We start from the raw sequence: 55,421 nt of genomic DNA, 5'->3' as shown, positions 1-55,421 counted from the left end.
GCCACGTCGTGACTTGCCAGCAGACGGTACTGATTGAGCAGCAACTGCAGCAGGTCGGCGTAGCGGCCACAATCCTGCCGGATGCCGATGATCAACTGCTGGATCCGTTGTTTGGGAGGCAGACTCATCGGCGATGCATGTCCAGAATGGCCTGGCTCAGGGCATCCATGTCCAGTTCGAGCCGACCCTCGCTGATGGCCTGGCGGATCTGGTTGACCTTCTCCATGTCCACATCAGAGGTGGAGGCCAGCTCGACCCTCGCCTGATTGATGGTCTGGGCGGTTGCGCTGATCCTGGCTTCCCCCTGGCTGGCCTGGGGCTGAGGTGCCGGTGTGGCTCCCGCCTTGCGCTGAGACTGGGGTTGAACGTAGACAGGGTCGGTGCGTGTGATTTTCATAACGTGAATTCCTGGTGGTCTCTCTTGTGACAGGCGACCCTGAGGTGGCCGAACTTGAATCAAACTCGCCATTTCTGCGCTAAAAGCGGGTTTCGACTTCCCCCTTGTCAACCACCCAGGCCTGGATCTCTTTGCCGGAACCGATATTCCTGACCCTCACCCCTTCACCGATGGCGCCGTTTGACAAGGCCGTTCCACGGGTCGTGGCGGAAAAGCCCGGTTGCCCGGCCCGGATCAGCACCCCTTCCCCTGCCCGGACGGCCCAGGCCTGTTGCAGATCGAGTTCACCGACCAGTTGCCCCATCCTCAGATGGCGAAGGCTCTTGCTGCCTGCCAGGGGCTGCGAGCTGTGGGTGAAGCCCCGCTGCAACCGGCTGGCATCGAGGGATTTCTCCAGCAGATCCTCCGGGGCGATGACATGTCCCTTGGGTATGTCCCGTGCCGCCACCCAGACCGGCAACATCAGGGTGACCTCCACCCGGGCCCGCAACTGCCAGGCGGGCTCGGTACATTCCACCAGATAGGGGCGCCGCCCCCAGGGCTGGCGATACTGCCCGCCAGCCTGGAAGCGAACCGCCTGACGACATGCCGGCAGGTGGGCCACGGCGGGGGAGAGCCAGACCTGATAGTCGGCCCGGGTCTCTGGCCAGCCTTGCTGGCGCTGATACTCCCCCAGTGCCGTTTCGGCATCCGCCCTCAGACCGTCGGTCAACTGCTGCGACAGCGACGAAGTGGCCGCCCACGAGGGGAGTGCCAGGAGCAGCAGGGCAAGGAGACCTGCTCGCTTCCCTATGGGAAACAATGCTTCCCCTTTTGTCACTCTTGTCAGCCAGGGGTGATGGCCTGACCAGCGGAAACAACGGTTTTTCATGATTGGCATGAGTCTTGATAAAGGATGCACCGGTCTGACTGGTTCACAAGAAGGATGAAGCATGAGTATCTCATTTGACAGTGCGCTTGGCGTACACCCCTATGCCCTCGATGTGCGGGCAGACAGGGCTCGTATTCTGGCAGGGAACTTGGCCAATGTGGATACCCCGGGCTATCTGGCACGGGATGTGGATTACAAGGCCATCCTCGGCCGGGTCGCCCGGCAGGTGGAGGCAGGAGAGCCGGGCAGCACCATCAGCGAGGGCACCATGGGCAATGACATGCAACATCCCCTCTACCGCATACCCTATCAGGTCTCCATGGATGGCAACACCGCCGAGCTCAGCGTGGAGCAGAGCAAGTTTGCCAGCAATGCCACCGACTTCCAGACCAGTCTCACCTTCCTGAATATGAAAATCACCGGGATCGCCAAGGCGATCGAGGGCCGTTAATCATGTCGTTCAATCGCATCTATGACATCGCCGGCAGCGCCATGCGGGCGCAGACCGTCCGCCTTGACACCGTGGCTTCCAACCTCGCCAACGTCGACAGCGCCGCCGGCAGCGAAGAGGCCGCCTTCCGCGCCATCAAGCCCGTCTTCTCCACCCTCTATCAGCGGGTGCAGGAGGCCGAGGGGCTGGGGGCCGCCCAGGTGCAGATCGCCGGTATCGTCCAGTCTGACCGCCAGGTGGAGAAACGTCTGGAGCCGACCAATCCCCTGGCTGACGGGGATGGCTTCGTTTACTACTCCAACGTCAACGCGGTGGAAGAGATGGCGGACATGATGAGCGCCTCCCGGGGATTCGAGACCTCGGTCGAGGTGATCAACCGCATCAACAGCATGCAGCAAGGGCTGCTGCGTCTTGGTCAGGGGGTGTAAATGAGCCTGCCTCAAGTCAGCAGCCTGGATACCGCCCGCAGCGCCAGCCAGCGCGCCGCCACCCCTGAGATCGCCGCCAACGGTACTTCCGAGGGGCAGGGGGTCCAGCTTCGCAACGAATTCCTCCAGATGATGGTGGCCCAGATCCAGAACCAGGATCCCACCAACCCCCTTGATGGTGCCCAGTACGTTACCCAGCTGGCCCAGTTCAGCATGGTGGAAGGGGTCGAGAGCCTGAAAGTGCTGCAGCAGAAGTCCATCAACATGATGGACACCCAGCAGGTGCTCCAGAGCACGGATCTCATCGACAAGGAAGTGATGGTGCCGAGCCAGACCCTTGGCCAGGAGCAGGAGAAGGCGATCCGCGGTCAGGTGGAGCTGGGCGGCGCGGCCGACACGGTCGAGCTCAAGGTCTATGACAAGCACGGCACCCTGGTCGCCACCAAGAACTGGGGCGAGAGCAAGGCGGGGGCGCTGGATTACGAATTGCCGGTGCTGCCCGCTGGCGAATACAGCTTCGAGGTGAAGGCTTCCCTGGGGGGAGTCGCCACCACCACCCGCAATTATGTAGCCAGCCAGGTGGAGCGCGTCAGCTTGCCGGGCACGGGCGAGATCATGCTGCAAGTGGCAGGCGTGGGGGAGGTTCCCCTGTTCAGCGCCGTCCAGTTTGGCAAGTCGGCGTAACCAGATAGGAGCGAAACATGTCTTTTAATATCGGACTGAGTGGCCTGCGCGCCGTCAACCAGGAATTGAGCGTCATCAGCAACAACGTGGCCAACGCCAGCACCGCCGGTTTCAAGTCCAGCCGTGCCGAGTTTGCCGCCATCTACGGTGGCGGACAGGCCGGCGGCGTGGAGATGAGCAACGTCTCCCAGAACTTCGATCGCAACGGGGATGTGACCCGTACCGGGCGGGGCCTGGATCTGGCCATCTCCGGCAACGGCTTCTTCGTGCTCAAGGATGACAACGGTCAGACCTCCTATACCCGGGCCGGCCTGTTCCAGCGTGATGCCAGCAACTACCTGATCACCGCCAGCGGCAACCGTCTGCAGGGTTATGTGACCAACGAGGCGGGTGAGCTGCAATCCGGCGTGGTGGGTGACATTCAGGTCAAGGCGGGCAGCCTGGCGGCCAAGCCGTCCGACACCCTGGAGTTCGTTGCGAACCTCAAGGCGGACGCCAGCGTCATCGACCAGGGGCTGCACCCCTTCGATCCCGCCAAGGCGGACAGCTTCAGCTACTCCCAGTCCAGCAAGGTGTATGACTCTCTCGGGGTCGAGCACACCGTCACCCAGTATTTCGTGAAGACCGGCGAGAACACCTGGCAGGTCAACTATGCCTTCAACGGGACCCAGACCGGTGCGCCGGTGACCATGGAGTTCAACACCAACGGCACCCTGAAGTCGCCGACCACTGCCCCTGTGCTGAACCTGGCCCCCGCCGGTGCCGAGCCCATCACCCTCACCGCCGATCTGGCCCGGGTCAGCCAGTACGCCTCCGATTTCAACGCCACGCGCAACCAGTCCAACGGCTATACCGCCGGGGATCTGACCGGGGTCAGGGTGGATGCGGACGGCGGCGTCTACGCCACCTTCACCAACGGCCAGAGCCTGCTCCAGGGTCAGGTGGTGATGGCGAACTTCGCCAATCCCCAGGGCCTGCTGCAAGCCAACAACACCACCTGGCAGCAGTCGTTCAGCTCGGGCCAGCCCGTGCTGGGGGCACCGGGCAGCGGGACCCTGGGCGGCCTGACGGCGGGCGCCTACGAGGCATCCAACGTCGACTTGACCGGGGAACTGGTCAGCCTGATGACCTCCCAGCGCAACTACCAGGCCAACGCCAAGACCATCAGCTCGGCGGACAAGATGACCCAGGTCCTGTTCAACTCCTTCTAAGGCGTGATCCGTGGAAAAGCTTATCTATACCGCCATGTCGGGGGCGCAACACACCCTCATGGCCCAGCAGATCCGGGCCAACAACCTGGCCAACGTGAATACCGCCGGTTTTCGTGCCGACTTCGAGCGGGCGTCCGCCTATGCCCTGACCGGCGATGGCTACCAGAGCCGGGTCATGGCCAGGGAAGAGCAGGCGGGAACCGACTTTCGGGCGGGCGCCCTGATGCAGACCGGCCGCAAGCTGGACGTGGCGATCCGTGGCGACGGTTTTCTCACCGTGCAGACAGCAGACGGCAAGGAGGCCTACACCCGTGCCGGCAACCTGGAGGTGGACGGGGAGGGGTTGCTGACCCTCAACGGCCGTCCCGTGCTCGGGGATGGCGGCGAGATGGTGCTGCCCGCCTATCGGGATCTGAGCTTTGGCAAGGATGGCTCCCTCAGCATCACCCCGCCGGGGGGCGGCGCCCGTCTGGACGTGGGCCGGCTCAAGCTGGTGAACCCGGATCCGGCCGAGCTGGTCAAGGGGGCTGATGGCCTGTTCCGCCAGCGCCAGGGCGGGGATGCGGAGATCAGCGAGCAGGTGGTGCTGGCGTCCGGTTTCCTCGAGGGGGCCAACGTGAACGCGGTGGACGAGCTGATCGGCAGCATGTCCCTGACCCGCAATTTCGAGTTGCAGGTCAAGTTGATGAAGACGGCGGACGAGCAGGCCAGGCAGGGTGCCAGGCTGATCTCTGGCCAGGGCTGACGGTCGGCCATGGCGGCCGGGAATGAATACTGACGGGATGCACCCCGTTCGAACGAATCAGGTGGAGAAACGAAGATGCATGCAGCGCTTTGGGTGAGCAAGACGGGTCTGTCGGCACAGGATGCCAAGATGGCCAGCATTTCCAACAACCTGGCCAACGTCAACACGGTCGGTTTCAAGCGCGATCGGGTGGCGTTCGAGGATCTGTTCTATCAGGTTCAGCGCCAGCCCGGTGCCCAGCAGGATCAGCAGAACCTGTCCCCCATCGGCATCCAGATGGGTAACGGTGTGCGGGTGGTCGGCACCCAGAAGGTATTCACGCCAGGGCAGTTCCAGAACACCAACCAGGAGCTGGACATGGCGGTGGTGGGGGCCGGCTTCTTCAGCGTCGAGCGCCCGGATGGCGAGACGGCCTATACCCGCAACGGTCAATGGCACCGCAATGCGGAAGGGCTGCTGGTCAATGCCGACGGCCTGCCCATGCTGCCGCAGATCCAGATCCCGGACAACGCTACCAAGATCGCCATCGGCACCGACGGCACCGTGAGCGCCACCCTGCCGGGACAGCAGGAGAACGTGGAGCTGGGGCGCATCACCCTGACCAACTTCTCCAACCCGGCCGGTCTGGAAGCCCTGGGGGGCAACCTCTACCGGGCGACCGGTGCCTCCGGTGAAGCCATCGAAGGGGTTCCGGGTGAAGAGGCCATGGGGGCCATCAAACAGTTCACCCTGGAGAGTTCCAACGTGAACGTGGTGGAAGAGATGGTGGACATGATCACCACCCAGCGCGCCTACGAGATGAATGCCAAGGTGGTCTCCTCCGCCGATCAGATGCTCAAGTTCGTGACCCAGGCGCTGTGATGATGAGGCCGGTGTGGTATTGCGTCGTGCTCGCCCTGCTGCTGGGGGGCTGCTCCACCTATGAGTTGCAGGCCCCCGAGCCCGGTGACGAGAAGTGGGCTCCTTCCCGCTCCGAGCTGACGAAAGCCGGGGTGGGGGAGGATGGCAGCCTCTACCGTAACGACTACATGATGACCCTGTTCCAGGATCGCCGTGCCTACCGGGTCGGCGACATCCTGACCGTCATGCTGGAGGAGCGCACCCAGTCCAGCAAGAAGGCCAACACCAGCATGAACAAGAACAGCAATCTAAGCGTGCCTGTGCCTTCCATCGGTGGTGTTTCCCGACCGGACTGGAGCGCCTCTATCAAGGCGGATCGCGACTTCGACGGCGGGGCGACCTCCAGCCAGCAGAATACCCTGGCGGGGGCCATCACGGTCACCGTGGCCGAAGTGATGCCCAACGGGGTGCTGGGGATCCGGGGGGAGAAGTGGATCCGCCTCAATCAGGGGGATGAGTACATCCGTCTGGGAGGCATGGTGAGGGTCGAGGACATCGACCAGAGCAACCGCATCTCGTCCCAGCGCATCGCCGATGCCCGCATCACCTATGCCGGTCGTGGCGCCCTGGCCGACAGCAACCAGATGGGCTGGCTGTCGCGCTTCTTCAGTTCCGCCTTCTCCCCCTTGTGAGGATTTCGATGAACAGATGGTATATCGCCCTGCTCTGCCTGGCGCTGTCGGGCGTGGCCGGCGCCGCTGCCCCCGCCAAACGGGCCCTGCTGGACATTGCCGACGTGCAGGGGATGAGAGCCAACCAGCTGGTGGGCTATGGCCTGGTGGTCGGCCTCTCCGGTACCGGGGATCGCAGCCAGGTCAAATTCACCGGCCAGTCCATGACCAACATGCTCAAGCAGTTCGGGGTACAGCTGCCCGATGACATCGATCCCAAGCTCAAGAACGTGGCTGCCGTCTCCGTGCAGGCGACGCTGCCCGCCCTCGCCGGCAAGGGTCAGCAGATGGACGTGACCGTGACCTCCATCGGCGATGCCAAGAGCCTGAGAGGCGGCTCGCTGCTGCTCACTCCCCTGCGCGGCATCGACGGTGAAGTCTATGCGGTCGCCCAGGGCAACCTGGTGGTGGCCGGGGTCAAGGCGGAGGGGCAATCCGGCTCCTCCGTGACCATCAACGTGCCGACGGCCGGCATCATCCCGAACGGTGCCATCATCGAGCGGGAGGTGGCCAGCAACTTCTCGGACAAGCCGGAAGTGACGCTCAACCTGCACCAGCCCAACTTCAAGACGGCCCGCAACGTGGAGCGGGAGATCAACCGCCAGCTCGGCCCCGTGGCCAAGGCGGTCAGCGCCGGTCGCATCCAGATTGCGGCCCCCCGCGATGAGAGCCAGCGCATCTCCTTCATGGCCCTGTTGCAGGACATCCAGGTGGACATGGGCAAGGAGCGGCCGCGAGTCGTTTTCAACAGCCGTACCGGCACCGTGGTCATGGGGCAGGGGGTCAAGGTGCACAAGGCGGCGGTCAGCCACGGCAGCCTGACGGTGACCATAGGGGAGAGCCAGACGGTGAGCCAGCCCAACGCCTTCTCCAACGGGCGGACCACCACGACGCCCAACTCCCAGATCCAGGTTGACCGGGAGCGCAACAACATGTTTGTCTGGCCGGATGGCACCTCCCTGGAGGTGATCGTCAAGGCGGTGAATTCCCTGGGGGCGACCCCGGATGATGTCATGGCCATCCTGCAAGCCCTCGACGAGGCGGGAGCCCTCGAAGGCGAGCTGGTGGTCATCTAAGGATCTCTATGACCAGAATTACCTCGGAGCCTGGTTTCTATCAGGATCTCAATGAACTGCAGCAGATAAAGAGCAACCCGGATCAGCGCGCGGCCCTGGAGGCGGCGGCCGGCCAGTTCGAGGTGAGCTTCCTGCAGACGGTGCTCAAGCACATGCGTTCGGCGTCCGACGCCATGCAGGATGAAGAGGACAGGCTTATCAAGGGGGAGTCCCTCTACCGCGACATGTACGACAGCCAGCTCGCGATGAGCCTGGTCAAGCGCGGCGGCATGGGGCTCAAGGAGCAGATGGTCAATCAACTGGCCCCCACATTAAAGAATGCCGAGCCGGTGGTCGCTTCAGACTCCCAGACCCTGGCTGCCTTCAGTCAGCCTCTGAATTCGGCAAAAATGAGGAAAGTTGACTGATGTCGCTGCTCAGTATCGGTTTTAGCGGACTCAATGCATCGCAGATCGCATTGAACATCTCTGCCCAGAATATCGCCAACGTCAATACCATCGGGTACAGCCGCCAGGAGGCCATGATGGGCAGCCTGTCGGGCTTTGGCCGGATGGACAACGGCATGGGGGTCGAGGTGACCGGGGTTCGCAGGATCACCGATGACTATCTGGTCTCCCAGCACTGGCGCAGCCGCTCCGCGACCGGCTCCTCCTATGCGTTTCACCAGTACATCAATACGACTGAGCAGTTGCTCGGCAGCGAGTCGATGAACATCACCAAGGGGCTGGACAGTTTCTTTGCGTCCCTGAGCGCCGCTCTCGACAGCCCGGAAACACCGGCGCAGCGCAGCCAGATCGTCAGCTCGGCCGGTGCCTTGGCCAACCGCTTCGGCCAGTTGAACGAGAGCCTGCTGACCCAGGAGAAGCAGATCGACGATCAGCTGGGCAGCACCATTACCCAGGTGAACAGCTATCTCAAGCAGGTGGCGGAGCTCAACACCCAGATCGGCGAGCAGGCTTCCAAAGGGGTCAACACCTCGGCGCTGGAAGACAGCCGCGAGCAGATAGTGCGCGAGCTGTCGACCTTCATGGAGGTGCGGGTCAACCGTCAGAGCGACGGCTCCTTCTCCCTGAGCCTGCCCCAGGGCCAGCCCCTGGTGCTGGCCGGCAGCAGCAGCACCCTCTCTCTGGCCGGTGACACCCTGAGCCTGAGCTTCGGGCCGCAATCCTTCGAGGTCCCCAGACTTCAGGGCGGCACCCTGGCGGGCGTGCTGGAATATCGCACCACAGTGCTGCGCCCCCTGCGCGACGAGCTGAACCAGATCGCGAAGAAGCTGGCGGATGACTTCAACGCCAAGCAGGCGGGTGGCGTCGATCTGAACGGCGATCCCGGCAAACCCCTGTTCAGCTACGACCCCCTCAATCCCTCCGGCACCCTCAAGGTGGCCGACGGCTTTACCGGGGATCACCTCGCCTTCGCCAAGGCGGGGGGCGGCAACGGCGACAACCGCAACCTGCAGGAGCTGCTGACCATCAAGGATGATCAGTACGATGCCTACAGCGCCCTGCTTGGCAAGATGGCGGTGCAGAGCGGTCAGGCCAAGGCGACCATGGAGGCCGATGCCAACATGGAGAAACAGCTCGCCACCAAGCTCAGCAGCGTGAGCGGCGTCAACCTCGATGAGGAAGGGGTCAAGGTGATGGCCTACACCAAGGCGTATCAGGCCAATGCCAAGGTGATCAGCACCTCGGATCAACTCTTCAATTCCATTCTCAACATGTTCTGACGGAGTCCGCATGCGCATCAGCACCAACCAGATCCAGCTCAGCATGCTCGACAACCTGCAGCGGGGCTTTGGCGACTACGCCCGGCTGGATCGCCAGATCTCCTCCAACAAGCGGATCCTGCAGCCTTCGGACGACCCCGTGGGCAGCGTGCAACTGCTCGGTCTGAAGAAAGAGCAGGTGGCCATGGCCCAGTACCAGAAGAACATCGCCAATGCCAAGAGCCAGCTATCCCAGGGGGAGCTGCAGTTCGAGACCATGACCAACATGCTGAGCCGGTTGCGGGAGCTGACCCAGACGGCAGCCAACGGTTCCCTCTCCGAGGACGATCGCCGGGCGGTGTCCAGCGAGGTGGCCATTATCAAGGAGGGTCTGCTGGATCTCGCCAATGCCCGCAACGAGAACGGTTCAAGCCTGTTCAGCGGCAGCCAGGTGGACAAGACCCCCATCGTCCAGGGGCCGGGTGGCGGCTATCTCTATCAGGGGGATGCCCTGGTGCGGGAGGTGGAGATTGCCCGGGGGGTGACGGTGTCCCTCAACCAGACCGCAGACAGCCTGTTCATCCAGAACGGGGATTTCTTCAAGCAGCTGGACGACATGGTGGCGGCCTTCGATGCCGGCGCACCGGATGCGGCGGATCAGGCCAGAGCCATGCTGGATCGCAGCAAGACCCTGCAGGATGACATCAGCCAGATGGTGAGCACCATAGGGGCACGCATCAATCTGCTGGATCAGGTGGACGAGGGTCATGCCGAGAAGAGCACCTATAGCAAGGAAGTGAGCAATCAGATAGAGTCCCTCGACTACGCGGGGGCCGTGACCCAGCAGGCGCATGTGCTGATGGCTCTGCAGGTGCAACAGCAGGCCTTCGCCAAGGTGAATGGCCTGAGCCTGTTCAACTACATGCCCTAAATCTGTCTAAGGAGCCAGGATGCAGATTCAACAAACCCGTCCGGGGAGCGTGGTCGAAACGCCGGCCCAACCCAGGTTGCAAGGTCGTTCGACTGCCCAGGCTACTTCTCCCCAGACTCCTCGCAATGAACGCCAGCCCAATGTCATCCGGCTCGATCGCTGGGCCCTGATCGGCACGGCGCAGCAGCGCATCGCCCATGCCCAGGGGGGCGAGCAGGCCCTGAGCCAGGTGTGGGGCGAGCTGAAGCGCCTGGAGCAGCAGCTCGGCCAGCAGAAGGCGGCGAGCGGGGATCTGGTCTCCCGTCTCAAGGTACTGGAAGAGAAGCTGACCCAGCCGCAGGCGCCACTGACGAGCGAGCTCAGGCCACGCCTGCTGGCGTCGGCCACGGACAGCAGGGTGCACTACAGCGCGGAGCGGCTCGATCTGCTGAGCCCAAGGGCGAGTGCCGAGCGTCTTGTCTTCTCCTTCCCTCAGACCAGCAGCGCCGTCGAGGTGCTGCTGCCCGCCGATGCCAGTGAAGCGGAGGCGGCTGCCCGTCTGGATCGCGCGCTGCGCAAGGAGCATATCCAGGCGCGCCTGAACGAGCTGGGCAAGCTGGAGCTGAGCGTGCCGGATCAGCACAGGCGCAAGCTGGATGAACCCGTGCTGCTGAGCGGTGAGGGCATCCGCATTCCCGCCGGGAACCCGGTACCCGTGCAGTTCAAGCCAAAGGCGGGGCAGTTGACCCAGCTCGGCGAGGGGCTCGACAAGGGGGAGATCAAACAGGAGCAGCAACGGCTGAAGCGACTGCTCGGAGAGATAGAGCAGTCGGTGCGCGAGCTCAAGCAGTTTCGCCAGCGGATGGTGAAGCAGCTCGATCGGGTGAAGTCACGCAGCCAGAACTTGCAGCAGGAGGAGCTGGTCCAGTTACAGGGCAAGCTCAGCCTCCAGCTCAAGGAAGGGGGCTTCATGGGGACCATGTCCGGCCTGCTTGCCCAGGCCAACGTCTCGCGCCAGAACGTGGTGGCGCTGCTCACCTAGGGTGCCAGGTCCCGTTCACGACAGAAAACCGCCATGCAGCTCGCTGGCGGTTTTCTGTTTTCAGGGCTTGAGCAGGGCGTACAGGGAGATGTCCGACGCGAAGCCGGAGTCATTGAGCCCCTGTTCTATGGTCTTGATAAAACTCGCATTGTGCTGGCGTATGGTGTGGTAGCTGTAGAAGAGGTTGACCACGTCCTGCTCGTCCAGCTCCTTGTCCATGGCCAGCAGGCAGAGGTAGTTGCGCAGCAGGAAGTAGTCGACCACCAGCAGCTGATAGGCCTGGCATTTGTCACCCTGCTGCAGCGGGAAGTTGTGGTGATAGACGTAGTAGAGCAGGTAGTTGTCCAGGATCTGGGGATGACTGGCCAGGAAGGGGGCGACCCTGTCGTGCCAGACCCGCTGCAGGCGTGCAAGCTTGTCCTCGTCGTAGGTTCCCTCCAGTACCTCGTTGATCTTGTCGAGGCAGACCTGCATGGTCTGCCGCCCCCGTCTCCCCTGGGAGTAGGCCAGCAACTGGTGGGTCATGGTTCTGAGGCCCCACCACTGCAGTCTGGGCAGGGCGGGCAACTGCTCGAACATGGTGTTGAGCTCCCCGCGTTCGGCCAGTACCGCCACCTGATCGAGGAAGGCCTCGTGGGAGAGTTGCGCAGGATCCCGGTGGATCAGCATGCCGACCAGCCATAGCCGAATCGCCACGGGGATATCCGTGGCGGCCAGCACGTGAATGCTCAGGCTGTGCAACGTCGCCATGGCATTGGAGGGAGGCGGAGCGAAGGGCAGGGACTGGGTGAGCTCGGTGACCTCGGTCTGCATCGCCAGGGGGTCAAGCAGCAACTGGCGGCACACCTGGGGGCAGGAGAGCATCAGGGACCTCTTGAGCTGGTTGCCGATGCGGGTCTGGGCTCTGGGGTAAGTCTTGCAGGTGTGACTCAGGGCATCCGGACCCGCCTTGCTGTGGATCTGGCACAGGCGGTTTTCATCGAGGAAGGGGCAGGCGCCCTGTTCGTCGAGCTTTATCTCCCCCCAGCGCTCGTTGCTCTGCTTCACCTTGATGATGTGCAGCTTGCTCAGGGATTTGACCGTGGGGTCGGGGTGGCGCTCATAGCTGCGGAAGGTCTGCTTGTCGATGCTGATGGTCCAGCTGTGGCAGCAGTTGTCCTCGCAGCGATCGCCGATGCACTGGAAATGTTGAACGAAATGCGGTGTGTAGAGCGAAGCAGCCATGTCGCCATCCGGTAGTGAGAGAGGACGTTTTAAAAGCAATAAGCATGCCGGATGGGGGAGGCGGCGAGCACCCGGGATACCGGAATGCCCGGGAGGGGGCCAGAAGAAAAATATGCGGAGGGAAGATTACATTTCTGCGCGAAAGGGGTCGTCTCTATCTGATGTCAACCTAACGGGCTGCTGTGCAGCGTTTAACTCGAGGAATACATCATGGGCTTGTCCATCCATACCAACTTCGCCTCCCTGACCACCCAGAACCAGCTGAACAACACCAACAAGATGCTGGGCACCGCCATGCAGCGCCTGGGTACCGGTCTTCGCATCAACTCCGCCGCCGACGACGCGGCCGGTCTGCAGATGGCTACCCGCCTGCAAGCCCAGTCCAACGGCCAGAAGGTCGGCATGCGCAACGCCCAGGATGCCATCTCCATGATGCAGACCGCCGAAGGCGCCCTGGACGAGATGACCAACATCGTTCAGCGCATGAAGGATCTGGCTACCCAGGGTGCCAACGGCACTACCAGCACCGAAGACTACACCGCCCTGAACGCCGAGTTCGGCGAGCTGTCGAAAGAGCTGGCCAACATCACCGACAACACCACCTTCGGTGGCCAGTCCCTGCTGAAGAAAGCCGCTGGCAACTTCGAGAAGGGTGCGGTCAAGTTCCAGATCGGTGGCTCCGCCGCCGAGACCCTGAGCGTGGACATCTCCACCGACCTGAAGAAAGTGACCGGTTCCACCGCTGGCTCCGGCCTGGATGGTACCGCAGTCAAGGGTGGCGGTATCGGTGATCAGACCAAAGCCAATGCCGCTATCACCGAGATGGAAACCTTCCTGAAAGACATCGGCAGCGCCCGTTCCTCCTTCGGTGCCAACATCAACCGTCTGGAGCACACCGTCAACAACCTCTCCAACATGAAAGAGAACACCGACATGGCGAACGGTCGCATCATGGATGCCGACTTCGCTCAGGAGAGCACCAACATGACCAAGAACCAGATGCTGATGCAGGCTGGCATGTCCGTGCTGTCCAACTCCAACCAGATGACCGGCATGGTGACTTCCCTGCTGCGTTGATGCTGGTGGCACCCATCCCCCTGGTGGGTGCCTTTTTCCCGTTTCCCCTCCCAGCTCCTCCCGCGCCCTCTTTTTTCATCATATTTTTCACCCGCAGCTCAAGTCTTGCCTCGCACCTGTCGCTTCTCTCCTTCGTACGGTTATCCGCTGCGGTAGCAGCCTTCTTCGAGGAATAGATCATGGGTTTGTCCATTCATACCAACTTTGCTTCTCTGACCACTCAGAACCAGCTGAACAACACCAACAAGATGCTGGGCACCGCCATGCAGCGCCTGGGTACCGGTCTTCGCATCAACTCCGCCGCCGATGACGCCGCCGGTCTGCAGATGGCCACCCGTCTGCAAGCCCAGTCCAACGGCCAGAAGGTCGGCATGCGCAACGCCCAGGACGCCGTCTCCATGATGCAGACTGCCGAAGGCGCCATGGACGAGATGACCAACATCGTTCAGCGCATGAAAGACCTGGCCACCCAGGGCGCCAACGGCACCGCGAGCGCGGAAGACCGTCTGGCCATGGGCACCGAAATGAAGGAGCTGTCTGCCGAGCTGAAGAACATCAGCGACAACACCAAGTTTGGTGGTCAGGCTCTGATCAGCGATGCGGGCAAGTTCGGCGCCGCAGCAGTGACCTTCCAGATCGGTGGTTCCGCCGCCGAGAAGCTGGATGTGGATGCCAGCGGCAATGTTCAGGCCGTCAACGCAGCCATTGATGCCGCGGAAACCGATTTTGCCACCGCCGATGCCACCGCTCTGGCCTCCACTGCCTTCAATGCGCAGATCACCAAGATGGAAGACGCCCTGGATGCCATCGGTACCGCCCGTTCCCAGTTCGGTGCCAACATCAACCGTCTGGAGCATACCGTCAACAACCTCTCCAACATGAAAGAGAACACCGACATGGCGAACGGCCGCATCATGGATGCCGACTTCGCCCAGGAGAGCACCAACATGACCAAGAACCAGATGCTGATGCAGGCTGGCATGTCCGTGCTGTCCAACTCCAACCAGATGACCGGCATGGTGACTTCCCTGCTGCGTTGATGGTTTGCCGGGCCGCCCCGAGAGGGGCGGCTCTTGTTTGACAACCGCTTGCCGGTTGGAAAGGGCCGAGCCGGTCTTTTCCAACAGGCATGCCACCGAATAAGGGGAGAAAGATGCAAATAGATCCGGCCAGCACGGCGATGCAACTGGTAGCCGTCGAGCGCCAGAACATGGACAAGTTGCTGAAGAAGCAGCTGGACAGCGTCAAGGCGCAGCAGAGCGCCATCAGCAGCCTCACCACCAAGCTGTCGAGTTTCCAAACCCTGCTCAAGGATCTGAACAAGGCGAGCAGCCTGCAGGCTCAGAAGGCCACCCTGTCCCAGGAAGGGCTCATGACGGTGACGAGCAATGGCAAGGCCAGCTCGGGTCAGTACAGCTTCTTCGTGGAGCAGCTTGCCCAGTCCCATCAGGTCGGCTTGCAGCTTGACAGTGACACGGCACCGCTGCCGGCAGACGGCGTCTTCTCCCTGACGGTCAAGGGCAAGACCCTGGACATCGACCTGGCCTCCCTCCCGGCTGGCGCCACCGTCAAGGATCTGGTCTCCCAGATCAACAATGCCAAGGACAACCCGGGGGTGAAGGCGACCCTGGTACGTACCGACGGCAAGGTCAGCATGGTACTGACCAGCAAGGAGAGCGGCGTGGAGAACGCCATCACCCTGGGGTACAGCGGGGATGGCGCCAATGCCATCGGGGTGGCGATGGCCGGCAAGACGGACATCACCCAGGCGCAGGACGCCAAGCTGCGCATGGGGGGGGACAACCCTCTCACCATCACCTCTGCCAGCAACAAGATAGAGAACGTGGTGGATGGCCTGACGTTCCAGCTGACCAAGGCACAAAAGGCGGATGACGCTCCGCTGCTGGTCACGGTGGATCAGGACAAGGAGGCGGTTACCGGCTCCCTCAAGAAGTTTGTCGACAGTTACAACGAGCTGGTGGATGAGCTGGCCAAGATGACCTCCAGCGATCCCAAGGCGCCGGGAGCACTCTCCTCCGACAGCGGGGTACGCAGCCTCAAGAGCGTGATTGCCCGCAGCGTGCGGGAGTTGCCCGATGATCTGACTCTGGGGAGCCTGGGGATCAAGACCGACAAGGCGGGCAAGCTCTCCTTCAACGAGACCGACTTCAACAAGGCGCTGGAGAAGGATCCCGAGCTGCTCGGCAAGGCACTCATGGGCGACGACGGTCTGCTCAAGCGGATGAGTAATGCCCTGGACCCCTATACCAAGCGGGACGGTGCACTCAAGGGACGCAAGACAGGTCTTGAAGCGAACGAGAAGCGGGTGAATGAGCGGATGGAGGCGCTGGATCGGCGCATGGATTCCGCGTATAAGCGCTACCTCAATCAGTTCACCACCATGAACCAGATGTTGCAGACCATGGGCGGCTTGTGAGACGGCTAGCCCGTAACACTTTGAATAAGCGAGTTTTTCATGTTTGAACCCCAAGAAGGCTATGACGCCTACCAGTTCGCCGCCACCCAGGCCAAGGCAGCGAGCGCCGATCCGCACCAGCTGGTGCTGATGCTGATGGATGGCCTGCTCGACGAAATAGCCAGGGCCGAGGGCCACATTCTGGCCAGGCAGTACGAGCGCAAGGGGCAGTCCATCAACAAGTGTCTGCAGATCCTGGGAGGGCTCGACAGTGCCCTCGATATGGACAAGGGCGGGGAGCTGGCCAGCAACCTGCACCGTCTCTACGACTACTGCGGCCAGCGGCTGTTCGAGATCAGTGTGGCCAACGATGTCGCGGGCTTTGCAGAGGTGCGTCGCATCCTGCTGGAGCTGAAAGAGGGTTGGGAAGCGATGGCCCGCCATCCCCGTTGATGCGGAAATCCACCTTCCTCATGGGGCAAAGGTCGGAACTAACGTATTGAAATATAATGTTTATATATTTGGCCTGCTCCTTGCTTGCCCGCAAGGTCGTCCTATTTTGAGGCCATCATCATGTCCATGACAGGAGCCGTGCCCCCCGGTGCGGAACGCGAGACACGTCAGCGCCAGCTTCTGGGGCTCGGGCGTCTTATCTTGCAGCAGGCCCGCGCCGGACAGTGGGATGCGGTGCGGCTGGCGGATCAGCGTCTGGCCCAGCTGGTGGCGCATCTGAACAGCCAGCCTGCATTGTGGCAATCCCTGATGCCGGTCCGGGATCAGGTGCGTCACTGGCATCGGGAAGCCTTCGCGCTCTGTGAGCAGGAAACGGCGCTGCGCAAGCAGGAGTGGGACAGCCTCTCCCGCAAGCGGGAAGGATTGCAGGCCTACGACGAGGCGCAGACATGGGCATGATCCCTCTCCCCGTGGCAGAGACACTGCCCGCTTCCCCATCCGGTGGTTTTACCCGCCTCTCCCGCCAGCCTGACGGGCAGGGGGAAGAGTACCAGCCTCTGGATCTTCCGCAGGAGGCGATGCTTCCTCCGTCCACCGCCCCTTCCGCCCCCGTCGACGAGACGGAGCAGGAGGAAAGCGTCGAAGTGGCTGCGGATGTTGCCGAGCAACTCGCCGCCTTCAACCAGATGCCACCACCTTTTGTCCGACAGGAGGAGGGACGCATTCCTCCTGTCCGTTTGTCATCGAGTGCCGGCCTTGCCCCCGTCGGAGAGGTGCAACCCGCCTCCTCGCCTGTGCTGCGCGCCCTCAGCGGGTTCGAGCGAATGGAAGGGGAGAGGATGCCGGTGCCGCCGGTTTCCGTTGGCAAGGAGAGCCTCCCTCAACCTGCTGGGGAGCTGGCCATGCGAATGCTCCAGCCCACTGCCCAGGGCGAGCAGCCTGCGACCCGGAGTGCGGCAGTGGTGGCGTCTCTTCCCGGGGAGCCTGCCCCGGAGCGGGAGGCCAGCGTCACCGAACTCAAGGCAATGGCGGGGTTGTCGCCCGCGCACTCTGCCGCCAGGCCTGCGGAATACCAGTGGGCACCGGCGCGTCTTGCCGCAAGCGAGGCCCAGTGGGGCCAGCAGCTGGTCGATGTGCTCAAAAACAGGGTCGAGCTGCAGGTGAACCATAGCATCAAGCAGGCCCATATCCGCCTCGATCCCCCCGAGCTGGGTCGCCTCGAACTGACCGTGAGGATGGAAGGGGATCGGCTCAACGTGCAGCTCAACGTGACCAACCCGGCGGTGCGTGAAGCCCTGATCCAGTCGATGGAGCGGCTTCGCATGAGTTTGGCTCCCCATCATGCCGGTGGCGTCGAGGTGAACGTGGGCCAGGGGGGAGAGCAGGAGCGAGGGGATCGCTGGCAGCAGGAAAAGATCCTGGCAGGTCGACGACAGTGGCAGGAAGAACAGGACGCATCGGGTAGTGCTGGCCAGGATTGGCTCAACACCCTGGTGTGACATTTCAAGATCTGGCAATAGCGAGAGTGATTTCAAATTATGCGGCGTGTCATGAAGTGGTTGATGGTGATAATGATGGCGCTGTGCCTGCTGGCGGCGCTGGCCTATGGCGCCTATCTCAAGCGGGATACGGTTGCCGTCTGGCTGGGCCTGGCAGAAGCCAAGCCCGAGCTGAGCAAGACGCCGCTGTTCAAACCGATGGAGCGTTTCGTCATCAGCCTGGAGGGAGACAGAGAGCCCCACTATCTGGTGCTGGAGCTGGCGCTGGTCACCCACAATCCCCAGCAACTGGAGACGCTCAACGAGCTGACCCCCCTGATCCGCAATGCCATGGTGCAATATTTCAGCCATCGCTCCCATGAGGCGGTGAAGCAGGAACTGCAGAACATCTCGGCCCTTCAGACCTCTCTGCTCGGCAAACTGGTGGGAACCCTGGAGGGGTATGGCTACAAGCCCTATCTGGATGAAGTGCTGGTCACCAAGGTCCTGGTGCAGTAGCGAACATGATGGACGCTGGTTGGGATACTCCCTGCGAACTGACCGCCTCCGCTCCCCGCACCGGTGAGCAGGTGATCCTGAGCCGTTATCTGCCTCTGGTGAAGCGGGCAGCCACTCACCTGCGCAGTCAGGTGAGCGCCAGCTTCGATCAGGAGGACATGGAGCAGGTCGGCATGATGGGGCTGCTGGAAGCCTGGCGTCGCTATGGGGGTGAACCGGATGCCCAGTTCGAGAGCTATGCCTTCAAGCGGGTGCGGGGAGCCATGCTGGACGAGCTGCGGCGCCTCGACTGGCGCCCCCGTCAGCTGCGCCAGCAGGTGCACGGTCACAACCAGGTACAGCGGGAGCTGTTCAACCGTCTGGGGCGCAACCCGACCGAGCAGGAGCTGGCACAGGCGCTTTCCTGCACCGTTGAGGAGGTGCGCCAGCTCGCCTATGCGAGCCAGGCCGAGGCGTTGCAGAGTCTGGAGGAGTGGCTGGAGAACGGAGGCAGGGCGCCCGCATCCGAGTCTGACGATCAGGATCTGGCCATGACCCTTGGCAAGGTGCTCGGCACCCTGGACAAGCGTGAACAGCTGCTGCTTTCCCTCTATTACCAGCAGGAATTGAACATGAAGGAGATTGCACTGGTGCTCGGGTTGACCGAGTCGCGGGTGTGCCAGCTCCACAAGCAGTGCGTCCTTCAGCTCAAGCAGCGATTGGTCGACTCCATATAGTTATGCCTCTCCCCGCGGGGGGAGTCTTGTTGATTTCTGCGGGAGCATCCATGCAAAAACAGATTGGTCTTGGTGTCATTTTCGTGTGTGTGATCGGCGGCTTCATGATGGCCGGGGGGCGCCCCATCGCCCTGTGGCAGCCTGCCGAACTCATCATCATCATAGGGGCGGCGGTCGGTTCCATGTTCCTTGGCAATTCCAAGGAGGTGATGCATGAAATGTGGCGCCAGATGAGGCTTTGCTTCAAGTCCAACAAGGACGAGAAGGAGATCTATCGCGAACTGCTGACCCTGATGCACCAACTGCTGGAAGAGACCCGCAACAAGGGGATGAAGGCGCTGGACGAGCACGTGGAGAATCCGCAGCAGAGCTCCGTCTTCCTCATGTATCCCCAGGTATCGGAAGATCCGCAACTGCTGGGCTTCATCATTGACAACCTGCGTCTGCTGGGCATGGGCAAGATCACGCCTCATGAGCTCGACACCATACTGGAGCAGGAGATCATGGCCATCGAGGAGGACATGCTCAAGCCCGCCCATGCGCTGCACAAGACCGGGGAGGCCTGCCCCGGCTTCGGGATCCTGGCGGCGGTGATGGGGATCATCATCACCATGCAGCAGCTCGACGGCCCCTTGAGCAATATCGGCGTGCACGTGGCAGCCGCCCTGGTGGGCACCTTCATCGGTATCTTCCTCTGTTATTGCCTGCTGGAGCCCATCAGCAATGCGATGGAAGAGATGGTCAAGCGCCGTATCGGCATGCTGATGTGCATCAAGTCGATCCTGATCGCCCAGCTGAGGGGCAAGACGCCGCTGCTCTCCGTCGATTCCGGCCGCAAGATGCTGGAGCCTGACGTGAAACCCAGCTTCCTCGAACTGGAAGACTGGGTGACCAACAGGGCCATGTGATGCGCAACCACGAGCAGATCGTCATCAAGCGCCAGCAGCGGCGCAGCAGCGCTCCCAAGGGGGGCGGTGCATGGAAGGTGGCCTTCGCCGACTTCACCCTGGCCATGATGGCCTTCTTCATGGTGCTCTGGATCCTGGCCGTCTCCAGCCAGGAGGAGCGTGATGTGGTGGCCAGCCGTCTACGCGACTACAGCATCATGGACAGCGAGGCCAACCCCTTCGATATCCGCAACAGTCCCTATCCGGTGGATCTTGGCGGCAACCCCTCGGTACTGGAGGAGTTGAGTCCCCAGTTCGTGGAGGAGGGGCAGCGTATGCCCAGACACATGGAGCGTGACCGCAGCATCTTTACCGATGGCGCCAAGGGAGGCTATGAGAGCCTGCTGGCGGGCAAGATTGAGGGAGAGAAGCAGATGGCGCAGTTGGCCGGTTTCATCGGGTCCATGGCGGATCAGATGCAGGCCAGAAACAACCTGGAGCTGCAACTGGTGCCCCAGGGTCTGCGGATCCTGATCCGCGACGATGACGAGCGCGAGATGTACAGCCGTGGCAGCGCCCGCATCAGCCCCTATTTCCGCCATCTGCTGATGGCACTGGCTCCTGTCTTTCAGCGAGTGGAGAACCGGGTCATGATCTCGGGCCACACCGACAGCACCCCCTTTGCCGGTGACAACTACAGCAACTGGGAGCTCTCCTCCGATCGCGCCATGATGGCGAGGCGTGTCCTGCTTGCTGGCGGCATGCCCCCCGAGCGGGTGGGTCAGGTGGTCGCCATGTCGGATACCATGCTGGACAACACCGCCGATCCCAAAGGCAGCCAGAACCGCCGCATCGAGTTGCTGGTGATGACGACCCAGGCGGAAAAGAGCCTGGAGCAGCTGTTCAGTGCCCAAACCCAAGCCGCCACCCGGACAGCCAAGGATGCCGTTGCCCATGGAAACCCCTGACGCCGATCTGCCCCCCGTGACACCGTTCAAGGATCCCAGGCGCAAACTGCCGCGCTGGTATCTCCATGACGGGACCACGCCCCTGGAATCCCAGAGTTGCGGCATCGCGGCCCGGCTCATGGTCTCCGGCCTGCTGTTCGACAAGCGCATCGGACGGGCGGTGATCAAGGATATCGGACCGGGTGGGGTCGGTTTCCTCGCCCCCGCCCGTTTTACCTTGCCCGATAACGTCAGCCTGTCGTTGTCACCGCGGATCGTGCTGGCGTGTCATATCACCCATCGCAGGGCCATAGGACAGTACCTCAGCTTCTACGGCGCGCGATGGGTCGATCCTGACTCGGTGGATCTCGCGCCTGTTCTGAGCAACTGGCGCCACTGTTTCATGGCGCCAGCAGAGGGCGAGCCTGCTCCAATCCCAGTGGATCCGGCAACCGCTCAAGAGTGAGGCCTCCCCGCCCCATGTCCAGTCCCCGTGCAGGCAGCAACAGCAGGGGATCGTGCAGGCTTTCCAGGGACACGGCCCGCACCAGCTGCGGGCGTGTCTCTTGATGGCGCGGGGCAGGAGGGGCCTTGCCTCCGCCATAAACGATGGGGCAGTCACTCACCTCCCGGGGATCGGGCAATCGCCAGGCGGGATTCCACCGGCTTGCCTCGTTCATGGCAACCCCCCGTTCCATGGCCCACTCCAGCAATGAGCAGCCCCCCGGCTGCCGCCATACCCGGATATTTTCTCCCGCCTGCCAGGGCGGCAGGACAAACCCGTGCTGCGCCGCTCTGTCCAGCAATTGGGAGAGCGCGAGGAAGCGCGCCACATAGAGGCGCGTTTCGGTAGGCAATTGCAACTCCCACACATTGCGTGTCCCGCCGTTGAGCACCGCCTTCAGTACTCTTCCCTCTCCCGCGTTGTAGGCAGCCAGTGCCAGCAACCAGTCCTGCCCGAAGAATTGATGCAGCCAGCCGAGGTAGGAGAGCGCCGCCTCCGTCGCCAATGGCAGGGAGTAGCGGCCATCGAAGCCGTTTGTCATGGGGACGGAGAAGCGGGCTGCGGTATCCGGCATCAGCTGCCAGGGCCCGGCGGCGCCCGCCGAGGAGATCACGTCAAGCCGGTAGCTGCTCTCGATCAGGGGCAGCAGAGCCAGCATGGGTGGGAGTTTTCGCGTCTGAACCTGCTCCGTGACCCAGCGGATCATGGGCTGGGACTCGGCGAGCCTCGTCTGCAGGTGGCTGCGCTGGCGCAGCAGAAAGCGGGTCTGCTCGTTGACCAGCTCGGCACCCGGGCCGACAACGGGGGTAGGAAAACCCGCCTGCCAGTGATAATGATCATAGGAGTAACAAACGGCACTGCTCAGTAGCGAGAGCCCGGGGAGAAGGCGCAGGGATATTTTGGCAACAGCGGACAGAGCCTGGCGGGAAAATGATAAAAACACGATGTATCTCAACAGTTTTTGACAATATCTGTCGACTGTTCATGTGGTATCCAGGACGTGATAAGCATGATAACACGAGTAAAAAAGACCCCAAAGGCGGGCAGGGCGATTCAGAAATTTCTGCTTTATCTGATCCTCGTTAATTTTGGTTTGATGTGGCTCTATATCATGTATGCCGACGAGCTGACATTGGGCGCCAATCTACTGCTGACTTTTCTTCTCATCGTCTATAACCTGCTGCTCTGCCAGCTGGTGGTGCTGCGAGCCCGTCGGGTAGGGGATGGCTATATCATCTATCCCGTGGTGGGCGTCAGCATTATCCTGTGCGCCGTCGTGCTGTTCCGTTTCATCATTTCCCCGTGAAATCGATTAATTACGAGGCGCAGTTCGCCGGGATGATTTAATTCCCCCATGAATAACTTGTGGAAAATCAATTCATTTAATCGGTAGTCCCATCACGCTGCGTCAATATGTTCCCCATGCTCGAGATCCTTGCTTGAAAAGCCCCCTGCTCGTCCTTAAACTTCATGGTGGAGAAAAGTGGATCAAAGTGGTTTTATTGGGCATCTAGCCCCCATAACTCACCTTCGGGGACTGCAATTTGTTGCGTGGCGCTCACGCCATCAGCCTGGACAGCAAGGGGCGGTTGGCGATTCCGACCAAATTTCGTGATTGGCTGCGCGACGAATGCGACGGCCAGCTGGTCTGCACCATCGACATCGCCCATCCCTGTCTGCTGCTTTATCCCCTGAATGAATGGGAAGAGGTAGAGCGCAAGCTGAAGACCCTTTCCAGCACCAACCCGGCGGAACGCCGCCTGCAGCGTCTGCTGCTCGGCCACGCGGCCGAATGCGAACTGGATGGCAATGGCCGTCTGCTGCTCAGCCAGCCGCTGCGCAGCCATGCCGGGCTGGACAAGAAAGTCATGCTGGTGGGCCAGCTCAACAAATTCGAGCTGTGGGATGAAGCCCGCTGGCAACAACAGATCAACGACGACATCCTGGGCCTGCCCGAGGACGACTGGGCAAGTTCACCACGACTACAGGATTTTTCTTTATAAATGACCCAAGCCGCTGAACACATCACAGTGCTGTTGCACGAAGCCGTCGAAGGGCTGGCCATCAAGCCGGACGGTATCTACGTCGACGGTACCTTTGGCCGGGGTGGTCACTCTCGTCTCATTCTCCAGCATCTGGGCCCGAACGGCCGTCTGATCGCCATCGACCGGGATCCCCAGGCCATTGCCGAGGCGGCCAAGATCCAGGATCCCCGTTTCGAGATCGTGCACGGTCCCTTCTCCGGCATCACCCGCTATCTGACCGAGCGCGGCCTGCTGGGCAAGGTCGATGGCTTCCTGCTGGATCTCGGTGTCTCCTCCCCCCAGCTTGACGATGCCGAACGTGGCTTCAGCTTCATGAAGGACGGCCCGCTCGACATGAGGATGGATCCCACCTCCGGTCAGAGCGCCGCCGAGTGGCTGGCCCGTGCCGATGTGGACGACATCGCCTGGGTGCTGAAAACCTTCGGTGAGGAGCGCTTCGCCAAGAAGATTGCTCGCGCCATCGTGCACGATCGGGTGACAGAGCCCTATGTGCGCACCCGCCAGCTGGCGGAGATGATTGCCCGGGTCAACCCGAGCAAGGAGAAGGGCAAGCACGCGGCGACCCGCAGCTTCCAGGCCATCCGCATCTATATCAACAGCGAGCTGGACGAGATCGAAACCGCCCTCAACGGCGCTCTGGACGTGCTGGCTCCTCACGGCCGTCTCTCCGTCATCAGCTTCCACTCTCTGGAAGATCGGCTGGTGAAACATTTCATTCGCAAGCACGAGAAAGGTCCTGAAGTACCCCACGGCATCCCCCTGACTGAAGCCCAGCTTGCCGGTGGTCGCAAGCTGAAATCGATCGGCAAGGCGCTCAAGCCTTCCGACCACGAGGTCAATGAAAACACCCGGTCCCGCAGCTCGGTGCTGCGGGTCGCAGAGCGTCTTGCGGAGTAAACGATGAGCGACGTGCGCGTTCACCTCGCCAGGGAGATCGTTGCGGATCTCTGGCGCCACAAGTTGCAGGTCCTGTTGACCGTCGCCGTGCTGGTCACCGCCTTTGCGGTGATCCTGGTGACCAACATGACCCGGGGTCTGACGGCCAAGCAGAACGATCTGATGGCGGAGGAGGACAGGCTAAACATCGAGTGGCGCCACCTCTTGCTGGAACAGGGCACATTGGCTGAGCACTCCCGGGTGGCGAGTCTGGCCATGGACAAATTGCAGATGTCTCGTCCCCTGGTGACCACTGAAAAGGTAATTACACAACCATGACACGCAAGGCGGCCACCAAGGCTCCGGCAAAGGACAAAGCCAAGGCGAAAGCACCCTCACTCTACCCGTGGCGCTTTCGTACCCTGGTTTTCTTCATCGGCATCGCATTTGCGGGGCTGATCCTGCGGCTGGCCTGGATCCAGGTGATCGATCCGGACAGACTGCGCCAGGAGGGGGACATGCGCTCCCTGCGCACCACCTCCACCCAGGCGGTGCGCGGCATGATCACGGACCGCAATGGCGAACAGTTGGCGGTATCCGTGCCGGTCGAAGCGGTCTGGGCCGATCCCAAGACGGTGCATGAGTCCGGTGCCATCCACAACGAGCGTGCCTGGCTGGCACTCTCCGCCGTGCTCAAGCTCGACATCAACACCCTCAAGCATCGCATCGCCAACCCGAGCAAGCGCTTCGTCTATCTGCAGCGGCAGGTGACGCCTGCGGTGGCCGAGTACATCAAGGGGTTGAAGCTGGGGGGCATCTATCTGCGTCCCGAGGCGCGCCGTTTCTACCCGACCGGCGAGATAAGCTCCCACCTGGTGGGGGTGACCAACATTGATGGCAGCGGCATCGAGGGGATTGAGCGCAGCTACAACGAGTGGCTGACCGCGACCCCTGGCGAGATGCGGGTGCGCAAGGACAGGCAGGGCCGCGTCATCGAGCGACTTGGCCTGGTGAAAGAGGGCAAACACGCCAACGATCTGCAACTGAGCATCGATCAGCGGGTGCAGGCGCTGGCCTATCGCGCCCTCAAACGGGCTACCGACGAGAACAAGGCCACCTCCGGCTCCATGGTGATGCTGGATGTGAAGACCGGCGAGGTGCTCGCCATGGTCAACACCCCCTCCTACAACCCGAACAACCGCGGCCAGTACCAGAGTTTCCGGGTGCGAAACCGGGTGGTGACCGATACCTATGAGCCGGGTTCCACGGTCAAGCCATTGATTTTGCTTAGTGCCTTGCAAGCCGGTGTCACCAGCTGGAAGGACTTCATCCCGGGCGGCCCCCTCTTCATCGGGGCCAAGCAGATCCGTGACGTGAGTATCCACAAGGCGACCAACCTGTACGACATCCTGCGCTACTCCTCCAACATCGGCATGTCGCGCATCGCGCTGCGGATGCCGGCCCAGGAGATGATCAATACCCTGAGCATGGTGGGATTCGGCATGGACACCGGCAGCGGCCTGATGGGGGAGAGCAGCGGCATGCTGCCCCAGCGTCGCCGCTGGTCCGACATCGAGCGAGCTACCCTGTCGTTTGGTTATGGTCTGCGAGTGACCCCGCTGCAGCTGGCCTCCGCCTACGCCACCCTGGCCAACAAGGGCAAGCGGGTACCGCTCTCCATCATCAAGGTGACCAAGCCGCCCAAGGGTGAGCAGGTCATCGATCACAACAACGCCGCTGCCATGTTGCAGGCGCTGGAGTACGTGGTCAGCAATGCCATTCCCAAGGCCCAGATCCCCGGTTATCGGGTCGGTGGCAAGAGTGGTACCGCCAAGGTGGCCGTGGCTGGGGGCTATGGCAAGGACTACATGGCCTGGTTTGCCGGTTTCGCGCCGGCCAGCAATCCCCGTTTTGTCATGGTGGTGGTGATTAACGAACCCAAGGGGGATGCCTACTACGGCGGTGCCGTGGCGACCCCGCCCTTTGCGGAGGCCATGGGAGGCGTGTTGCAGCTCTTCAACATCCGTCCCGATGCGATCCCGCCCGAGGTACCCGCCAAGCTTGCCCGCACGGAGGCCAACAATGGCGCACCGCGTACTTGACGGGCATCCGGTTTTTTCCATCGGCCCCGCTGCTGTCGGGGCGTTTTCCATGGCGTGTACGAGCGCCCGCATTCCCGCATTTTCGGAGGCTTCCCATGCCGCCCCGCACACTTGATCAACTGATGAGCCGCTTCGGCATCGATGCCCCGGCGCTTTCCCTCAACGATCTCCAGCTCGACAGCCGGCGGGTCGGTCCCGGCTCGCTCTTCGTGGCGATTCGTGGCCATCAGGTGGATGGCAGGCGCTTCATCGAACAGGCGGTGGCTCAGGGAGCGACCGCCGTGCTGTTTGAGGAGGACGGAGAATTCGTCCCTCCGGCGACCCAGATCCCCTGCATCGGCATGAGGGATCTTCCCGCTCGTCTCTCCGAGCTGGCCGGTCATTTCTACGGTCACCCGGCGCAAAAGTTGCAACTGGTGGGCATCACGGGCACCAACGGCAAAAGCACCACGGCCCTGCTGGTGGCCAACTGGCGCACCCTGCTGGGGGGCAAGGCCGGGGTCATGGGCACCATAGGCAACGGTCTGTTTGGCGAGCTCATCGAAGCAGAGAACACCACGGGCAGCGCGGTCCAGGTGCAGGCCAATCTGGCCGCCTTGCAGCAGCAGGGGGCTGATCTGGTGGCGATGGAGGTCTCCAGCCACGGTCTGGTGCAGCATCGCGTGGCGGCCCTGCCGTTTGCCGCGGCAGTCTTCACCAACCTGAGCCGGGATCATCTGGACTATCACGGCACCATGGAGGCCTATGCCGCCGCCAAGGAGGAGCTGCTGAAGCTGGTGGATGAGCCTTGCGCCGTCATCAACGCCGATGATCATCTGGGACGGCAATGGCTGGCGACCTATCCCGGTGCGGTGGCCTTCGGGGTTCATGGTCCGATTGATAACCATGCCGGACGACAACTGACGGCGCAGGATCCCCATTTCCACCAACAAGGTTTCGATACGCGCATTAACTCCAGCTGGGGGAATGGTGTATTATCCGCCCCCTTGCTTGGCCGCTTCAACGTCAGCAACGTGCTGGGCGCCATGGGCGCCATGCTGGTGCTCGGCTACGACTTCGATGACCTGCTGGCGACGGCCCCCAGACTGCAACCGGTGACCGGTCGCATGGAGTGCTTCGGCGGTGGCGATGCGCCGCTCGCCGTGGTCGATTACGCCCACACCCCGGATGCGCTGGAGAAGGCATTGCAGGCCCTGCGGGTGCACTGTCACGGCCGGCTCTGGTGCCTGGTGGGATGCGGCGGCGACAGGGATCGCGGCAAGCGTCCCATGATGGCTGCCATGGCGGAGCTGCATGCGGACTGCGTGATCCTGACCGACGACAATCCCCGTACCGAGGAGCCGGCCCGGATCATGGCCGACATGGTGGCGGGTCTTCGCGATCCCGGCGCCGTGCAGATTGAGCATGACAGGACCAAGGCAATCCAGCTGGCACTGAGTCAAGCGAGCAAAGAGGACATCATCCTGGTGGCCGGCAAAGGCCACGAGGATTATCAGATCATTGGAACCGACAAGCGGCACTACAGCGATCGGGAAACCGTCGCAGCCGCCTTGCACACATTAATGGAGTCATTCAAATGATGACCCTCAGGCTTGCCGACCTGGCGCAGGTGCTCGATGCCCGTCTGATCGGGGGCGACCATGAGATCACGGCGGTCAGCACCGACACCCGTACTCTGGGCGCGGGGGCGCTGTTCGTGGCCCTGCGCGGCGAGCGTTTCGACGCCCACGATTTCTGCGACCAGGCGGTTGCCGCCGGCGCCAGTGCCCTGCTGGTGGAGCGCGAATTGCCGCTGGCCATTCCACAACTGGTGGTGGGCGACACCCTCAAGGGGCTTGGGCGTCTGGGCAGGCTGGTGCGCGAGCGCATCAATCCGAAAGTGCTCGCCATCACAGGCAGCTGTGGCAAAACCACGGTGAAGGAGATGGCGACGGCCATCCTGCGCTGTGAAGGGGAGGTGCTGGCCACCGCCGGCAACTTCAACAACGAGGTGGGGGTGCCGCTGACCCTGCTGCGCCTCGAGCCGCAACACCAGTTCGCGGTGATGGAGCTGGGAGCCAACCACCCGGGCGAGATCGCCTGGACCACGTCGCTCGCCAGACCCGACGCCGCCATCATCAACAACGTCGCTGCCGCGCATCTGGAAGGCTTTGGCTCCCTGGAAGGGGTGTTCCATGCCAAGAGCGAAATCTTCGAAGGGCTAGGCGAGGGCGGCACCGCCATCGTCAATGCCGACAACGAGTTCTGGCCGAAGTGGCGTGAAAAGGGCATCCAGTGCGCCTTCTCCCTCCAGGATCAGCGTCAGCCGTTCCACGCCCGCGACATCGTGCTCAACGAGCAGGGTTGTGCCAGGTTCGTGATGGTGACGCCCCAGGGAGAGATGAACCTGACCCTGGCCATTCCAGGTCGCCACAACGTGGCCAACGCCCTGGCTGCTGCCGCCGGGACCCTGGCGCTGGGCGCATCGCTTGCGTCCGTCAAGGCGGGTCTGGAGCAGATGGCGCCGGTCAAGGGCCGTTTCTGCGTGCAACGCTGGGGTGGCCTCACCTTGGTGGACGACACCTACAACGCCAGCGTGGAGTCCGTGCTGGCGGGTATCGATGCCCTGACCGCCATGAACGGCTACAAGGTGCTGGTATTCGGTGACATGAAAGAGTTGGGTGAGGAGTCCGCCGCGCAGCATGCCCGGGTCGGACACCACGCCCGTGAGCAGGGCCTCAATGCCGTGCTGACCGTAGGGGAACAGAGTCGCCACACCGCAGATGCCGCGGCTGGCCGACATTTCGATAACAAGGCGTCGTTGTTTGAAGTGCTTGCGCAAATGATAAAGACACATCAGGAAATTTCGATTCTGGTCAAGGGCGCCCGTGGCTCCCGCATGGAAGATATCGTCGAGATGGTCAAGGGCCATCAGGAGTCAGCCACATGCTAGTCTGGCTGGCGGAACTGCTCACCCCGCACTTCACCTTCTTCAACGTCTTCTCCTACCTGACGTTTCGCGCCATCCTGTCGATCATCACCGGTCTGGTGGTGGCGCTCTGGATGGGGCCGCGCCTCATCCGTCGCCTGCAGATCATGAAGTTCGGCCAGGTGATCCGCAACGACGGTCCCGAGTCCCACCTCAGCAAGAAGGGCACCCCGACCATGGGCGGCCTGATGATCATTGCCGCCATCTTCACTTCTGTGCTGCTCTGGTGCCGCCTCGATAACCCCTATGTCTGGCTGGTGCTGTTCGTGCTGGGGGCCTATGGCGCCATCGGCTTTGCCGATGACTATCTCAAGGTGGTGCGCAAGAACACCGACGGCCTCATCGCCCGCTGGAAGTACTTCTGGCAGTCCGCGGTCGCGCTGGGTGTGGCGGTGTTCCTCTACGCCACGGCCACCCACGATGGTCAGACCCAGCTGGTGGTGCCCTTCCTCAAGGATGTGATGCCCCAGCTCGGCCTGATGTTCATCCTGCTGACCTACTTCGTCATCGTCGGTACCTCCAACGCGGTCAACCTGACCGATGGCCTGGATGGCCTCGCCATCATGCCCACCGTGATGGTGGCGGGGGGCTTCGCCCTGATCGCCTGGGCGACCGGCAACGTCAACTTCGCGAACTACCTGCACATTCCCTACGTGCCCTACACCTCCGAGCTGGTGATCGTCTGTACCGCCATCGTGGGCGCGGGCCTGGGTTTCCTCTGGTTCAATACCTACCCGGCCCAGGTCTTCATGGGGGACGTGGGTTCCCTGGCCCTGGGCGGCGCTCTCGGTACCATCGCCGTGCTGGTGCGCCAGGAGTTCCTGCTGGTAATCATGGGGGGCGTCTTCGTGATGGAGACCGTCTCGGTGATCCTGCAGGTCGGATCCTACAAACTGCGCGGCGTGCGGATCTTCCGCATGGCCCCCATCCATCACCACTATGAGAAGAAGGGCTGGCCGGAGCCGCGCGTCATCGTGCGCTTCTGGATCATCACCCTCATGCTGGTGCTGCTTGGCCTCGCCACCCTGAAGGTGAGGTAAGCCATGGTCATCATCATCGGACTCGGCAAAACCGGACTCTCCTGCGTCGATTACTTCCTCGACCGCGGCGTCACGCCGCTGGTGATGGACACCCGTGCCAACCCGCCGGGCAAGGACGAGCTTCCCCCCGAGGTGGAGCTCATCCACGGGCTGGACGCGGAGCGGCTCAAGCAGGCGCACATGATAGTGGCCAGCCCGGGCATCGCCCTGGCGACTCCGGAGTTGAAGGCCGCCGCCGAGTTCGGGGTGCGCATCGTCGGTGACATCGAACTGTTCGTGCGTGAAACCCAGACGCCCGTCATCGCCATCACCGGCTCCAACGGCAAGAGCACGGTCACCACTCTGGTGGGTGAGATGATCGCCGAGGCGGGACTCAAGGTCGGTGTGGGGGGCAATATTGGCACCCCGGCGCTGTCACTCCTCAAGCAGCCCATGGATCTCTGCGTGCTGGAGCTCTCCAGCTTCCAGCTCGAGACCACCTACAGCCTGCGGGCCGCCGCCTCCGTGGTCTTGAACCTCAGTGAAGATCATATGGATCGCTATGCCGGCATGGCGGATTACCGCGCCGCCAAGATGGAGATCCATCAGCACTCCCAGCACATCCTGATCAATCGCGACGATCCCCAGACCCTGCCCGATGTGGGTCAGGTTTGGCAGAGTTTCGGCCTCGACTGCAACGGCTACGGTCGCTGCGAGCTGGAGGGCCGTCACTGGCTGACTTTGCACGGCGAGCCGCTCCTGGCGGTGGACGAGATGAAGATAGTGGGTGCCCACAACCAGGCCAATGCCCTGGCGGCCATGGCCCTGTGCGATGCGGTGGGCATTCCCCGCGAGGCACAACTTGCCGTGCTGCGCCGCTTTGAAGGCCTGCCTCACCGTGCCCGCTTCGTGCGGGAGGTAAATGGGGTGCGCTGGATCAACGACTCCAAGGCCACCAACGTGGGGGCGACCCTGGCCGCCGTGGCCGGGGTGCGTGAAGCGGTCAAAGGCCGCCTGCTGCTGCTGGCCGGTGGCCAGGGCAAGGGGCAGGACTTCGGCCCGGTGCAGGCGCTGCTCGGCAGCCAGATCGATCACATGTACTGTTTTGGTCAGGATGCCGAGGTGCTGCTGGCCCTGGGCGAACAGACCGAGCGGGTTGCCGATCTTGACGCTGCTGTCGCCAAGGCGGCGACCGATGCCAGGCCCGGTGACTGGGTGCTGCTGGCACCGGCCTGCGCGAGCCTGGACCAGTTCAAATCCTTCGAAGCGCGCGGCGATCGCTTCACCGAACTGGTGCTGGCACTATGAACGCCCTTCGCGCCGTCGCAGGATTCTTGCAGCGCTGGTTGCTACCGGCGCGCCCCGCCGGTCTCTACGATCGGCAGCTGGTGGTGCTGGCCCTCGCACTGATGGGCGTCGGGCTGGTAATAGTGGCGTCCGCTTCCATTCCTGAGGGGATCGCCATCAACAACGATCCCTTCATGTTCGTGAAGCGTCACGGCATGTTCCTGGTGATGGCGCTGGGTATCTCCTGGTTCGTGTTGCAGGTGCCCATGGCACGCTGGCAGCACTACAACGGCCCCATGTTGTTGCTGGCCATCGTGCTGCTGGTGATGGTGTTGCTGGTGGGCCGCAGCGTCAACGGTTCGGTACGCTGGCTGCCGCTGGGCCCCTTCAACCTGCAGCCGGCCGAGTTCGGCAAGCTGGCGCTGTTCGTCTATCTGGCGGGTTATCTGGTGCGCCGTCAAAGCGAGGTGCGTGAACGCTTCATCGGCTTCATGAAACCCATGGCGGTGCTGTTCGTGGTGGCCATCCTGCTGCTGGCCCAGCCGGATCTCGGGTCAGTGGTGGTGATGTTCGTCACCTCCCTCGGCATGCTGTTCCTGGCCGGTGCCCGGCTGGTGCAGTTCATCGGTCTCATCCTGGTGGGTGTGAGCGCCGTGGTGACCCTGATCATCGCGGAGCCCTACCGGATGCGGCGGGTGACCTCCTTCCTCGACCCCTGGGCCGATCCCTTTGGCAGCGGCTATCAGCTGACCCAGTCCCTGATGGCCTTTGGTCGGGGGAGCTGGTTTGGCGAGGGGCTCGGCAACTCCATCCAGAAGATGGAGTACCTGCCGGAGGCCCACACCGACTTCGTGTTCGCCATTCTGGGCGAAGAGCTGGGCTACGTGGGGGTGCTTGGCGCACTCTTCCTGATTTTTGCGCTGGCGGTGAAGGCGCTCAAGCTGGGTCACCAGGCGCTGGTGGCCGAGCGGCTTTATGAAGGTTATCTGGCCATCGGCATCGGCATCTGGTTCAGCTTCCAGACTTTCGTCAACGTCGGTGCCGCCAGCGGCATGATGCCGACCAAGGGGCTGACCCTGCCGCTGGTCAGTTATGGCGGCTCCAGTCTCATCATCATGATGGTGGCGGTGAGCATGTTGATTCGTATCGATTTCGAGTTGCGCCAGGCAAGTGCCCAGGCGCGCGTGCGGGAGGTTGCGTGAGCAAGACGTTACTGGTGATGGCGGGTGGTACCGGGGGCCATGTGTTCCCCGGTCTGGCCGTCGCCGATCGCCTCAAGGCCCAGGGCTGGACCATCCACTGGCTCGGCACTGCCGACCGGATGGAGGCGGAGCTGGTGCCTGCCCATGGTTATCCCATCTCCTTCATTGACATCCAGGGGGTGCGTGGCAACGGCATCAAGCGTCTGCTCGCGTCGCCCTACCATGTCATCAAATCAGTGCTGCAGGCCCGCCAGGTGCTCAAGACCATCCAGCCCGATGTGGTGCTGGGCATGGGGGGCTTCGCCTCCGGCCCGGGTGGCGTGGCCGCCTGGCTGTCCGGCATTCCGCTGCTGCTGCACGAGCAGAATGCCGCCGCCGGCCTGACCAACAAGCTGCTGGCCCGTATCGCCAGGCGGGTACTGATGGCCTTCCCGGGTGCCTTCGCCCCCAATGCCCGTACCGCCGTGGTGGGCAACCCGGTGCGCCCCGAGGTGGTGGCGCTGCCGGATCCCCAACTGCGCAGCAGCAGCGATCCTCTGCGCCTGCTTGTGGTCGGTGGCAGCCTGGGGGCCCGGGTCCTCAACGAGCAGGTGCCTCCTGCGGTTGCAGCTGCCGGTGTGCCCATCGAGGTGCGTCACCAGTGCGGCAAGGGCAACGGGGAGGCCGTGGCTGCCTCCTATGCCGGGCTGGGGGTCGAGGCCGAGGTGAGTGAATTTATCAAGGACATGGCGGATGCCTATGCCTGGGCCGACCTGGTGGTGTGCCGCGCCGGTGCATTGACCGTCTCCGAAGTGGCCGCTGCCGGTGTGGCCGCCATCTTCGTGCCCCTGCCCCATGCGGTGGACGATCACCAGACCCGCAACGCCCTGACCCTGGTCGACGGCGGTGCGGCCGAGTTCCTGCCCCAGTCCGAGCTGACGCCGGCGGCGCTGGCGTCGCGTCTATCCTGGCTCGCCGGGCGCAGGGAAACCCTGTTGAACATGGCCCAGGCCGCGCGCCGGGTCGCCATCATCGATGCTGCCGAACGGGTTGCCGATGAGTGCAAACGGCTCGCCACCGGCTGAGCCAAACGAGATGGAAGGCCCAGATGTGCCGCCAAGGCCCCGCTTCTGTCTTCGAACTGATGAATGTCGCCGAATGAAAATGGCCTGTGGCCGCGAATTGAGAAAGAACTATGACCAAGGTTGAACTGGCAAAACTGCGTACCGTTATCCCCGAAATGCGCCGCGTGCGTCGCATCCACTTCATCGGCATCGGTGGCGCCGGTATGGGCGGTATTGCGGAAGTGCTTGCCAATGAAGGGTATCAGGTGACCGGCTCGGATCTGGCCCGCAACGGGGTGACCGAACGCCTGGCCTCTTTGGGCGCACACATCTTTGTCGGTCACAATGCCGAGCATGTGGACGGTGCCAGCGTGGTGGTGGTTTCCACCGCCATCAAGCAGGACAACCCCGAGCTGCTGGCTGCCCGCGAGCTGCGTATTCCCGTGGTGCGCCGCGCCGAAATGCTGGCTGAGCTGATGCGCTTCCGTCACGGCATCGCCATTGCCGGGACCCACGGCAAGACCACCACCACCAGTCTGGTGGCGAGCATCTATGCCGAGGCGGATCGCGACCCCACCTTCGTCATCGGCGGTCTGCTCAACAGCGCCGGCACCAATGCCCGCCTGGGCAGCAGCCGTTATCTGATTGCCGAGGCGGACGAGAGCGACGCCTCCTTCCTGCATCTGCAACCCATGGTCTCCATCGTGACCAATATCGAAGCGGATCACATGGACACCTATGGTGGCGATTTCTCCAGGTTGAAGGCCACCTTCATCGATTTCCTGCACAATCTGCCGTTCTACGGCCTGGCCGTGGTGTGCGTGGATGACCCCGTGATCCGCGGCATGCTGCCGGAGATCGCCCGTCCTACCCTCACCTACGGTCTGAGCGATGATGCTGATGTGCAGGTGCTGGACTTCGTGCAAACCAGCAATCGCAGCCGCTTCCGGGTGCGCCGTGCAGGGGCGGGTGAGCTGGAGGTGACTCTCAACCTGCCCGGTATCCACAACGCCCTCAACGCCGCCGCCGCCATCGCGGTGGCGACAGAAGACGGCATCGGCGACGAGGCCATCATCCAGGCACTTTCCAAGTTTGAAGGGGTGGGGCGCCGCTTCCAGCAATATGGCGAGTTTGAAACCGGCCGTGGCAAGGCCATGCTGGTGGACGATTACGGTCATCACCCGAGCGAAGTGAAGGTGACCATCAACGCCGCTCGTGCCGGCTGGCCCGAGAAGCGGTTGGTGATGGTGTTCCAGCCGCACCGCTACAGCCGGACCCGGGATCTCTACGAAGATTTCGCGGACGTGCTTTCCAAGGTGGATGTGCTGGTGATGCTGGAGGTCTATGCCGCCGGTGAGGAGCCCATTCCCGGTGCCGATGGCCGTGCCTTGTGCCGTTCCATCCGCTCCCGCGGCACCCTGGAGCCCATCTTTGTCGCAACGCCGGACGATGTGCCCGCGGTGCTGGCCGACCTGATTGGCGAGGGGGATTTGGTATTGACCCAGGGGGCGGGTAACGTCGGTGCACTGGCCCGTCGTCTCGGCGAGATGAAATTGAGCGTGGATAGCATGAAATCCGGTGCCTGAGGGCCCAATGAGTATTTTGACCGCCAAGCCGAGGCCTATATAATGGCGAACCGGTCTGCAAGTGGCCGGCATGGCGCGTTTTACGGGGATCGATCGGGTGGAGGCAAGGGCACAAGGGCGCACCAAGGGGGGCTTCATCGCCGGGGTGGCATTTTTCATCCTGGTCATGTGGGGGCTCTACCAGACTGCGCTGGATGTTAAAGACTGGCTGACGGATGCCAGTCGGTTGCCCATGAGCGAGCTGTTGCTGCAGGGGCAACACGAATATTTGAAGGCTGATGAGTTGCGTGCTGCCGTGCTGGATGGTGCCGAACTTCGCAACTTCTTCGAGCTGGATGTGAACGAATTGCAGGCGCGTCTGAACGCTCTGCCCTGGGTGGCCCAGGTCTCGGTACGAAAGAAGTGGCCGAACAAGATCAAGGTCTATCTCACGGAACAGGATGTGGCGGCTCGCTGGAACGGCAACCGCTTCGTCAACACCAAGGGTGAGGTATTCAGTGCCCCGGACAGGGTGAAGAAGCCCCTGATGCAGTTGTCCGGGCCCGATGATCAGGCCGCCAAGGTGCTGGAAGCCAGCCATCAGTACGAAACGCTGCTGGCGGCCAAGGGATACAAGTTGCTGGGGGTGAATCTGACCCCCCGCCATGCCTGGGAACTGACCCTGGATGGCAACATTCAGCTGTTTGTGGGGCGCTCGGATATCGCGCTTCGTCTGCAGCGGTTTATCGATGCCTTTCCGGTCATCGAGCCCCGTGAGCGGGTTGCTTACGTGGATCTTCGATACGACACCGGGATGGCAGTTGGCTGGAAGAAAAGCGAAGAGAAAGTGAATGACCAACACCGCAGATAGAAATTTGATTGTCGGACTGGATATCGGCACGACCAAGGTGGCGGTACTGGTTGGCGAAGTATTGCCCGATGGCGAACTCAATGTCATCGGCATGGGCAGCCACGCTTCTCGCGGGATGGAGAAGGGCGGGGTCAATGACCTCGACTCCGTGGTCAAGTCCCTGCGCCGCGCGGTGGAAGAGGCCGAGATGATGGCCGACTGCCAGATCAGTTCCGTCTATCTGGGGCTGTCCGGCAAGCACATCGATTGTCGCAACGAGACCGGCATGGTGCCCATCTCCGATGAAGAGGTGACCCAGGAGGATGTGGACAACGTCATCCACACCGCCAAGTCGGTGCGGTTGTCGGACGAGCTGCGGGTGCTGCACGTGCTGCCTCAGGAGTTCGCCATCGACTATCAGGAAGGGATCAAGAACCCGGTCGGCCTCTCCGGCGTGCGGATGGCAGCCAAGGTGCATCTCATCACCTGCCACAACGACATGGCGCGCAACATCGAGAAGTGTGTGGAGAAGGTGGGTCTGCGGGTGGATCAGCTGATCTTCTCCGCCTTGGCCTCCAGCTACGCCGTGCTGACCGAAGACGAGAAGGAACTGGGTGTCTGCGTGGTGGACATCGGTGGCGGCACCATGGACATGTCGCTCTTTACCGGCGGCGCCCTGCGTCACACCAAGGTGATTCCCTATGCGGGCAGCACGGTGACCAGCGACATCGCCTATGCCTTCGGCACGCCGCCGCTGGATGCGGAGGCGATCAAGGTGCGCTATGGCTGTGCCCTCGGCCGCCTGGTCAGCAAGGAAGACAATATCGAAGTGCCCAGTGTCGGCGGTCGCCCGGCGCGCAGCCTGCAACGGCAGACACTGGCGGAAGTGATTGAACCCCGTTACACCGAGTTGCTCTCCATGGTGAATGACGAGCTGGTGCGGGTGCAGAGCGAATTGAAGGCACAGGGGGTCAAGCATCAGCTGGCCGCCGGTGTGGTCTTGACCGGTGGCGCGGCCCAGATCGAAGGCATTGTGGAGTGCGCAGAGCAGATCTTCCAGAGCCAGGTCCGGGTGGGCGAGCCCATGAATATCCGGGGATTGAGTGACTACGTACAGGCACCGGTGTACTCGACTGCGGTCGGGTTGTTGCAGTACGGCCGCACCAACCAATCCACCGGCAGTAACAAGGAATATGCCGCCAAGGCAAGCGTAGGTGGGCTGGTCAAACGGGTCAGCAACTGGTTGCGTGGCGAGTTCTAAAGATTTTGCTGAGTCAGGCAAATAAAGCGGAGAGACAACATGTTTGAATTTATGGATAGCCACACTGACGAAGCCGTCATCAAGGTGATAGGTGTGGGTGGCGGCGGCGGCAACGCAGTCGAGCACATGGTTCGTCAAAACATCGAAGGTGTCGAGTTCATCACCGTGAACACCGACGCTCAGGCACTGCGCAACTCCAGTGCCAATACCACCTTGCAGATCGGCGGTGGCATCACCAAGGGTCTGGGTGCCGGGGCCAACCCGGAAGTGGGTCGTGACGCCGCCATGGAAGACAGGGAAGCGCTGCGCGAGCTGCTGACCGGTTCCGACATGGTGTTCATCGCTGCCGGCATGGGTGGTGGTACTGGTACAGGCGCTGCACCGATCGTGGCCGAAGTGGCCCGCGAGATGGGTATCCTGACCGTTGCCGTCGTGACCAAGCCGTTCTCCTTCGAAGGGAAGAAGCGGATGGGCTTCGCCGCGCACGGCATCGAAGAGCTCTCCAAGAACGTCGACTCCCTGATCACCATCCCCAACGACAAGTTGCTGAAGGTGCTGGGTCGCGGCATCTCCCTGCTGGACGCCTTCAAGGCGGCCAACGACGTGCTGCTGGGTGCAGTACAGGGCATCGCCGAGCTGATCACCCGCCCGGGCCTCATCAACGTCGACTTCGCGGACGTGCGTACCGTGATGCGCGAGATGGGTACCGCCATGATGGGTACCGGCTCAGCCTCCGGTGACGACCGTGCCGAAGAAGCGGCCGAGAAGGCCATCTCCAGCCCGCTGCTGGAAGACGTGGATCTGGCCGGTGCCCGCGGCATCCTGGTCAACATCACGGCCGGCATGGACATGACCATCGAAGAATTCGAGACCGTGGGTAACGCGGTCAAGGCCTTCGCGTCCGAGAACGCCACCGTGGTGGTGGGTACCGTAATCGATCCGGAAATGCACGACGAACTGCGCGTTACCGTAGTAGCGACCGGTATCGGTGCCGAGCGCAAGCCCGACATCACCCTGGTCAAGAACAACATGGTTCAAGAGCGTCCGGCCCGTCAGCCCCTGATCAGCGAAGCCCTGCAGTCTCGCGTGATGGAAGAGGCCCCGGCCAAGGTGGTGAACGCCGAGCCGCAAGCTCGTCGCGAACCGGATTATCTCGATATTCCTGCGTTCCTGCGCAAGCAGGCAGACTAAGCCTCTGATGGCTCTGGTTTGTTTGTTGCTTAAGGATTGTGCTAAGATGGCCCGGCAACGACCATCTGGTCAGGAATTTGAGCTGTTAAAGCGGATACGCCCATGATTAGACAAAGAACCTTGAAAACGAGTGTCCAGGCCACCGGTGTGGGCCTGCATTCGGGCCGGAAAGTCACTATGACGTTCCGTCCGGCGCCTGTTAACACAGGGATCGTTTACTTGCGTACCGATCTGAATCCTGTGGTCGCGCTGCCAGCCAACGCCGATCAGGTGCGTGATACCGTGCTTTGTACCGCTCTGGTGAACGAAGCCGGTGTTCGCGTGTCGACCATCGAACATCTGTCTGCCGCTCTGGCCGGGATGGGGATCGACAACCTCTATGTCGAGGTTGATGCTCCCGAGATCCCGGTAATGGACGGCAGTGCGCATCCGTTCATCTATCTGCTGCAGGAAGTGGGTATTCGTGAACAGAACGCGCCCAAGCAGTTCGTGCGGATCAAGCAGAGTATCCGGGTTGAAGATGGCGACAAGTGGGCGGAATTCCACCCCTATCGCAACGGCTTCAAGATGGATCTCGAGATCGATTTCCAGCATCCGGTGTTTGAAGGCCGCAACCAGCGTTGCGTGCTGGACTTCTCCGGCAGCTCCTTCGTGAAAGAGATCAGCCGTGCCCGTACCTTCGGCTTCATGCGTGACATCGAGTACCTGCGTTCCCAGAACCTGGCACTGGGCGGCAGCCTGGAAAACGCCGTGGTGCTGGATGACTACCGGGTGCTGAACGAAGATGGTCTGCGCTACGAAGACGAGTTCGTGAAGCACAAGATGCTGGATGCCATCGGCGATCTGTACATGTGCAATCGCAGTATCATCGGTGAATTCCGTGCCTACAAGACGGGCCATGCCCTGAACAACAAGCTGCTGCGTGCCCTGCTGGCCCAGCAGGAGGCCTGGGAACTGGTGACCTTCGAGGGTGAGGGCGACAAAGCGCCTATCGCTTACTACGACAACGGTCTGGTTCTGGCCTGATAGCTGTGCAACAGGACGTCGGTCATCTCTCCGCACCGACGTCCTGTCATTTGTTTATTCCATCCTTTAATACCGATTATCTCCCGGTTTTATTGCCCGTGCAGGCCCTTGGCCTCACCTGACCGAGAAGACAGATTTCTATGAGCATTACCCTGATCCTCCACGGTAAGCAGCGCCGCAGGTTGCACTTACCCAAACAACGTCTGGCCTGGGTCGGCGGTATTCTCTTCACTGTATTGGCCTTGGGGGGCGGCTGGCTCTGGCAGAGCTGGCAGCAGAAAATGGAGGCGCTGGAAGTGGCGCTGACCCTGGCGCAGCAGCAAAAATCCACGCAAGGGGCCGATGAAGCCCGCGAACAGCTTGCCATGCTGGCCGCCCAGGTGGGCACCATGCAGGGACAACTTGGTCGCCTCAACGCCCTCGGCGAGCGCCTGACCGAGAAGGCGGACCTCGATCCCGAGGAGTTCAACTTCAAGGAGCTGCCCCCGATGGGCGGCCCTTCCTACGATGCAGACCTGGAAGTCAGCCTGGGTGAATTGCAAGATTCCATGGAACACCTCAGCCGCCAGCTCAGCAGCCGCGAAGAACAGCTGTCGGTACTTGAATCCTTCATCATGAACCACCATATCACCGATGCGGGTTTCATCCCCGGCTCACCGGTCAAGCAGGAGCGTGTCTGGATCTCCTCCGGTTTCGGTGGGCGGGTCGATCCGTTCAACGGTCGCGCCAAGATGCACAAAGGGGTGGATTTCCGCGGCAGGCCCGGCACCCCCATCCTGGCGACAGGCAAGGGGATTGTCAGCTGGGCGGGGCGCCATCCGGAGTTTGGCAACATGGTGGAGATTGACCATGGCAATGGTCTGGTCACCCGCTATGCCCACAATTCCAAGTTGCTGGTGGATGTGGGCACCCTGGTCGATGAGGGCCAGAAGATTGCCCTGATGGGGCGAACCGGTCGTGCAACCGGAGTTCATTTGCATTACGAAGTGTTGAAAGATGGTCGTCAGGTCAACCCCGCGCGCTTTCTGAATGCCAGACGGGGTTAGGTTTTTTCTTCAGGTTCCAGTGACGGAACGCTTATACAACCAAAACAGTTGGTACCCATGATTAGCACACTGCTCACCAAGATTATCGGCAGCCGGAACGACAGAACGCTCAAGGCTTTGCGAAAAATTGTAAAACAAATCAATGCGATGGAACCCCAATTCGAGGCACTGTCCGATCAGGAACTGCAGGCGAAGACCGCCGAGTACCGTCAACGTCTGGAGCAGGGCGAAACACTGGAGCAGTTGCTGCCGGAAGCGTTTGCCACCGTCCGTGAAGCCTCCCGCCGTGTGTTCGGCATGCGTCACTTCGACGTCCAGCTGATCGGCGGCATGGTATTGAACTCCAACCGCATTGCCGAAATGAAGACAGGTGAAGGTAAAACCCTGACGGCCACGCTGCCAGCCTACCTGAACGCCCTGACCGGCCGCGGTGTGCACGTCGTGACGGTGAACGACTATCTGGCCAAGCGTGATGCGGAAGCCAACCGCCCGCTGTTCGCCTTCCTCGGCATGACGGTGGACTGCAACGTGCCCGGCATGGATGCGTCCCAGAAGCGCGATGCCTACGCTGCCGACATCACCTACGGTACCAACAACGAATTCGGTTTCGACTACCTGCGCGACAACATGGCATTCTCGCCGGAGCAGCGCGTACAGCGTCCGCTCAACTACGCGCTGGTGGATGAGGTGGACTCGGTGCTCATCGATGAAGCCCGCACCCCGCTCATCATCTCCGGTCCGGCGGAAGACAGCTCCGCCATGTACACCCAGATCAACAAGTTGATCCCGCTGCTGGTCAAGCAGGACAAAGAAGACTCAGAGGAGTACACTGGCGACGGCCACTACACGGTGGACGAGAAGAACCGCCAGGCGCTGCTGACCGAAAACGGCCAGATCTTCGTGGAAGAGCTGCTCAAGAAAGAGGGGCTGCTGGCCGAGGATGACTCCCTGTTCTCCGCCACCAACATCAGCCTGCTGCATCACGTCAATGCCGGCCTGCGCGCGCACACCCTATTCGAGCGCAACGTCGACTATATCGTCCAGAAGGACGAGATCGTCATCGTCGATGAGCACACCGGCCGCACCATGCCGGGTCGTCGCTGGTCAGACGGTCTGCACCAGGCGGTCGAAGCGAAGGAAGGGGTCAAGATCCAGAACGAGAACCAGACCCTGGCCTCCATCACCTTCCAGAACTACTTCCGTCTGTACGACAAGCTGGCGGGCATGACCGGTACTGCGGATACCGAAGCCTTTGAATTCCAGCAGATCTATGGCCTGGATACCGTGGTCATCCCGACCAACAAGCCGATGGTGCGCAAGGACATGGGCGATCTCGTCTACCTGACCGCCCAGGAGAAATACGCGGCCATCGTGCAGGACATCCGCGAGTGCGTGAAGCGCGGCCAGCCCGTGCTGGTCGGTACCGTCTCCATCGAGAACTCCGAGCTGCTCTCCGGCATCCTGACCAAGGAAAATATCCCGCACAAGGTACTGAACGCCAAGTTCCATGCCATGGAAGCGGAGATCGTCGCCCAGGCCGGCCAGACCGGCGCCGTCACCATCGCCACCAACATGGCCGGTCGTGGTACCGACATCGTGCTGGGCGGCAACTGGCAGGCGGAGATCGCCCAGCTGGAAAACCCGTCAAGCGAGCAGATTGCCGAGCTGAAAGCGGCCTGGCAGGTGCGTCATGACGAAGTACTGGCGGCCGGTGGCCTGCACATCATAGGTACCGAGCGTCACGAATCCCGCCGTATCGACAACCAGCTGCGCGGCCGTTCCGGTCGTCAGGGTGATCCGGGTTCCTCCCGCTTCTACCTCTCCATGGAAGATACCCTGATGCGGATCTTCGCCTCCGACCGCGTGACCGGCATGATGAAGAAGCTGGGCATGGAAGAGGGCGAGGCCATCGAGCATCCCTGGGTAACCAAGGCCATCGAGAATGCCCAGCGCAAGGTGGAAGGTCGCAACTTCGACATCCGTAAAAACCTGCTCGAGTTCGACGACGTGGCCAACGATCAGCGCAAGGTGGTCTACGAGCAGCGCAACGAACTGCTGGACACCAACGACATCTCCGAGACCATTCACGTCATCCGTGACGACGTCTACGGCGCCATCATCGACGAGTACATCCCGCCCCAGTCCCTGGAAGAGATGTGGGACGTGCCGGGTCTGGAAGCGCGTCTGAAGTCCGATTTCGCCCTGGATCTGCCGCTGCAGCAGTGGCTGGCGGAAGACGACAAGCTGTATGAAGAGAAGCTGCGCGAACGCATCCTGGATGAAGCCACCAAGCTCTATGCCCACAAGGAAGAGCTGGTCGGCAAGGAGGTGCTGCGCAACTTCGAGAAGGCGGTGATGCTGCAAACGCTGGATGGTCTGTGGAAGGAGCACCTGGCGGCCATGGATCACCTGCGCCAGGGCATCCATCTGCGCGGCTACGCCCAGAAGAACCCCAAGCAGGAGTACAAGCGCGAATCCTTCGATCTGTTCACCCAGATGCTGGAGACCCTCAAGCGCGACGTGGTAAGCATCCTGAGCCGGGTACAAGTGCAGGAGCGGGATGTGGAGGCGATGGAAGAGCAGCAGCGCCAGCAGGCCGAAGCCGCTCCCCGTACCTACACCCATGCCACGGCCGAAAACCAGCTGGCTGACGAGGATACGGGTGGGGCCGAGGGCCATACCACCTTCGTGCGCGACGAGCAGAAGATCGGGCGCAACGATCCCTGCCCCTGTGGTTCGGGTAAAAAATACAAGCACTGTCACGGTCAGCTGACCTGACACCCTGCCATGATGAATACACCGCCTCCGGGCGGTGTATTCATTTTCGGACCAAGGAGGGGACGATGAGCAGATTGCCGGCGGGATGGGATGGGGAGGCACATGGGCACTGGCTGCAGGAGAGACGCCAGGAGGCGATCCGTTGTGTGCTGAGCAGGCTGAACGCAGAGACGAACAAATCCGTTCCCCTGCAACTGCAGTTTGCCTATTACCTCTTTTTGTCCGGCGATCCCGCCTCGGCGGCACAGGTGCTGACGCTGGCGTACCGGTCCGCGCCCGATAACACTGAGGTGCTGCGCAATCTCTGTGTCTGCCTCTCGCGCTCCGAACAACATGAGCGGGCCGTGACGTACCTGGCCGAACTGGTGCGGCGCGAGCCGGATGATTATCTGGTCCATGACGGGCTTTGCACTTCCCTTGCCAAGCTAGGACGCCATGAAGAAGCGGCACAAGCGGGAACCCGTGCCCTGACTCTCAAGGATGAGGCCGTCTCGCAGCCTGTCGCGGGGTGGGTGCTGCCGACAGAGGGGCCGGATGTCTGGCTCGCGGAGCAGGGGGAAAAGCAGGCAGTCATCGCCTTCTCCTTGTGGGGAGCACAGCCCCGCTATTTGCGGGGAGCACTCGACAATGTGCTGGCCGCAGCTTACCTCTATCTGGGCTGGCGGGTGCGCTTCTATGTGGATGGCAGTGTCCCTCAGGGGGTTCTGGCCTGCCTGCAGGAACATGGCGCCGAGATAAAGGTGCAGCCCGATGGCCAATCCCAGCGTCAGCGCCTCTGCTGGCGCTTCCAGGTCGCCAATGATCCCGGAGTGGGGCGCTTTCTTGTGCGCGATGCAGACTCCGTGCTGAATCTGCGGGAGCGGCTGGCGGTCGATGACTGGCTTGCATCGGGGCGCTGGTTCCATATCATGCGTGACTGGTGGAGCCACACCGATCTGGTGCTGGCCGGCATGTGGGGCGGTGTGGCCGGTGTGCTGCCTCCCCTTGCGCCGCTGATGGCGAGCTATCAGCCCAGTACCATGGAAACACCGAACATCGACCAGTGGTTCTTGCGGGACTGTTTATGGCGCTATCTGCGCCAGAGCGCGCGGGTACACGATCGTTGTTTCACTCCGCCCGGTGCGGTGCCCTGGCCGCAGGTTGCGCCGCCGGGTAATGAGCATGTCGGGCAGGATCTCTTCAGGGCCCGGGGGGATCAGCAGGCCATTCGGCTTGCCCCCTGGATCGCCCGTTTGCCGTGTTTACGCTGAGGACAATGATGGAACAGAAGAAACGGATCTGGGTGGCGGTGGGCGTCATCGAGAACGAACGGGGCGATATCTTCATCGCCAAACGCTCAGCCGATCGCCATCAGGGGGATCGCTGGGAGTTTCCCGGTGGCAAGGTGGAGTCGGGGGAGGATCTGCTCACCGCGCTGGACAGGGAATTGTGGGAAGAGATCGGGATCCGGGTACAGGACTGCGCCCCCTTCATGGAGCTGCACCACGACTACCCCGACAAGCAGGTCTTGCTGGATATCTGGAAGGTGACCCGCTTCCACGGCGAGCCCTTTGGCAAGGAGGGGCAGGAGTGCCGCTGGGTGCCACTGGCCTCGCTGCACGAATACCGCTTCCCGGATGCCAACGGCCCCATCGTCGCGCGGTTGCAGGCCTCGCTTGCCTGAAAGGGAATCGATACCAACGAAAAAGGGCCTGAGGGCCCTTTTTTGATCGTGAAGTGTTTATTGCCAGGGATCGCCCTGTTCCGGATCGGGCAGCAGATCCGGGTTGATCTCGCCCGGGATGCGCTTTTGTTCATCCGCCCACTCGCCGAGGTCGATCAACTGGCAGCGCTTGCTGCAGAAGGGGCGAAACGGGCTCTGCGGACCCCATTCGATCTCGCTCTGACAGGTCGGGCACTTTACCTTGGTCACCATGTGGCGTACCTCAACAACAGGCGAGCTGGAAGGAGACGTCGCCTATCTGCTGTTCCGTCGTCGGCAGGAAGCGCAGGGCGAAGCGGTTCTTGTGGCCGCTCAGGGTCGGATAGCAGGGCTGGGTGCCCGCCAGACGGATGCGGATCAGTTCAGCCCCTTCGGCGGTATCCTGGAAGAAGCCGTTGGTGGCCACCTGGTCGCTGAAGTTGCCCGACTCGCGCCACAGGCGCAACAACAGGGAGATGGCGTTCATCAGCAGGGTGATGTCACTCAGCCATTGCTGCATCTGCTGGTGGCGGGTGACGGCCGGGGTCGCCAGCCAGTGGTGCAGTTGCGGCACATCGAAGGCGCACAGACCACCCGGAATGGAGAAGCGCTGACGAATGGAGCCGAGCAGGCGATCCTCTTTCAGACGGGCGCCGGGGCGCGGGGAGTTCAGCAGGTTGCGGGAGAGCTGGGTACTCTCCTGCTGCATCCGCTGGATCTGCTCGAGATCGACGTCAGGCAGACTGGCCCAGTGGTTTAGGCGTTGGCCGAGGCGCTCCAGATCCTTGATGAGATCGGCACGCAGGTCACCACGCTCCAGCAACTCCTGCAAATCGAACAACCCCTTGAAGAAGGCGATATGTGCCCAGGACTGGTCACTCTCCAGATTGTCACGGATCTGGGAAAACAGGGACTCCAGACGAAGATAGGTCCGGCTTTTTTCATTGAGGGGAAAATCGTAAATCATGCCTAATCCTGGCCAGCCATAAACCGGCCTAGTGTACTCACAGTTGGTGGGCTTGTTGAGAGGCAAATGCCAGATATGTCTGGTGCAGGGCGAAAATTCGCTGCCAGATGGTCTCACTCGTACCACTCTGGTTGTCCAGGACGTCGTCGGCCATCGCCAGGCGCTCGCTGCGGCTCGCTTGGGACGCCAGTATCGCCTGGGCCTGTTCCCGACTGACGCCATCGCGGCGGCAGGTACGCTCGATTTGCGTCGCTTCGTCCACATCGATCACCAGTACCCTATCGGCGAGGGAAGTGAGCCTGTTTTCCACCAGCAAGGGGACGACCAGCAGGCAGTAGGGGGAGCGGGTTGCCGCACACTGGCGCAGCATCTCGCTGCGGATGAGGGGATGGAGCAGGGCATTGAGCCACTCCTTGGCCTGCGAGTCGGTGAAGATCCGCTCTCGCAGCCGACGGCGATCGAGCTGGCCATCGGGGGCAACGACATCCGGGCCAAAATGGGCGGCGATGGCAGTCAGAGCAGGGGTGCCGGGCTCCACCACCTCACGGGCGATGATGTCCGCATCCACCACCTCGATGCCCAGCTCGGCAAAGCGGTTGGCAACCGTGGTCTTGCCGCTGCCGATTCCCCCAGTGATTGCGACTACATACATGGGTCAGAGATCCTTTTGCTAGAGCACGACATCAAGATACCAGCGGGTGATGCTATCGCCCCACAGCAGCGTTATCCAGCCCGCGATGGCGAGATAGGGGCCAAAGGGAATGGGTTTGCCCTGGTGGTGGTTGCGCAGCAGGATGAGACCGATGCCGATGATGGCGCCCGCCAGCGAAGAGAGCAGCAGCACGATGGGCAAGGCTTGCCAGCCGAGCCAGGCGCCCAGTGCCGCCAGCAGTTTGAAGTCGCCATAGCCCATCCCTTCCTTGCCGGTCAGCAGCTTGAAGGCCCAGTAGAGGCTCCAGAGCACCAGATAGCCTGCCATGGCGCCGACCACCCCATCGGCCAGGGGCACGAAACCGCCCGCCAGATTGAACAGCAGGCCACCCCAGAGCAGGGGCAGGATGAGCTGATCCGGCAAGAGCATCTTGTCCAGGTCGATGAAGGTCAGTGCGACCAATGTCCAGGTGAGCAACAGAGCGGCAAGGGTGCCCCAGCCGGGGGCAAGCGCGGCTGCTACCGAGACCGACAGCAGAGCGGTGAGCAGCTCAACCAGGGGATAGCGAGCCGAAATGGGGGCGTGGCAGTTGCGGCAGCGCCCCCTGAGCCATAGCCAGCTCAGCAGGGGAATGTTCTCCAACGCCCCTATGGGGTGGTCGCAGTGGGGGCAGCGGGAGCGAGGCACCATGAGGTTGTATCGTCCGGTTGCAGGAGGAGTCTCTTCACCGTCACCGAAATAGTCGCTGTATTCGGCATGCCAGGCCCGCTCCATCATGATGGGCAGGCGATGGATCACCACGTTCAGGAAGCTGCCCACCATCAGGGAGAAAAGGAAAATCAAGGAGAGATAGAGCCAGGGCAAGCCCTGGGCCAGTTCGATCAAAGGCACCATAGATCAATCGCTTGTGTCGGGAACGGGGATGACAGATGGCCGGGGGAAATGTACCGCCCGGCCCTCTGTCGAGGGGGTCAGTGTATCACAGAGCCCAGCTTGAAAATGGGGAGGTACATGGCCACGACCATGCCGCCGACCAGCACCCCGAGCACCACCATGATGATGGGTTCGAGCAGGCTGGTGAGGCCGTCGACCATGTCGTCCACCTCCTGTTCGAAAATGGCGGCGACCTTGGAGAGCATGTCGTCGATGGCGCCGGACTCCTCACCGATCATCACCATCTGGGTCACCATGTCGGGGAAAAGATCCACGGTGCGCATGGCGACGTTGATCTGCATGCCGGCCACCACCTCGTTGCGAATGGCCATGGTCGCAGTGCGATAGACATAGTTGCCGGATGCTCCGGCCGCCGAGACCAGGGCATCCACCAGCGGGATACCGGCGGAGAAGGTGGTGGAGAGAGTGCGGGCAAAGCGGGCCATGGCCGCCTTGTGCAGTATGTTGCCCACCACGGGAATGGTGAGGATGAACTTGTCCGTGTTGTCCCTGACCTTCAGGGATTTTCGCCAGGCCCGCACATAGAGGAAGACGGCGAGAGCAGCGCCGCCAAAGATGGCGTACCACCACTCCTGCATAAAGCGGGAGATGGCGATGACGAACCGGGTAAAGGCGGGCAGCTCGGCACCGAAGCTCTTGAAGATATCCTCGAACTGGGGAATGACGAAGAGCAGCAGGATGGAGGTGACGACGATGGCCACCAGAATGACCATGGACGGATAGAACATGGCCTTCTTGATCTTGGATTTGAGGGCTTCGTTCTTCTCGCGGTAGATGGCGATACGGTCGTAGATGGTCTCCAGGGCACCGGATTGCTCCCCGGCCTCGACCAGGTCGCAATAGAGGTCGTCGAAGTGGCGGGGATGGCGGCGCAACGCCTCCGAGAGCGGGGTGCCGGTTTCCACATCGGCGGCGATCTGGCCGATGAGTTCGCGCACCGCCGCTTTTTCGTGGCCGCGAGCAATGATCTGAAGACTCTGCACCAGGGGCACGCCGGCGGAGAGCATGGTGGTGATCTGGCGGGAGATGACGGCGATGTCCATCGGCTTGATCTTGGCGCCGCCCTTGGAGAAGAGCCCCTGGCTCTGCTTGCTGACCCTGGTGACGTTGACGCCCTGCTTGCGCAGCTCGGCCTTGACGGTGGTGATGCTGTCGGCTTGCAGCTCGCCGGAGACCTTCTGTCCCTTGCGGTTGACGCCGTGCCAGCGGTAGGAGAAGACTTTTTTCGGTGCGTTGCGTTTTTGAGCTAATGTGGCCATCACTGCATCCTGCAATTGGGCGACGGTGGCCGGATGCTGCTGCCTGTCCGGCTCATCTTGGCTTGAAGAAGGTCATCGGGGTGATTACAGCGGCTTCACCCGGCGAGATGACTCGGGCACTGCGAACTCAGTTGGTGGTGATCCTGTTGATTTCGGCCAGGCTGGTGACGCCAAGACGCGCTTTCTCGAGGCCGGATGTGCGCAGGGTGCGCATCCCTTCCTTTTGGGCTATCGCGGCAATCTGCAGCGAGTTGGCTCCCTGCATGATGAGTTTGGCGATGTTGTCGGACATCAGCATGATCTCATAGATGCCGACCCGGCCTCTGTAGCCTCCCGAGCACTCCTTGCATCCCACGGGCTTGAACAGCCGCAACCCGGCGGCCAGTTGCTGCTGGGTGAAGCCCAGCTCCAGCAACTCGGCTTCCGGCACCACTTCCGGCGCCTTGCAGTGATCGCAGAGTTTGCGGGCAAGGCGCTGGGCCATGATGAGGGTGACCGAAGAGGCGATGTTGAAGGCCGGCACCCCCATGTTCATCATCCGGGTGAGCGTTTCTGCCGCCGAGTTGGTGTGCAGGGTGGAGAGCACCAGGTGACCGGTCTGGGCGGCCTTGATAGCAATCTCGGCGGTTTCCAAATCCCGTATCTCCCCCACCATGACGATGTCGGGATCCTGGCGCAGGAAGGAGCGCAGGGCGCTGGCGAAGGTGAGCCCCGCCTTGGGATTGATCTGCACCTGGTTGACGCCGGGCAGGTTTATCTCGACCGGATCTTCGGCGGTGGAGATATTGACCTCGCTGGTGTTGAGGATGTTGAGGCCGGTATAGAGTGAGACCGTCTTGCCTGACCCCGTCGGGCCGGTCACCAGGATCATGCCCTGAGGTTTGGAGAGGGCGTGCAGGTATTGCGTCTTCTGCCGGTCGTCAAAGCCGAGTTGATCGATATTGAGCCGGGCGGCCGAGGAGTCCAGCAACCGGATCACGATCTTTTCGCCCCACATGGTGGGCAGGGTGTTGACCCGCATGTCCATGGATCTGTTGCGTGAGATCTTGAGTTTGATCCGGCCATCCTGGGGCAGGCGCCGTTCGGCAATATCGAGCCGCGCCATCACCTTGAGGCGAGCCGCGAAGCGGTTGGCCAGGTTGACCGGCGGCGTGGCGACTTCGTGCAATATGCCGTCTACCCGAAAGCGGATCCGGTACTTGGTCTCGTAGGGTTCGAAATGCAGGTCGGAGGCCCCGCGCTTGATGGCATCCATCATGATCTTGTGGATGTATTTGACGATGGGGGCGTCATCGTCCGCGGTGTTGACGCTCTCGTCGAGGCGGGAACTCTCGTCGGAGACCTCGAGTTCGGAGATCTCGGCCTCGTCGATATGATCCATGCCCAGGGTATCCTGCTCGCTCTCCATCAGCTTGCCGATGGCGGCGGTCAGCTTGCTCTCTTCGACCAGCAGGGCTTCCGTGTGCAGGCCAAAACTGAAGCCAAAATCCTCCAGAGCCGACACATTGGTCGGATCGGACATGGCGATATAGAGGGTATGCCCCTGGGTGTAGATGGGCAGGACATGGTGCTTTTCAATCAGCTTTTGATTGAGGTATTTCTGCGGGATCTCGGCGAGATCGAAGGCCGCCAGATCCAGCAGAGGTACCCCATATTCCAGCTCGCAGAAATCGGCGAGGGCTTTGCTGTCGAGGATGTCGTTTTCAATCAGGAAGGTGACAAAGGGCTTGCGCTGCGCCTTGGCCTGGCTCAGATAGCGCTGTGAGTCCGGCTCACTGAGGAGGGAAGAAGCGGCCAGGCTGGTGGCCAGGCCGCTATTGAGGCTAGAGGTCATGCGTTAGCATTTGCCGTCGGTGACGCAAGAGCCAGAAATTTTCCACAAAACTTGCCGTCCGGCTTGGACTGCTCCAGAAGTTACCAGCTGATAAGTGGAATTATCCAGAGCTTCGGCTGCTGTACCGGTAATGGTAATGATGCTACCAGCATTGGAAACAGCGACGTTATCAAAATTATCGGTTTGTGCACTGGCACCAGATACTGCATTGTTACCTGCTGCTGCACAACTGTTACCAAGGGCTGCAGATGTGCCAGCCCACCCTTGAACGCAGACTTCTACGGCGGTTTTGGCCGGACCTACAGCGGCAATGACCTCGGAGAATTTGGCGCGTTTGGTATAGCTCTGATACGCCGGCAAGGCGATAGCGGCGAGGATGGCGACGATCGCAACGACGATCATCAATTCGATTAGCGTAAACCCTGACTGTCTTTTCATGTGAAATATCCTTTTTTCCATGTTTCCTGATAAGCACCGGTGGAATGCTATCCACGCTGGTATCTTATCCGAGCGCTTCGGGTTGGCAACAGAGGCTGGGACCTTGTTAGCCACTTTTATGTCATTTAGTGAAATGTGTAGAAAAATCAAAGATTAAATGGCTTCCATTGGCACTTGTCATGAGGCGGGAGGGCCCATCTTCACACTCCTTATGTCGTGGGATCCTGCATAAAGAAAAGGCGCCGATGGCGCCTTTTGCAAGTTTCGAGCCCTGTAATATTTTTGGGCACGAGCAACGGATGGGGCTTGCTCAAGCCTCGACAAAGCGCATGGAGAGATCCAGTGCCCGCACATGCTTGGTCAGCGCTCCCACCGAGATGAAGTCGATCCCGGTCGCGGCGTATCCGGCAAGGGTATCGAGGGTGACGTTGCCGGAGACTTCCAGCTTGGCTCTGCCCTGATTGAGGCGAACGGCTTCCTGCATCATGGGGATGTCGAAGTTGTCCAGCATCACGATGTCGGCCCGTGCGGCCAGGGCCTGCTCCAGCTCGGCCAGGGATTCGACCTCGACTTCCACCGGTTTGTCCGGATTGAGACGGCGCGCTTCGCTGATTGCTTCAGGGATGCCGCCGCAGGCGAGAATGTGGTTCTCCTTGATGAGGTAGGCATCAAACAAACCGATGCGGTGGTTTTTGCCGCCGCCGCAGGTGACCGCATATTTCTGGGCGCTGCGCAGGCCGGGCAGGGTCTTGCGGGTATCGAGCAGGCGGCAGTCAGTGCCTTCCAGCTCGGCCACATAACGGGCGGTCAGGGTGGCGACCCCGGAAAGGGTCTGCACGAAGTTCAGCGCATTGCGCTCGCCGGTCAGCAGCACGCGGGCGGGGCCATGGAGGCGGAACAGCTCCTGATTGGGGGCAAGGCGTTCACCATCTTGCACTTTCCACTCGACCTTCACTTCGCCACCGAGCTGGGCAAACACCTCGTCGACCCAGGGCTGGCCGCAGAAGACGCCCGCCTCGCGGGTGATGACTCGCGCGGTCGAGATGCGATCGGCCGGGATCAGCTGGGCCGTGATGTCGGCGCTGGCATCCGGTTGATCCAGCGCGGTGAGGGCATCGCCCAAGTCTTCGAGAAGTGCGGCGCGCACGGCGCGGCGGATGTCCTGTTGTAACATGCCTTATTCCTGCAAGGGTCTGAGAAGCAATTGCCTGTCTTTCTGGCGCAATTCCAGCCTGCCCAGGGCATTCATGCCCACCAGGATCTCCTCCCCGTCGGCAGCCGGATTGATAAAGACGGACAAATCGTACAGGGTCAGCGGACCCATCGCCAGACTTTCGATCCGGCCGGTTTCGACCTGGATCTCTCCGGCTGCCGTGTTGACACGGCTGCGGCCCGTGGCGACGAGGCCGAGCCGGGCGGCCACCTGGCTCGGTATGGTCACCCGGGTTGCTCCTGTGTCCAGCAGCAGTTGCACCGGCTGGTCGTTGATGGCACCCTCCAGACGATAATGGCCGCTGGCATCGGCCCTGAGCAGCAGATCGCCGCTGGTGGTCACCGACGGTTGTTCACGGCCATGAAAGTAGAGGGTCAGCAGACCCAGCAGCGAGAGCCAGGCGAGCAGCCAGAGACGGCGTGCCATCGGGTGCATAGTGTGTCCCATATCGCGCGAGTGAATGGCTCAGCCTAACATAGCGTTATCCATGAATTCAGAGACTTGTTCCCAGTTTTCCCATCCCGCCAGAGGCACATCGCTTCCATTTGTGAGTCGAGCAGACGATGACACAACCCACAACCCTGTTTTCCATCGATCGAGAAGGATGGTGCGAGCAGGCCCGCAAGGTGCCTTCCCCCCATCACAATGAGAGGCTCAGCCCGGAGGATGTCTCCTTGCTGGTGATACACGGCATCAGCCTGCCCCCCGGGCAGTTTGGTGGCCCCTTTATCGACGATCTGTTTCTGGGGCGGCTCGATCCCGGTGCTCACCCCTATTTCGCCGGTATTCATCAACTGAGGGTCTCGGCCCACTGCCTGATCCGCCGCGATGGGGAACTGGTACAGTACGTGCCTTTTGGCGCCAGGGCATGGCATGCGGGAGTCTCGAGCTGGGAGGGGAGGGAGGCGTGCAACGATTTTTCCATCGGGATCGAACTGGAAGGGACCGACGAGCTTCCCTACAGCGACAAGCAATACGAGGTGCTGTCGGACCTCAGCCGGGCGATTGTTCACCGTTATCCCGCCATCACGGCGGACCGTATTGTCGGCCACTGCGACATCGCGCCGGGCCGCAAGACGGATCCGGGTGACAGTTTCGAATGGCCTCGCTATCGGGAAAAGCTTCACTTTGAGTGAAAAATCTAAAAATTATTTTGTGTTTTTAGAATCAATGGCTTGCCTTGTCTGGCAAGCCATTTTTCATGCTGTTGAATAAATGTTATCGGTGAGCAAGCTCACAAATATTGGTCAGACCATTTTCTATGAGCTATATCATGATTCCGCGTTTTTACCCCCAAAGTGGCAACCGAGCTTCTTGATTCAGATCATCTTTTGGGTGGACTTTTTTCAAGCCCTCTGCTAATTTTCGCCCCAACCATAAAATTGGTAATACCAATTTAACAAAGTAGCCTCATGCCCTATATCAAGATAACTCAGCCCAAGCTGGCCGACGCCATTGTCGCCGAGCTGGAAAGCATGATTCTGGAAGGCAGCCTGCAGCCGGGCCAGAAGTTGCCGCCCGAGCGGGAACTCGCCATCCAGTTTCAGGTGTCGCGCCCTTCCTTGCGCGAAGCCATCCAGCGCCTGGAAGCGAGAGGACTCTTGTATCGTCGTCAGGGCGGTGGCACTTACGTACAAAATGCCCTGAGCAAGGGGATCGCCGACCCCCTGTTCGAACTGCTCAGCACTCACCCGGAAGCCCAGTACGACCTGCTGGAGTTTCGTCACGCGCTGGAAGGCATCTGTGCCTACTATGCTGCGCTGCGGGGCACCGAGGCTGATTTCGAACGGATTCGCCTGGCGCAAGCCGCCATCGAAGAAGCCGGTCAGCAAGGCTCGCTGGTGGTCGAATCGGCCGCCGTGACCCAGTTCTATCTGGCCGTGGCCGAGGCCTCCCACAACGTGGTGCTGCTGCACCTGTTGCGGGCCATGGGCCCCATGCTTGAGCAGAACATTTTACGCAATAACGAAATTTTGAATCGCCGTCCGGGAGTGGTCGCCAAGATCCGTCGCCATCGTGCGAGCCTGATCGAGGCTATCCTGTCGGGGGCTCCGGAGCGGGCCAGGGCTGCTTGTCATGAGCACCTGGCCTTTATCGAGGACACCTTGTTGGATATGCAGAGGGAAGACAGCCGGATCCAGCGATCCATGCGTCGGATCCGTCAGCAGGAAAACTAATCCCACAAGGCTTTCTTAATTGTCGAATGCTTGCGCCCTTCGCCGTGCAATGCCGTGCAATCACAACAACATAGGAACCAGCCATGTCTGATATCCTGAAGAACGATGTGGACCCGATAGAAACGCTGGAGTGGCTTGCCTCTCTGGAATCCCTGCTGCGTGAAGAGGGTCCGCAACGCGCTCAGTTCATCCTTGAACAGTTGGCCGAGAAAGCCCGCGCAAGCGGTGTGGACGTGGCTGCCAAGGCAAACCGCGACTACATCAACACCATCCCGTCCAGCGACGAGCCGGCTTACCCGGGCGACCTGGAAATGGAACGCCGCATTCGCGCCATCATCCGCTGGAATGCCATGATGATCGTGCTGCGCGCCTCCAAGAAAGACCTGGACCTGGGTGGTCACATGTCTTCCTTCGCTTCTTCCGCGACCATCTACGAAGTCTGCTACAACCACTTCTTCCGTGCCCGCAACGAGAAGGACGGTGGCGATCTGGTCTACTTCCAGGGTCACATCTCCCCGGGCATCTACGCCCGTGCATTCGCCGAAGGTCGCCTGACCGAAGAGCAGCTGGACAACTTCCGTCAGGAAGTGGATGGCAAGGGTATCCCTTCCTACCCGCACCCGAAACTGATGCCGGAATTCTGGCAGTTCCCGACCGTTTCCATGGGTCTGGGC

General features: G+C 61.6%; 60 protein-coding genes (2 of these 60 cut by a window edge). 46 read left to right on the top strand and 14 right to left on the bottom strand.

Features of this window, described 5'->3' with window-relative positions; all coding sequences use genetic code 11:
• From flgN to lfgA, 3 genes are all read right to left on the bottom strand, one after another.
• On the bottom strand, positions 1-128 hold the start of the coding sequence (gene flgN / locus ACB037_RS13190) for a flagellar protein FlgN (RefSeq protein ID WP_042015073.1). Its footprint begins 316 nt before the window's first position; the window shows 128 of its 444 coding nt (coding positions 1-128); it begins with the start codon at positions 126-128; the stop codon falls past the left edge of the window.
• Positions 125-397: a flagellar biosynthesis anti-sigma factor FlgM gene (flgM, locus tag ACB037_RS13185; protein WP_041211822.1), complete on the bottom strand. Its 273-nt coding sequence runs from the start codon at positions 395-397 to the stop codon at positions 125-127. Before flgM ends, flgN begins: the two co-directional genes overlap by 4 nt.
• Positions 398-476: 79 nt before the next feature.
• Complete coding sequence (lfgA, locus tag ACB037_RS13180) at positions 477-1,268, bottom strand: lateral flagellar basal body P-ring formation protein LfgA (RefSeq protein ID WP_239054144.1); 792 nt, start codon at positions 1,266-1,268, stop codon at positions 477-479.
• A 61-nt stretch (positions 1,269-1,329) separates the two neighbouring features.
• Here lfgA and lfgB point away from each other — a divergent pair, with 61 nt between their 5' ends.
• From lfgB to ACB037_RS13120, 12 genes are all read left to right on the top strand, one after another.
• Positions 1,330-1,719 carry a lateral flagellar basal body rod protein LfgB gene (gene lfgB, locus ACB037_RS13175; protein ID WP_041211820.1) on the top strand — a complete coding sequence of 130 codons (390 nt, stop codon included), beginning with the start codon at positions 1,330-1,332 and terminating at the stop codon, positions 1,717-1,719.
• Positions 1,720-1,721: 2 nt separating this feature from the next.
• Positions 1,722-2,147 (top strand): lateral flagellar basal body rod protein FlgCL, encoded by a 426-nt coding sequence (flgCL, locus tag ACB037_RS13170; protein ID WP_041211819.1) that lies wholly within the window; start codon positions 1,722-1,724, stop codon positions 2,145-2,147.
• The gene (locus ACB037_RS13165) at positions 2,148-2,831 is read left to right on the top strand and encodes a flagellar hook assembly protein FlgD (protein ID WP_042015076.1); all 684 of its coding nucleotides are present in this window, start codon (positions 2,148-2,150) and stop codon (positions 2,829-2,831) included. It abuts the gene before it with no gap.
• A 17-nt stretch (positions 2,832-2,848) separates the two neighbouring features.
• A complete protein-coding gene (gene flgEL, locus ACB037_RS13160; protein WP_045522183.1) occupies positions 2,849-4,042 on the top strand; it encodes a lateral flagellar hook protein FlgEL in 1,194 nt (397 codons plus the stop codon).
• A 10-nt stretch (positions 4,043-4,052) separates the two neighbouring features.
• Positions 4,053-4,787 carry a lateral flagellar basal-body rod protein LfgF gene (lfgF, locus tag ACB037_RS13155; protein ID WP_041214015.1) on the top strand — a complete coding sequence of 245 codons (735 nt, stop codon included), beginning with the start codon at positions 4,053-4,055 and terminating at the stop codon, positions 4,785-4,787.
• 75 nt (positions 4,788-4,862) lie between these two features.
• On the top strand, positions 4,863-5,648 hold the full coding sequence (lfgG, locus tag ACB037_RS13150; protein WP_041211815.1) for a lateral flagellar basal-body rod protein LfgG: 786 nt from the start codon (positions 4,863-4,865) through the stop codon (positions 5,646-5,648).
• Positions 5,648-6,319: a flagellar basal body L-ring protein FlgH gene (flgH, locus tag ACB037_RS13145; protein WP_041211814.1), complete on the top strand. Its 672-nt coding sequence runs from the start codon at positions 5,648-5,650 to the stop codon at positions 6,317-6,319. The genes lfgG and flgH overlap by 1 nt, the downstream gene beginning before the upstream one ends.
• An 8-nt stretch (positions 6,320-6,327) precedes the next feature.
• Entirely contained in the window at positions 6,328-7,434 is a 1,107-nt protein-coding gene (fgIL, locus tag ACB037_RS13140) for a lateral flagellar basal body P-ring FlgIL (RefSeq protein WP_041214014.1), read from the top strand.
• 8 nt (positions 7,435-7,442) lie between these two features.
• A complete protein-coding gene (locus tag ACB037_RS13135; RefSeq protein WP_041211812.1) occupies positions 7,443-7,841 on the top strand; it encodes a rod-binding protein in 399 nt (132 codons plus the stop codon).
• Positions 7,841-9,160: a lateral flagellar hook-associated protein LfgK gene (gene lfgK / locus ACB037_RS13130; protein ID WP_041211811.1), complete on the top strand. Its 1,320-nt coding sequence runs from the start codon at positions 7,841-7,843 to the stop codon at positions 9,158-9,160. Before ACB037_RS13135 ends, lfgK begins: the two co-directional genes overlap by 1 nt.
• 10 nt (positions 9,161-9,170) lie before the next feature.
• Positions 9,171-10,070, top strand: a complete 900-nt coding sequence (lfgL, locus tag ACB037_RS13125) for a lateral flagellar hook-associated protein LfgL (RefSeq protein WP_371175416.1) — start codon at positions 9,171-9,173, stop codon at positions 10,068-10,070.
• 19 nt (positions 10,071-10,089) lie between these two features.
• Positions 10,090-11,091, top strand: a complete 1,002-nt coding sequence (locus tag ACB037_RS13120; protein ID WP_041211809.1) for a hypothetical protein — start codon at positions 10,090-10,092, stop codon at positions 11,089-11,091.
• 60 nt (positions 11,092-11,151) lie between these two features.
• Here the strand turns inward: ACB037_RS13120 and fliB are convergent, their stop codons facing one another.
• A complete protein-coding gene (gene fliB, locus ACB037_RS13115; protein WP_187171332.1) occupies positions 11,152-12,315 on the bottom strand; it encodes a flagellin lysine-N-methylase in 1,164 nt (387 codons plus the stop codon).
• Between the two features lie 210 nt (positions 12,316-12,525).
• On the opposite strand from fliB, the gene lafA (ACB037_RS13110) reads away from it, so the two are divergent.
• The 11 genes from lafA (ACB037_RS13110) (at position 12,526) to ACB037_RS13060 (ending at position 21,274) form a co-directional block, all read left to right on the top strand.
• Positions 12,526-13,392, top strand: a complete 867-nt coding sequence (gene lafA / locus ACB037_RS13110) for a lateral flagellin LafA (RefSeq protein WP_045522180.1) — start codon at positions 12,526-12,528, stop codon at positions 13,390-13,392.
• 179 nt (positions 13,393-13,571) lie between these two features.
• On the top strand, positions 13,572-14,432 hold the full coding sequence (gene lafA / locus ACB037_RS13105) for a lateral flagellin LafA (protein WP_045522176.1): 861 nt from the start codon (positions 13,572-13,574) through the stop codon (positions 14,430-14,432).
• Between the two features lie 113 nt (positions 14,433-14,545).
• Positions 14,546-15,829: a lateral flagellar capping protein LafB gene (lafB, locus tag ACB037_RS13100; RefSeq protein WP_041214010.1), complete on the top strand. Its 1,284-nt coding sequence runs from the start codon at positions 14,546-14,548 to the stop codon at positions 15,827-15,829.
• A gap of 39 nt (positions 15,830-15,868) precedes the next feature.
• Positions 15,869-16,261, top strand: coding sequence for a lateral flagellar export chaperone LafC (lafC, locus tag ACB037_RS13095; RefSeq protein ID WP_041211804.1), 393 nt, complete (start codon positions 15,869-15,871; stop codon positions 16,259-16,261).
• Between the two features lie 120 nt (positions 16,262-16,381).
• The gene (locus ACB037_RS13090; protein ID WP_045522175.1) at positions 16,382-16,720 is read left to right on the top strand and encodes a hypothetical protein; all 339 of its coding nucleotides are present in this window, start codon (positions 16,382-16,384) and stop codon (positions 16,718-16,720) included.
• Positions 16,711-17,760 (top strand): flagellar hook-length control protein FliK, encoded by a 1,050-nt coding sequence (locus ACB037_RS13085; protein ID WP_371175415.1) that lies wholly within the window; start codon positions 16,711-16,713, stop codon positions 17,758-17,760. Before ACB037_RS13090 ends, ACB037_RS13085 begins: the two co-directional genes overlap by 10 nt.
• Before the next feature lie 39 nt (positions 17,761-17,799).
• Positions 17,800-18,258: a lateral flagellar basal body-associated protein LafF gene (lafF, locus tag ACB037_RS13080; protein ID WP_041211801.1), complete on the top strand. Its 459-nt coding sequence runs from the start codon at positions 17,800-17,802 to the stop codon at positions 18,256-18,258.
• A 5-nt stretch (positions 18,259-18,263) separates the two neighbouring features.
• Positions 18,264-18,974, top strand: coding sequence for a lateral flagellar system RNA polymerase sigma factor LafS (lafS, locus tag ACB037_RS13075; protein WP_045522170.1), 711 nt, complete (start codon positions 18,264-18,266; stop codon positions 18,972-18,974).
• 50 nt (positions 18,975-19,024) lie between these two features.
• Complete coding sequence (lafT, locus tag ACB037_RS13070; RefSeq protein WP_202041211.1) at positions 19,025-19,882, top strand: lateral flagellar motor stator protein LafT; 858 nt, start codon at positions 19,025-19,027, stop codon at positions 19,880-19,882.
• On the top strand, positions 19,882-20,829 hold the full coding sequence (lafU, locus tag ACB037_RS13065) for a lateral flagellar motor protein LafU (protein ID WP_045522169.1): 948 nt from the start codon (positions 19,882-19,884) through the stop codon (positions 20,827-20,829). The genes lafT and lafU overlap by 1 nt, the downstream gene beginning before the upstream one ends.
• Positions 20,816-21,274 (top strand): hypothetical protein, encoded by a 459-nt coding sequence (locus ACB037_RS13060; RefSeq protein ID WP_080944103.1) that lies wholly within the window; start codon positions 20,816-20,818, stop codon positions 21,272-21,274. Before lafU ends, ACB037_RS13060 begins: the two co-directional genes overlap by 14 nt.
• Here the strand turns inward: ACB037_RS13060 and ACB037_RS13055 are convergent.
• The gene (locus tag ACB037_RS13055) at positions 21,210-22,067 is read right to left on the bottom strand and encodes a lytic transglycosylase domain-containing protein (protein WP_045522257.1); all 858 of its coding nucleotides are present in this window, start codon (positions 22,065-22,067) and stop codon (positions 21,210-21,212) included. The genes ACB037_RS13060 and ACB037_RS13055 overlap by 65 nt on opposite strands.
• A gap of 255 nt (positions 22,068-22,322) precedes the next feature.
• Here ACB037_RS13055 and ACB037_RS13050 point away from each other — a divergent pair, with 255 nt between their 5' ends.
• From ACB037_RS13050 to mutT, 20 genes are all read left to right on the top strand, one after another.
• The gene (locus ACB037_RS13050; protein ID WP_041211797.1) at positions 22,323-22,619 is read left to right on the top strand and encodes a hypothetical protein; all 297 of its coding nucleotides are present in this window, start codon (positions 22,323-22,325) and stop codon (positions 22,617-22,619) included.
• Positions 22,620-22,857: 238 nt separating this feature from the next.
• Positions 22,858-23,316: a division/cell wall cluster transcriptional repressor MraZ gene (mraZ, locus tag ACB037_RS13045; RefSeq protein ID WP_039040489.1), complete on the top strand. Its 459-nt coding sequence runs from the start codon at positions 22,858-22,860 to the stop codon at positions 23,314-23,316.
• Positions 23,317-24,255, top strand: a complete 939-nt coding sequence (gene rsmH, locus ACB037_RS13040) for a 16S rRNA (cytosine(1402)-N(4))-methyltransferase RsmH (RefSeq protein ID WP_042015088.1) — start codon at positions 23,317-23,319, stop codon at positions 24,253-24,255.
• Between the two features lie 3 nt (positions 24,256-24,258).
• Positions 24,259-24,573, top strand: a complete 315-nt coding sequence (ftsL, locus tag ACB037_RS13035) for a cell division protein FtsL (protein ID WP_371175414.1) — start codon at positions 24,259-24,261, stop codon at positions 24,571-24,573.
• Positions 24,570-26,336: a peptidoglycan glycosyltransferase FtsI gene (locus ACB037_RS13030; RefSeq protein WP_010675841.1), complete on the top strand. Its 1,767-nt coding sequence runs from the start codon at positions 24,570-24,572 to the stop codon at positions 26,334-26,336. The genes ftsL and ACB037_RS13030 overlap by 4 nt, the downstream gene beginning before the upstream one ends.
• 95 nt (positions 26,337-26,431) lie before the next feature.
• Positions 26,432-27,916, top strand: a complete 1,485-nt coding sequence (gene murE, locus ACB037_RS13025) for a UDP-N-acetylmuramoyl-L-alanyl-D-glutamate--2,6-diaminopimelate ligase (RefSeq protein WP_371175413.1) — start codon at positions 26,432-26,434, stop codon at positions 27,914-27,916.
• Positions 27,913-29,268, top strand: coding sequence for a UDP-N-acetylmuramoyl-tripeptide--D-alanyl-D-alanine ligase (gene murF / locus ACB037_RS13020; protein ID WP_371175412.1), 1,356 nt, complete (start codon positions 27,913-27,915; stop codon positions 29,266-29,268). Before murE ends, murF begins: the two co-directional genes overlap by 4 nt.
• Positions 29,262-30,344, top strand: coding sequence for a phospho-N-acetylmuramoyl-pentapeptide-transferase (gene mraY, locus ACB037_RS13015; protein ID WP_010675838.1), 1,083 nt, complete (start codon positions 29,262-29,264; stop codon positions 30,342-30,344). The genes murF and mraY overlap by 7 nt, the downstream gene beginning before the upstream one ends.
• 3 nt (positions 30,345-30,347) lie before the next feature.
• Positions 30,348-31,631, top strand: a complete 1,284-nt coding sequence (gene murD / locus ACB037_RS13010) for a UDP-N-acetylmuramoyl-L-alanine--D-glutamate ligase (RefSeq protein ID WP_043154094.1) — start codon at positions 30,348-30,350, stop codon at positions 31,629-31,631.
• A complete protein-coding gene (gene ftsW / locus ACB037_RS13005) occupies positions 31,628-32,812 on the top strand; it encodes a cell division protein FtsW (protein ID WP_043154095.1) in 1,185 nt (394 codons plus the stop codon). The genes murD and ftsW overlap by 4 nt, the downstream gene beginning before the upstream one ends.
• On the top strand, positions 32,809-33,876 hold the full coding sequence (gene murG, locus ACB037_RS13000; RefSeq protein WP_371175411.1) for an undecaprenyldiphospho-muramoylpentapeptide beta-N-acetylglucosaminyltransferase: 1,068 nt from the start codon (positions 32,809-32,811) through the stop codon (positions 33,874-33,876). Before ftsW ends, murG begins: the two co-directional genes overlap by 4 nt.
• A 110-nt stretch (positions 33,877-33,986) precedes the next feature.
• Positions 33,987-35,441, top strand: coding sequence for a UDP-N-acetylmuramate--L-alanine ligase (gene murC / locus ACB037_RS12995; protein ID WP_161646694.1), 1,455 nt, complete (start codon positions 33,987-33,989; stop codon positions 35,439-35,441).
• Positions 35,442-35,538: 97 nt separating this feature from the next.
• Positions 35,539-36,291 carry a cell division protein FtsQ/DivIB gene (locus ACB037_RS12990; RefSeq protein ID WP_029314839.1) on the top strand — a complete coding sequence of 251 codons (753 nt, stop codon included), beginning with the start codon at positions 35,539-35,541 and terminating at the stop codon, positions 36,289-36,291.
• Positions 36,272-37,531, top strand: a complete 1,260-nt coding sequence (gene ftsA, locus ACB037_RS12985) for a cell division protein FtsA (protein ID WP_010675832.1) — start codon at positions 36,272-36,274, stop codon at positions 37,529-37,531. Before ACB037_RS12990 ends, ftsA begins: the two co-directional genes overlap by 20 nt.
• A gap of 39 nt (positions 37,532-37,570) precedes the next feature.
• Positions 37,571-38,722, top strand: a complete 1,152-nt coding sequence (gene ftsZ / locus ACB037_RS12980; RefSeq protein WP_005305686.1) for a cell division protein FtsZ — start codon at positions 37,571-37,573, stop codon at positions 38,720-38,722.
• A gap of 102 nt (positions 38,723-38,824) precedes the next feature.
• On the top strand, positions 38,825-39,748 hold the full coding sequence (gene lpxC / locus ACB037_RS12975; protein WP_010675831.1) for a UDP-3-O-acyl-N-acetylglucosamine deacetylase: 924 nt from the start codon (positions 38,825-38,827) through the stop codon (positions 39,746-39,748).
• 140 nt (positions 39,749-39,888) lie between these two features.
• Positions 39,889-40,794, top strand: coding sequence for a M23 family metallopeptidase (locus ACB037_RS12970; protein WP_039040495.1), 906 nt, complete (start codon positions 39,889-39,891; stop codon positions 40,792-40,794).
• A gap of 57 nt (positions 40,795-40,851) precedes the next feature.
• Entirely contained in the window at positions 40,852-43,572 is a 2,721-nt protein-coding gene (gene secA / locus ACB037_RS12965) for a preprotein translocase subunit SecA (protein WP_041211791.1), read from the top strand.
• Between the two features lie 65 nt (positions 43,573-43,637).
• Positions 43,638-44,822 carry a tetratricopeptide repeat protein gene (locus ACB037_RS12960; RefSeq protein ID WP_371175410.1) on the top strand — a complete coding sequence of 395 codons (1,185 nt, stop codon included), beginning with the start codon at positions 43,638-43,640 and terminating at the stop codon, positions 44,820-44,822.
• Positions 44,823-44,830: 8 nt separating this feature from the next.
• A complete protein-coding gene (gene mutT, locus ACB037_RS12955; protein ID WP_171864957.1) occupies positions 44,831-45,235 on the top strand; it encodes an 8-oxo-dGTP diphosphatase MutT in 405 nt (134 codons plus the stop codon).
• A gap of 57 nt (positions 45,236-45,292) precedes the next feature.
• Here mutT and yacG read toward each other — a convergent pair whose 3' ends face one another.
• From yacG to ACB037_RS12910, 9 genes are all read right to left on the bottom strand, one after another.
• Entirely contained in the window at positions 45,293-45,487 is a 195-nt protein-coding gene (gene yacG / locus ACB037_RS12950; RefSeq protein ID WP_039040499.1) for a DNA gyrase inhibitor YacG, read from the bottom strand.
• Between the two features lie 10 nt (positions 45,488-45,497).
• On the bottom strand, positions 45,498-46,220 hold the full coding sequence (gene zapD, locus ACB037_RS12945) for a cell division protein ZapD (protein ID WP_043154103.1): 723 nt from the start codon (positions 46,218-46,220) through the stop codon (positions 45,498-45,500).
• A gap of 37 nt (positions 46,221-46,257) precedes the next feature.
• A complete protein-coding gene (gene coaE, locus ACB037_RS12940; RefSeq protein WP_201934116.1) occupies positions 46,258-46,872 on the bottom strand; it encodes a dephospho-CoA kinase in 615 nt (204 codons plus the stop codon).
• An 18-nt stretch (positions 46,873-46,890) separates the two neighbouring features.
• Complete coding sequence (locus ACB037_RS12935) at positions 46,891-47,766, bottom strand: A24 family peptidase (RefSeq protein ID WP_371175409.1); 876 nt, start codon at positions 47,764-47,766, stop codon at positions 46,891-46,893.
• A 77-nt stretch (positions 47,767-47,843) separates the two neighbouring features.
• The gene (locus tag ACB037_RS12930; protein ID WP_371175408.1) at positions 47,844-49,085 is read right to left on the bottom strand and encodes a type II secretion system F family protein; all 1,242 of its coding nucleotides are present in this window, start codon (positions 49,083-49,085) and stop codon (positions 47,844-47,846) included.
• A 127-nt stretch (positions 49,086-49,212) separates the two neighbouring features.
• Entirely contained in the window at positions 49,213-50,919 is a 1,707-nt protein-coding gene (tapB, locus tag ACB037_RS12925; protein ID WP_041213997.1) for a PilB family type IVa pilus assembly ATPase TapB, read from the bottom strand.
• Positions 50,920-50,922: 3 nt separating this feature from the next.
• The gene (locus ACB037_RS12920) at positions 50,923-51,357 is read right to left on the bottom strand and encodes a prepilin-type N-terminal cleavage/methylation domain-containing protein (protein ID WP_139737860.1); all 435 of its coding nucleotides are present in this window, start codon (positions 51,355-51,357) and stop codon (positions 50,923-50,925) included.
• A gap of 310 nt (positions 51,358-51,667) precedes the next feature.
• Positions 51,668-52,531 (bottom strand): carboxylating nicotinate-nucleotide diphosphorylase, encoded by an 864-nt coding sequence (gene nadC / locus ACB037_RS12915; RefSeq protein WP_052814467.1) that lies wholly within the window; start codon positions 52,529-52,531, stop codon positions 51,668-51,670.
• Between the two features lie 3 nt (positions 52,532-52,534).
• Positions 52,535-53,005, bottom strand: a complete 471-nt coding sequence (locus ACB037_RS12910) for a retropepsin-like aspartic protease (RefSeq protein ID WP_279987289.1) — start codon at positions 53,003-53,005, stop codon at positions 52,535-52,537.
• 128 nt (positions 53,006-53,133) lie between these two features.
• Between ACB037_RS12910 and ampD the strand changes: the two genes are divergently transcribed.
• From ampD to aceE, 3 genes are all read left to right on the top strand, one after another.
• Positions 53,134-53,706: a 1,6-anhydro-N-acetylmuramyl-L-alanine amidase AmpD gene (ampD, locus tag ACB037_RS12905; RefSeq protein ID WP_039040507.1), complete on the top strand. Its 573-nt coding sequence runs from the start codon at positions 53,134-53,136 to the stop codon at positions 53,704-53,706.
• A 276-nt stretch (positions 53,707-53,982) separates the two neighbouring features.
• Positions 53,983-54,747, top strand: a complete 765-nt coding sequence (gene pdhR / locus ACB037_RS12900) for a pyruvate dehydrogenase complex transcriptional repressor PdhR (protein ID WP_010675815.1) — start codon at positions 53,983-53,985, stop codon at positions 54,745-54,747.
• An 83-nt stretch (positions 54,748-54,830) separates the two neighbouring features.
• Positions 54,831-55,421, top strand: the beginning of a protein-coding gene (gene aceE / locus ACB037_RS12895) for a pyruvate dehydrogenase (acetyl-transferring), homodimeric type (protein ID WP_039040509.1). It continues 2,070 nt past the right edge of the window; the window shows 591 of its 2,661 coding nt (coding positions 1-591); its start codon is at positions 54,831-54,833; the stop codon falls past the right edge of the window.

The organism is Aeromonas sp. S19(2024) (genome assembly GCF_041402625.1).
Taxonomy (GTDB): Bacteria; Pseudomonadota; Gammaproteobacteria; order Enterobacterales; family Aeromonadaceae; genus Aeromonas; species Aeromonas caviae.
Note: the sequence above shows the minus strand (reverse complement) of the source record. Positions and strands in the feature narration are given on the sequence as shown.

Bases quoted from the DNA above. Each gene is read 5' to 3' on its own strand.
- ACB037_RS12970 (WP_039040495.1), top strand. From the start codon at position 39,889: ATGAGCATTACCCTGATCCTCCACGGTAAGCAGCGCCGCAGGTTGCAC.
- flgEL (WP_045522183.1), top strand. From the start codon at position 2,849: ATGTCTTTTAATATCGGACTGAGTGGCCTGCGCGCCGTCAACCAGGAA.
- mraY (WP_010675838.1), top strand. From the start codon at position 29,262: ATGCTAGTCTGGCTGGCGGAACTGCTCACCCCGCACTTCACCTTCTTC.
- lfgG (WP_041211815.1), top strand. From the start codon at position 4,863: ATGCATGCAGCGCTTTGGGTGAGCAAGACGGGTCTGTCGGCACAGGAT.
- lafA (WP_045522176.1), top strand. From the start codon at position 13,572: ATGGGTTTGTCCATTCATACCAACTTTGCTTCTCTGACCACTCAGAAC.
- ftsA (WP_010675832.1), top strand. From the start codon at position 36,272: ATGACCAACACCGCAGATAGAAATTTGATTGTCGGACTGGATATCGGC.
- lafU (WP_045522169.1), top strand. From the start codon at position 19,882: ATGCGCAACCACGAGCAGATCGTCATCAAGCGCCAGCAGCGGCGCAGC.
- secA (WP_041211791.1), top strand. From the start codon at position 40,852: ATGATTAGCACACTGCTCACCAAGATTATCGGCAGCCGGAACGACAGA.
- tapB (WP_041213997.1), bottom strand. From the start codon at position 50,919: ATGACCTCTAGCCTCAATAGCGGCCTGGCCACCAGCCTGGCCGCTTCT.
- ftsW (WP_043154095.1), top strand. From the start codon at position 31,628: ATGAACGCCCTTCGCGCCGTCGCAGGATTCTTGCAGCGCTGGTTGCTA.
- ACB037_RS13085 (WP_371175415.1), top strand. From the start codon at position 16,711: ATGGGCATGATCCCTCTCCCCGTGGCAGAGACACTGCCCGCTTCCCCA.
- fliB (WP_187171332.1), bottom strand. From the start codon at position 12,315: ATGGCTGCTTCGCTCTACACACCGCATTTCGTTCAACATTTCCAGTGC.
- lafB (WP_041214010.1), top strand. From the start codon at position 14,546: ATGCAAATAGATCCGGCCAGCACGGCGATGCAACTGGTAGCCGTCGAG.
- coaE (WP_201934116.1), bottom strand. From the start codon at position 46,872: ATGTATGTAGTCGCAATCACTGGGGGAATCGGCAGCGGCAAGACCACG.
- flgH (WP_041211814.1), top strand. From the start codon at position 5,648: ATGATGAGGCCGGTGTGGTATTGCGTCGTGCTCGCCCTGCTGCTGGGG.
- ampD (WP_039040507.1), top strand. From the start codon at position 53,134: ATGACACAACCCACAACCCTGTTTTCCATCGATCGAGAAGGATGGTGC.
- flgM (WP_041211822.1), bottom strand. From the start codon at position 397: ATGAAAATCACACGCACCGACCCTGTCTACGTTCAACCCCAGTCTCAG.
- flgCL (WP_041211819.1), top strand. From the start codon at position 1,722: ATGTCGTTCAATCGCATCTATGACATCGCCGGCAGCGCCATGCGGGCG.
- murE (WP_371175413.1), top strand. From the start codon at position 26,432: ATGCCGCCCCGCACACTTGATCAACTGATGAGCCGCTTCGGCATCGAT.
- ACB037_RS12920 (WP_139737860.1), bottom strand. From the start codon at position 51,357: ATGAAAAGACAGTCAGGGTTTACGCTAATCGAATTGATGATCGTCGTT.
- lafS (WP_045522170.1), top strand. From the start codon at position 18,264: ATGATGGACGCTGGTTGGGATACTCCCTGCGAACTGACCGCCTCCGCT.
- yacG (WP_039040499.1), bottom strand. From the start codon at position 45,487: ATGGTGACCAAGGTAAAGTGCCCGACCTGTCAGAGCGAGATCGAATGG.
- ACB037_RS12960 (WP_371175410.1), top strand. From the start codon at position 43,638: ATGAGCAGATTGCCGGCGGGATGGGATGGGGAGGCACATGGGCACTGG.
- lfgA (WP_239054144.1), bottom strand. From the start codon at position 1,268: ATGAAAAACCGTTGTTTCCGCTGGTCAGGCCATCACCCCTGGCTGACA.
- nadC (WP_052814467.1), bottom strand. From the start codon at position 52,531: ATGTTACAACAGGACATCCGCCGCGCCGTGCGCGCCGCACTTCTCGAA.
- ACB037_RS13050 (WP_041211797.1), top strand. From the start codon at position 22,323: ATGATAACACGAGTAAAAAAGACCCCAAAGGCGGGCAGGGCGATTCAG.
- lafT (WP_202041211.1), top strand. From the start codon at position 19,025: ATGCAAAAACAGATTGGTCTTGGTGTCATTTTCGTGTGTGTGATCGGC.
- lafC (WP_041211804.1), top strand. From the start codon at position 15,869: ATGTTTGAACCCCAAGAAGGCTATGACGCCTACCAGTTCGCCGCCACC.
- ftsL (WP_371175414.1), top strand. From the start codon at position 24,259: ATGAGCGACGTGCGCGTTCACCTCGCCAGGGAGATCGTTGCGGATCTC.
- lfgL (WP_371175416.1), top strand. From the start codon at position 9,171: ATGCGCATCAGCACCAACCAGATCCAGCTCAGCATGCTCGACAACCTG.
- ACB037_RS12930 (WP_371175408.1), bottom strand. From the start codon at position 49,085: ATGGCCACATTAGCTCAAAAACGCAACGCACCGAAAAAAGTCTTCTCC.
- ACB037_RS13060 (WP_080944103.1), top strand. From the start codon at position 20,816: ATGGAAACCCCTGACGCCGATCTGCCCCCCGTGACACCGTTCAAGGAT.
- ACB037_RS13165 (WP_042015076.1), top strand. From the start codon at position 2,148: ATGAGCCTGCCTCAAGTCAGCAGCCTGGATACCGCCCGCAGCGCCAGC.
- fgIL (WP_041214014.1), top strand. From the start codon at position 6,328: ATGAACAGATGGTATATCGCCCTGCTCTGCCTGGCGCTGTCGGGCGTG.
- ACB037_RS13135 (WP_041211812.1), top strand. From the start codon at position 7,443: ATGACCAGAATTACCTCGGAGCCTGGTTTCTATCAGGATCTCAATGAA.
- mutT (WP_171864957.1), top strand. From the start codon at position 44,831: ATGGAACAGAAGAAACGGATCTGGGTGGCGGTGGGCGTCATCGAGAAC.
- murC (WP_161646694.1), top strand. From the start codon at position 33,987: ATGACCAAGGTTGAACTGGCAAAACTGCGTACCGTTATCCCCGAAATG.
- pdhR (WP_010675815.1), top strand. From the start codon at position 53,983: ATGCCCTATATCAAGATAACTCAGCCCAAGCTGGCCGACGCCATTGTC.
- lpxC (WP_010675831.1), top strand. From the start codon at position 38,825: ATGATTAGACAAAGAACCTTGAAAACGAGTGTCCAGGCCACCGGTGTG.
- murD (WP_043154094.1), top strand. From the start codon at position 30,348: ATGGTCATCATCATCGGACTCGGCAAAACCGGACTCTCCTGCGTCGAT.
- ACB037_RS13120 (WP_041211809.1), top strand. From the start codon at position 10,090: ATGCAGATTCAACAAACCCGTCCGGGGAGCGTGGTCGAAACGCCGGCC.
- zapD (WP_043154103.1), bottom strand. From the start codon at position 46,220: ATGATTTACGATTTTCCCCTCAATGAAAAAAGCCGGACCTATCTTCGT.
- ftsZ (WP_005305686.1), top strand. From the start codon at position 37,571: ATGTTTGAATTTATGGATAGCCACACTGACGAAGCCGTCATCAAGGTG.
- murF (WP_371175412.1), top strand. From the start codon at position 27,913: ATGATGACCCTCAGGCTTGCCGACCTGGCGCAGGTGCTCGATGCCCGT.
- rsmH (WP_042015088.1), top strand. From the start codon at position 23,317: ATGACCCAAGCCGCTGAACACATCACAGTGCTGTTGCACGAAGCCGTC.
- lafA (WP_045522180.1), top strand. From the start codon at position 12,526: ATGGGCTTGTCCATCCATACCAACTTCGCCTCCCTGACCACCCAGAAC.
- ACB037_RS12935 (WP_371175409.1), bottom strand. From the start codon at position 47,766: ATGGTGCCTTTGATCGAACTGGCCCAGGGCTTGCCCTGGCTCTATCTC.
- ACB037_RS12910 (WP_279987289.1), bottom strand. From the start codon at position 53,005: ATGCACCCGATGGCACGCCGTCTCTGGCTGCTCGCCTGGCTCTCGCTG.
- lafF (WP_041211801.1), top strand. From the start codon at position 17,800: ATGCGGCGTGTCATGAAGTGGTTGATGGTGATAATGATGGCGCTGTGC.
- lfgB (WP_041211820.1), top strand. From the start codon at position 1,330: ATGAGTATCTCATTTGACAGTGCGCTTGGCGTACACCCCTATGCCCTC.
- lfgK (WP_041211811.1), top strand. From the start codon at position 7,841: ATGTCGCTGCTCAGTATCGGTTTTAGCGGACTCAATGCATCGCAGATC.
- ACB037_RS13030 (WP_010675841.1), top strand. From the start codon at position 24,570: ATGACACGCAAGGCGGCCACCAAGGCTCCGGCAAAGGACAAAGCCAAG.
- ACB037_RS13090 (WP_045522175.1), top strand. From the start codon at position 16,382: ATGTCCATGACAGGAGCCGTGCCCCCCGGTGCGGAACGCGAGACACGT.